This is a genomic window from Pseudoalteromonas atlantica (genome assembly GCF_043641955.1).
GTDB classification, from domain to species: Bacteria; Pseudomonadota; Gammaproteobacteria; order Enterobacterales; family Alteromonadaceae; genus Pseudoalteromonas; species Pseudoalteromonas atlantica_A.
This window is the reverse complement of the sequence record NZ_JBHZRV010000005.1, coordinates 1-57,671: the sequence shown is the minus strand read 5'-3', so window position 1 is coordinate 57,671 and position 57,671 is coordinate 1. Positions and strand designations below refer to the sequence as shown.

50 protein-coding genes, 1 rRNA gene and 1 pseudogene (1 of these 52 running past the window's edge) are annotated in these 57,671 nt (G+C 39.9%); 21 read left to right on the top strand and 31 right to left on the bottom strand.

The genetic code is table 11. The annotated features are described in order from the left end of the window. Positions 1-203, top strand: partial view of a 5-carboxymethyl-2-hydroxymuconate Delta-isomerase gene (locus ACHUE3_RS11590; protein ID WP_394192579.1) — the 3' portion only. It extends 127 nt beyond the left edge of the window; 203 of the gene's 330 nt are visible here — the last part of the coding sequence; its start codon lies beyond the left edge, outside the window; the stop codon is at positions 201-203. 61 nt (positions 204-264) lie between these two features. Here the strand turns inward: ACHUE3_RS11590 and ACHUE3_RS11585 are convergent, their stop codons facing one another. Continuing rightward, positions 265-2,391: a winged helix-turn-helix domain-containing protein gene (locus tag ACHUE3_RS11585; protein ID WP_394192578.1), complete on the bottom strand. Its 2,127-nt coding sequence runs from the start codon at positions 2,389-2,391 to the stop codon at positions 265-267. 327 nt (positions 2,392-2,718) lie between these two features. Between ACHUE3_RS11585 and ACHUE3_RS11580 the strand changes: the two genes are divergently transcribed. Next, positions 2,719-5,739, top strand: coding sequence for a TonB-dependent receptor plug domain-containing protein (locus ACHUE3_RS11580; protein ID WP_394192577.1), 3,021 nt, complete (start codon positions 2,719-2,721; stop codon positions 5,737-5,739). An 85-nt stretch (positions 5,740-5,824) separates the two neighbouring features. Here ACHUE3_RS11580 and zapE read toward each other — a convergent pair. Next, positions 5,825-6,943 (bottom strand): annotated as a pseudogene (gene zapE / locus ACHUE3_RS11575) (cell division protein ZapE). A gap of 58 nt (positions 6,944-7,001) precedes the next feature. On the opposite strand from zapE, the gene rsuA reads away from it, so the two are divergent. Continuing rightward, on the top strand, positions 7,002-7,700 hold the full coding sequence (rsuA, locus tag ACHUE3_RS11570) for a 16S rRNA pseudouridine(516) synthase RsuA (protein WP_394192576.1): 699 nt from the start codon (positions 7,002-7,004) through the stop codon (positions 7,698-7,700). Between the two features lie 127 nt (positions 7,701-7,827). Next, the gene (locus ACHUE3_RS11565; protein WP_394192575.1) at positions 7,828-9,456 is read left to right on the top strand and encodes a methyl-accepting chemotaxis protein; all 1,629 of its coding nucleotides are present in this window, start codon (positions 7,828-7,830) and stop codon (positions 9,454-9,456) included. Between the two features lie 58 nt (positions 9,457-9,514). On the opposite strand, the gene ACHUE3_RS11560 is transcribed toward ACHUE3_RS11565, so the two are convergent. Both ACHUE3_RS11560 and ACHUE3_RS11555 read right to left on the bottom strand, forming a co-directional pair. Next, complete coding sequence (locus tag ACHUE3_RS11560) at positions 9,515-10,288, bottom strand: YggN family protein (protein WP_394192574.1); 774 nt, start codon at positions 10,286-10,288, stop codon at positions 9,515-9,517. A gap of 134 nt (positions 10,289-10,422) precedes the next feature. Further along, entirely contained in the window at positions 10,423-12,852 is a 2,430-nt protein-coding gene (locus ACHUE3_RS11555) for a zinc-dependent metalloprotease (protein ID WP_394192573.1), read from the bottom strand. A gap of 162 nt (positions 12,853-13,014) precedes the next feature. Here ACHUE3_RS11555 and ACHUE3_RS11550 point away from each other — a divergent pair, with 162 nt between their 5' ends. After that, positions 13,015-13,983: a class 1 fructose-bisphosphatase gene (locus ACHUE3_RS11550; protein WP_394192572.1), complete on the top strand. Its 969-nt coding sequence runs from the start codon at positions 13,015-13,017 to the stop codon at positions 13,981-13,983. Positions 13,984-14,080: 97 nt separating this feature from the next. Here ACHUE3_RS11550 and ACHUE3_RS11545 read toward each other — a convergent pair whose 3' ends face one another. Next, a complete protein-coding gene (locus ACHUE3_RS11545; protein WP_394192571.1) occupies positions 14,081-14,407 on the bottom strand; it encodes a hypothetical protein in 327 nt (108 codons plus the stop codon). A 50-nt stretch (positions 14,408-14,457) separates the two neighbouring features. Between ACHUE3_RS11545 and ACHUE3_RS11540 the strand changes: the two genes are divergently transcribed. The 3 genes from ACHUE3_RS11540 to ACHUE3_RS11530 all read left to right on the top strand — a co-directional run bounded on the left by ACHUE3_RS11540 (position 14,458) and on the right by ACHUE3_RS11530 (position 19,025). Next, complete coding sequence (locus ACHUE3_RS11540; RefSeq protein ID WP_394192570.1) at positions 14,458-14,808, top strand: DUF5522 domain-containing protein; 351 nt, start codon at positions 14,458-14,460, stop codon at positions 14,806-14,808. Positions 14,809-15,042: 234 nt separating this feature from the next. Continuing rightward, positions 15,043-17,442 carry a TonB-dependent receptor gene (locus ACHUE3_RS11535; protein WP_394192569.1) on the top strand — a complete coding sequence of 800 codons (2,400 nt, stop codon included), beginning with the start codon at positions 15,043-15,045 and terminating at the stop codon, positions 17,440-17,442. 53 nt (positions 17,443-17,495) lie between these two features. Continuing rightward, on the top strand, positions 17,496-19,025 hold the full coding sequence (locus ACHUE3_RS11530; protein ID WP_394192568.1) for a tetratricopeptide repeat-containing sulfotransferase family protein: 1,530 nt from the start codon (positions 17,496-17,498) through the stop codon (positions 19,023-19,025). On the opposite strand, the gene ACHUE3_RS11525 is transcribed toward ACHUE3_RS11530, so the two are convergent. Next, on the bottom strand, positions 19,026-19,871 hold the full coding sequence (locus tag ACHUE3_RS11525) for a sulfurtransferase (RefSeq protein ID WP_394192567.1): 846 nt from the start codon (positions 19,869-19,871) through the stop codon (positions 19,026-19,028). Further along, the gene (locus ACHUE3_RS11520) at positions 19,804-21,039 is read right to left on the bottom strand and encodes a capsular polysaccharide export protein, LipB/KpsS family (RefSeq protein WP_394192566.1); all 1,236 of its coding nucleotides are present in this window, start codon (positions 21,037-21,039) and stop codon (positions 19,804-19,806) included. The genes ACHUE3_RS11525 and ACHUE3_RS11520 overlap by 68 nt, the downstream gene beginning before the upstream one ends. Positions 21,040-21,261: 222 nt before the next feature. Between ACHUE3_RS11520 and ACHUE3_RS11515 the strand changes: the two genes are divergently transcribed. After that, positions 21,262-22,278 carry a CDP-glycerol glycerophosphotransferase family protein gene (locus ACHUE3_RS11515; protein WP_394192565.1) on the top strand — a complete coding sequence of 339 codons (1,017 nt, stop codon included), beginning with the start codon at positions 21,262-21,264 and terminating at the stop codon, positions 22,276-22,278. A gap of 87 nt (positions 22,279-22,365) precedes the next feature. Here ACHUE3_RS11515 and ACHUE3_RS11510 read toward each other — a convergent pair whose 3' ends face one another. The 6 genes from ACHUE3_RS11510 to ACHUE3_RS11485 all read right to left on the bottom strand — a co-directional run bounded on the left by ACHUE3_RS11510 (position 22,366) and on the right by ACHUE3_RS11485 (position 28,995). Next, on the bottom strand, positions 22,366-23,433 hold the full coding sequence (locus ACHUE3_RS11510; RefSeq protein ID WP_394192564.1) for a CDP-glycerol glycerophosphotransferase family protein: 1,068 nt from the start codon (positions 23,431-23,433) through the stop codon (positions 22,366-22,368). Positions 23,434-23,525: 92 nt separating this feature from the next. Beyond that, positions 23,526-23,942, bottom strand: coding sequence for a group I truncated hemoglobin (locus ACHUE3_RS11505; protein WP_394192563.1), 417 nt, complete (start codon positions 23,940-23,942; stop codon positions 23,526-23,528). Beyond that, positions 23,942-24,775, bottom strand: coding sequence for a DUF3034 family protein (locus ACHUE3_RS11500; protein ID WP_394192562.1), 834 nt, complete (start codon positions 24,773-24,775; stop codon positions 23,942-23,944). Before ACHUE3_RS11500 ends, ACHUE3_RS11505 begins: the two co-directional genes overlap by 1 nt. Continuing rightward, positions 24,762-27,077, bottom strand: a complete 2,316-nt coding sequence (locus tag ACHUE3_RS11495; RefSeq protein WP_394192561.1) for a bifunctional diguanylate cyclase/phosphodiesterase — start codon at positions 27,075-27,077, stop codon at positions 24,762-24,764. The genes ACHUE3_RS11500 and ACHUE3_RS11495 overlap by 14 nt, the downstream gene beginning before the upstream one ends. Beyond that, positions 27,070-27,729 carry a methylamine utilization protein gene (locus ACHUE3_RS11490; protein WP_394192560.1) on the bottom strand — a complete coding sequence of 220 codons (660 nt, stop codon included), beginning with the start codon at positions 27,727-27,729 and terminating at the stop codon, positions 27,070-27,072. The genes ACHUE3_RS11495 and ACHUE3_RS11490 overlap by 8 nt, the downstream gene beginning before the upstream one ends. A 159-nt stretch (positions 27,730-27,888) precedes the next feature. Further along, a complete protein-coding gene (locus tag ACHUE3_RS11485; RefSeq protein WP_394192559.1) occupies positions 27,889-28,995 on the bottom strand; it encodes a phosphoribosylaminoimidazolesuccinocarboxamide synthase in 1,107 nt (368 codons plus the stop codon). A 183-nt stretch (positions 28,996-29,178) separates the two neighbouring features. Between ACHUE3_RS11485 and ACHUE3_RS11480 the strand changes: the two genes are divergently transcribed. Genes ACHUE3_RS11480 through ACHUE3_RS11470 form a run of 3 tightly spaced genes read left to right on the top strand, consistent with a single transcriptional unit; the run spans position 29,179 to position 31,632 of the window. Continuing rightward, positions 29,179-29,868 carry an ABC transporter ATP-binding protein gene (locus ACHUE3_RS11480; RefSeq protein WP_394192558.1) on the top strand — a complete coding sequence of 230 codons (690 nt, stop codon included), beginning with the start codon at positions 29,179-29,181 and terminating at the stop codon, positions 29,866-29,868. Then, positions 29,865-31,121 (top strand): ABC transporter permease, encoded by a 1,257-nt coding sequence (locus ACHUE3_RS11475; RefSeq protein ID WP_394192557.1) that lies wholly within the window; start codon positions 29,865-29,867, stop codon positions 31,119-31,121. The genes ACHUE3_RS11480 and ACHUE3_RS11475 overlap by 4 nt, the downstream gene beginning before the upstream one ends. Positions 31,122-31,131: 10 nt before the next feature. Then, complete coding sequence (locus ACHUE3_RS11470) at positions 31,132-31,632, top strand: DUF3299 domain-containing protein (protein WP_394192556.1); 501 nt, start codon at positions 31,132-31,134, stop codon at positions 31,630-31,632. A gap of 83 nt (positions 31,633-31,715) precedes the next feature. Here ACHUE3_RS11470 and mutM read toward each other — a convergent pair whose 3' ends face one another. Next, a complete protein-coding gene (gene mutM, locus ACHUE3_RS11465) occupies positions 31,716-32,525 on the bottom strand; it encodes a bifunctional DNA-formamidopyrimidine glycosylase/DNA-(apurinic or apyrimidinic site) lyase (protein ID WP_394192555.1) in 810 nt (269 codons plus the stop codon). After that, on the bottom strand, positions 32,518-33,042 hold the full coding sequence (locus ACHUE3_RS11460) for a hypothetical protein (protein WP_394192554.1): 525 nt from the start codon (positions 33,040-33,042) through the stop codon (positions 32,518-32,520). The genes mutM and ACHUE3_RS11460 overlap by 8 nt, the downstream gene beginning before the upstream one ends. A gap of 199 nt (positions 33,043-33,241) precedes the next feature. Between ACHUE3_RS11460 and ACHUE3_RS11455 the strand changes: the two genes are divergently transcribed. After that, complete coding sequence (locus ACHUE3_RS11455) at positions 33,242-34,168, top strand: manganese-dependent inorganic pyrophosphatase (RefSeq protein ID WP_394192553.1); 927 nt, start codon at positions 33,242-33,244, stop codon at positions 34,166-34,168. Positions 34,169-34,342: 174 nt separating this feature from the next. On the opposite strand, the gene rpmG is transcribed toward ACHUE3_RS11455, so the two are convergent. From rpmG to radC, 3 genes are all read right to left on the bottom strand, one after another. Then, positions 34,343-34,498 (bottom strand): 50S ribosomal protein L33, encoded by a 156-nt coding sequence (rpmG, locus tag ACHUE3_RS11450; protein ID WP_004587947.1) that lies wholly within the window; start codon positions 34,496-34,498, stop codon positions 34,343-34,345. Between the two features lie 11 nt (positions 34,499-34,509). Continuing rightward, a complete protein-coding gene (gene rpmB, locus ACHUE3_RS11445; protein WP_006793236.1) occupies positions 34,510-34,746 on the bottom strand; it encodes a 50S ribosomal protein L28 in 237 nt (78 codons plus the stop codon). A 273-nt stretch (positions 34,747-35,019) separates the two neighbouring features. After that, a complete protein-coding gene (radC, locus tag ACHUE3_RS11440) occupies positions 35,020-35,694 on the bottom strand; it encodes a RadC family protein (protein WP_394192769.1) in 675 nt (224 codons plus the stop codon). Positions 35,695-35,854: 160 nt separating this feature from the next. On the opposite strand from radC, the gene coaBC reads away from it, so the two are divergent. From coaBC to ACHUE3_RS11425, 3 genes are all read left to right on the top strand, one after another. Next, complete coding sequence (gene coaBC / locus ACHUE3_RS11435) at positions 35,855-37,048, top strand: bifunctional phosphopantothenoylcysteine decarboxylase/phosphopantothenate--cysteine ligase CoaBC (protein ID WP_394192768.1); 1,194 nt, start codon at positions 35,855-35,857, stop codon at positions 37,046-37,048. A 112-nt stretch (positions 37,049-37,160) separates the two neighbouring features. After that, a complete protein-coding gene (slmA, locus tag ACHUE3_RS11430; protein WP_099294817.1) occupies positions 37,161-37,748 on the top strand; it encodes a nucleoid occlusion factor SlmA in 588 nt (195 codons plus the stop codon). Positions 37,749-37,946: 198 nt separating this feature from the next. After that, positions 37,947-40,706 (top strand): S9 family peptidase, encoded by a 2,760-nt coding sequence (locus ACHUE3_RS11425; protein WP_394192552.1) that lies wholly within the window; start codon positions 37,947-37,949, stop codon positions 40,704-40,706. A gap of 61 nt (positions 40,707-40,767) precedes the next feature. Here ACHUE3_RS11425 and ACHUE3_RS11420 read toward each other — a convergent pair whose 3' ends face one another. Together ACHUE3_RS11420 and ACHUE3_RS11415 are read right to left on the bottom strand one after the other, a co-directional pair. Continuing rightward, positions 40,768-42,942 carry a YgiQ family radical SAM protein gene (locus tag ACHUE3_RS11420; RefSeq protein WP_394192551.1) on the bottom strand — a complete coding sequence of 725 codons (2,175 nt, stop codon included), beginning with the start codon at positions 42,940-42,942 and terminating at the stop codon, positions 40,768-40,770. A gap of 104 nt (positions 42,943-43,046) precedes the next feature. Beyond that, positions 43,047-45,242 (bottom strand): bifunctional diguanylate cyclase/phosphodiesterase, encoded by a 2,196-nt coding sequence (locus ACHUE3_RS11415; protein ID WP_394192550.1) that lies wholly within the window; start codon positions 45,240-45,242, stop codon positions 43,047-43,049. A 283-nt stretch (positions 45,243-45,525) separates the two neighbouring features. On the opposite strand from ACHUE3_RS11415, the gene ACHUE3_RS11410 reads away from it, so the two are divergent. Beyond that, the gene (locus tag ACHUE3_RS11410; RefSeq protein ID WP_394192549.1) at positions 45,526-45,933 is read left to right on the top strand and encodes an SRPBCC family protein; all 408 of its coding nucleotides are present in this window, start codon (positions 45,526-45,528) and stop codon (positions 45,931-45,933) included. Position 45,934: 1 nt separating this feature from the next. Next, positions 45,935-46,822, top strand: a complete 888-nt coding sequence (locus tag ACHUE3_RS11405) for a TIGR03899 family protein (RefSeq protein WP_394192548.1) — start codon at positions 45,935-45,937, stop codon at positions 46,820-46,822. 18 nt (positions 46,823-46,840) lie between these two features. Here ACHUE3_RS11405 and ACHUE3_RS11400 read toward each other — a convergent pair whose 3' ends face one another. The 10 genes from ACHUE3_RS11400 to ACHUE3_RS11355 form a co-directional block, all read right to left on the bottom strand. Then, positions 46,841-47,602, bottom strand: a complete 762-nt coding sequence (locus tag ACHUE3_RS11400) for a TIGR04219 family outer membrane beta-barrel protein (RefSeq protein WP_394192547.1) — start codon at positions 47,600-47,602, stop codon at positions 46,841-46,843. A 3-nt stretch (positions 47,603-47,605) separates the two neighbouring features. Further along, on the bottom strand, positions 47,606-48,592 hold the full coding sequence (locus ACHUE3_RS11395) for a DUF2333 family protein (RefSeq protein ID WP_394192546.1): 987 nt from the start codon (positions 48,590-48,592) through the stop codon (positions 47,606-47,608). Positions 48,593-48,600: 8 nt separating this feature from the next. Continuing rightward, positions 48,601-49,119, bottom strand: coding sequence for a copper chaperone PCu(A)C (locus ACHUE3_RS11390; protein WP_394192545.1), 519 nt, complete (start codon positions 49,117-49,119; stop codon positions 48,601-48,603). 98 nt (positions 49,120-49,217) lie between these two features. Continuing rightward, positions 49,218-49,544, bottom strand: a complete 327-nt coding sequence (locus ACHUE3_RS11385) for a hypothetical protein (protein WP_394192544.1) — start codon at positions 49,542-49,544, stop codon at positions 49,218-49,220. A 13-nt stretch (positions 49,545-49,557) separates the two neighbouring features. Further along, the gene (locus ACHUE3_RS11380) at positions 49,558-49,761 is read right to left on the bottom strand and encodes a PspC domain-containing protein (protein ID WP_058561887.1); all 204 of its coding nucleotides are present in this window, start codon (positions 49,759-49,761) and stop codon (positions 49,558-49,560) included. A 12-nt stretch (positions 49,762-49,773) separates the two neighbouring features. After that, positions 49,774-50,442, bottom strand: a complete 669-nt coding sequence (locus tag ACHUE3_RS11375; protein ID WP_394192543.1) for a PspA/IM30 family protein — start codon at positions 50,440-50,442, stop codon at positions 49,774-49,776. Between the two features lie 235 nt (positions 50,443-50,677). Further along, entirely contained in the window at positions 50,678-51,688 is a 1,011-nt protein-coding gene (gene dusA, locus ACHUE3_RS11370; RefSeq protein WP_394192542.1) for a tRNA dihydrouridine(20/20a) synthase DusA, read from the bottom strand. A gap of 244 nt (positions 51,689-51,932) precedes the next feature. Beyond that, a complete protein-coding gene (locus ACHUE3_RS11365) occupies positions 51,933-53,669 on the bottom strand; it encodes an ATP-binding protein (RefSeq protein ID WP_394192541.1) in 1,737 nt (578 codons plus the stop codon). Between the two features lie 4 nt (positions 53,670-53,673). After that, a complete protein-coding gene (locus ACHUE3_RS11360; protein ID WP_394192540.1) occupies positions 53,674-54,564 on the bottom strand; it encodes a DUF3369 domain-containing protein in 891 nt (296 codons plus the stop codon). Between the two features lie 266 nt (positions 54,565-54,830). Further along, entirely contained in the window at positions 54,831-55,451 is a 621-nt protein-coding gene (locus ACHUE3_RS11355; RefSeq protein ID WP_394192539.1) for a MarC family protein, read from the bottom strand. Positions 55,452-55,544: 93 nt separating this feature from the next. On the opposite strand from ACHUE3_RS11355, the gene ACHUE3_RS11350 reads away from it, so the two are divergent. From ACHUE3_RS11350 to ACHUE3_RS11340, 3 genes are all read left to right on the top strand, one after another. Continuing rightward, positions 55,545-55,979 carry a transcriptional repressor gene (locus ACHUE3_RS11350; protein WP_058561910.1) on the top strand — a complete coding sequence of 145 codons (435 nt, stop codon included), beginning with the start codon at positions 55,545-55,547 and terminating at the stop codon, positions 55,977-55,979. 82 nt (positions 55,980-56,061) lie between these two features. Beyond that, a complete protein-coding gene (locus ACHUE3_RS11345; protein ID WP_058561911.1) occupies positions 56,062-56,529 on the top strand; it encodes a chemotaxis protein CheX in 468 nt (155 codons plus the stop codon). Continuing rightward, positions 56,526-56,951, top strand: coding sequence for a secondary thiamine-phosphate synthase enzyme YjbQ (locus ACHUE3_RS11340; RefSeq protein WP_394192538.1), 426 nt, complete (start codon positions 56,526-56,528; stop codon positions 56,949-56,951). Before ACHUE3_RS11345 ends, ACHUE3_RS11340 begins: the two co-directional genes overlap by 4 nt. A 458-nt stretch (positions 56,952-57,409) precedes the next feature. On the opposite strand, the gene rrf is transcribed toward ACHUE3_RS11340, so the two are convergent. Beyond that, positions 57,410-57,524 (bottom strand): 5S ribosomal RNA (gene rrf / locus ACHUE3_RS11335). Positions 57,525-57,671 lie beyond the last annotated feature (147 nt).

Here is a 57,671-nt window from a genome sequence, read left to right as displayed (position 1 = left end):
TTGCATATCAGCACTATCAGCTAGGCGAAGGTAAAGATGGCTTTATTTATATAGCGGCCTACATAATGGCAGGTAGAACCACCGAAGAAAAACAGCGCTTAAGTGAAAGCTTACTTAATTGCTTGCGTACATATTGCATGGAATCGTATAGCTTAAGCGTTAATGTTTATGAAAACAGTAGCGAAACTTATCGCAAATGCTAATCCTACACTTGGATAAAAACAAAGCTAAGACAATTACCTAAGCATTAAAAGGTTTATTCGCTTATGGTAAGTACTCAGCTTTAATGCGCTTAATATCTATTTGAGGTGATTTATATGATGTGTAGATCAACCAATCTAGCTTGGGAACATAAGTTAAACCTGATGAGCGACTAAATGCCCGCTCAGGCAAGCGCATCACATCATGGTGTTGTTTAGTCTGCAAGTTATAAGCACTTAGTCGGTAATCACCTTGATTAACATTAAAATAAAACACCCTATCAGGTTCGTTACCTGTTCCTTGGGCGTAATGCCATGCAACGCGGTTAGATAAATTGATCGATTCAATTAACAGCTCCTCTTCACCAGTATCGTGATGTTTTATCCATAACTGTGTTGCTTTTGGATTGGCGAAAATAAGGTCTCGCTTAGCCGTTTCAATCGCATAATACGCAGGCAACGCTATTGCCTTGCCTAAGTTTTCACCCTGAATATTCAGACGATACACATACCCATTGTTAGATACCAGCACGCTTTGATTATCAGCCGACCATGCAGGCTTACCATAACTATCAAAACCACTTTGCAAAGGTTTACTATTTAATTGTTTTTGAAAGTCATAAATAAATAGCTCATTCTTGTCTTCAATATTTGCGGTATAGGCAATATAACGACCATCATAAGACCACACTGGACTATATACACTGGCTTTTAGGTGACTTAACTGCTCTCGATTAGTGCCATCTGGATTAGCAACCCATAACTCGGTGTCTCCTGACTCACTTGAAACAAACGCTATCTTATTTTGTGCCTCATTATAATCGGCATAACGCATATTAAAATGCGTTGATAAAACAGGAAAAGGCGAACTTATAACAGAATCATTAACTTGTATACGCATAAGAGCAGAATCAATATGCCATTGATGGAAATACAAATCTCCTTGAGCGCTGAATTCAGGATAGCTAAGACCCTTTACTTTCATATCAGTGACAGTCTGAGTATCAAAGTTATAAAAGTAACCTCGACGCTCATCTTGCTCAACCGCTGAAAACACCAGTTGATCTTTAAATGGATGCCAATCCACACCACGAATATCTAAAAAGCCAGTAGTTAGCACGCGTGCATTGCCGGTTGCAATATCCACTAAGAATAGATTTTCATTCCCAGTGGGGAGATTGCGTGAGACAACAAGCTGTTTTGCATCGGGGGAGAAAATCACTGACTCGTCAATGAAGTGACACTCACCCGAACACGGAATCTTTTTTATATGTTTTTTATCTGAGGTTAAATCAAGAATATTAAGCTCTGTTTTAACACGTCCTTTGCTTGCATGCTCACTAATAAAAACTAGCTCAGTTCCCGAAAAATTTACATCAAGATCGGTAGCACTGCTCGCAGGGCAAGATGCCAACACCGAAATCTCGCCTGTTACGATAATATGCTCTACAACCTCACACGTGCTTGCTGCGATGCGTCGATAATAATAAAGACGCTGTAAATCAGGGCTAAAAACGGTTCTACCCTCTACATAATCCGTATTAGTAAGCGATTTCACCGCCTGCTCTGGCGAAAATAAATCGCGTAAATATAAATTTGTTGGCTTACCTGGCCGACGCCAAGAGTACGCCATAAAATGCTCATCACTCGAAACGGCAGGATAAAGCTCTCGACCAGGGCTTGTCGTAACCGTTTCAATATAGTCATTAAGTAAAAAAGTGGACGACACGAGAGGCTGCTCTTTGTGCGAAAACAGCCAATGCTGACTTGCCCAAAAAGTCACTACTGTAACTAAAACAAGTATAGCTATAACCAACCTAGAGGATGAAAGCAGGGGCGCTTTATTTTGTTTTGATTGTGTATCTTCAATTAGGGTGGGCGCTACTGTTAACCGGTAACCTGTTTTTCGCAGTGTTTCTATGTAGGTATTGTTTGGATCAAGCTCTTTAAAAGATTTTCGTAGATGCCAAATTGCATTGGTTAATGCTTTTTCACCAACAAAGTAGTTGCCATCCCATACTTCTTCAATCAACTCTTCACGGGTTATCGCATGTGGATAACGCGATGCTAAAGCAGACAGTAATTCGATAAATTTAGGCTGTAAAACTATTTCAACATCTGAACATGCCAGCTTATTTTCAAGCACAGAGACATGACACTGATCTAATAAAAACGGTTTTTTAGTATCCATAAATGAAAGCAAGCACCTAATTTAGAAGTCTAGAAGGGTAACCTTTAATTGAAATAAAATGCAAAAATTTAGGATTAAAGTAAATAACCTCTAAACAAAATTTAAGCAACAATAAATACAATACATTGTTTTTAAAGGAATAGATATTAAATAGATGTAAAATAGGGATATAAACGAGACACCTCTCATTGTGCTTTGATTCACGATTTCATAAAACATTTAACGAATAAAGCCCACCAGCTACTGTGTTAATAAAATGCTTTGAACTGCCCTTCAACAAATTAACGCAGTGGCTTTTATAAAAATCAAAAAATGTAAGGGAAATCTGTGAGCAACCTATCAACAAGAAAATGTGTTTTGGCACTTGCCATAGCAGCAAGCTTTTCAAGCCATACCATTGCAAATACCGCAGAAATTGAAAGAACATCAACAAGCAAACAAATCAATGAAGCAGCCCCTGAGGCGCCAGAAAAAATCGTTGTAACCGGTTCTCGTCTAAAAAGAGACAGTTTTTCAATTGCAACACCACTTGTCACAATGGACAGAGACGCAATTGAAGACACAGGTCTCACAAACCTAGCTGATATTTTGGTTGAAAATATGCCTGCACTAACAGAGAGCATTGGTAATACAACCAGCCAATCAAGTGTATCAGTGACGGGTTTATCAACTATCCAACTACGTGACTTAGGTGCAAACCGCACATTAACATTGATCGATGGCCGACGCGTTGTCTCAAATAGCTACAGCGGGAACTATGTTAGTTTAAACACCATCCCCAGTGGTATGGTTGAACGTGTTGAAGTGATCAGTGGTGGCGCATCAGCAACCTATGGTGCAGATGCCGTTGCAGGTGTAGTAAATATCATTACCCAATCTAAAAAAGAAGGATTCGATTTTAAGGCACGTACAGGTGAAACCACAGATGGTGGCGGTAAAGAATTCACCCTAGATTTGAATTATGGTGATTCATTTGCAGATGACAGAGGCTATGCCTACCTCAGTGTAAACTGGGATCGTGATTTTGGTATGAGCTTTTATGACCGAAAACGCGCCCAAATAGAAGATTCATATTCATACGATGATGAGCAGATGTGTAATCAGATGCGAACAGCATCTGGCCTTCAATGTATGCGTGACATCACCCAAGCTGACTGGGTAAGCAAAAGCGATGGTACTTTAGGGGGAGTATTTTTAGAGAACAGCCGCAACGACACCCAATTTTGGTATGACGGCCAAACGCTTCGTGATGACTGGAAAGGCAACGAAGAAACTTACGGTATTAATTCAAACCAATACGTTAAGCTTGATGTACCGAGTGATAACTTTTCTACAGCCATTAAAGTTGATTTTGATTTAACCGACGACATCATGTTATATGGCCAAATTCAGTACAGTGACAGCGGCTCATTTAATGATAAGTCACCTGAAGATGAATATGAAAGTGCTTACGTTCCGCGTTTTGATCCAGTAACTGGCGCACCTGCTGGTGATGTTAGACCGGGATACATCCCACTTGATAACCCCTATGTTCCGCAAGAGATTTTAGATGCGAACCCTTATAAAGATCGTATTTATTGGGATCGCCGCTTTGGTGAAGTGGGTAACATTAATACCGACAACAGCAGAAAGACCATCCGTAGTTGGGCAGGCCTTCAAGGTACTGTATTCAATAACGAGTGGGATTGGGATATCTCAGCAAGCTATGGTCGTTTTACACAGCACCAAGAGCGTAACAACGAACTAAATACAGTAAAACTAAACCAAGCACTACAAGCAGAACAACTTGCTGATGGTACCATTCAATGTAAAGACGCTGATGCCCGTGCCGCAGGCTGTGTACCAATTAATTTATTTGGTGAAGGTTCAATTACACCAGCGATGGCTGATTGGATTCGAACGACACCAATTATAGATACCGAAATAGAACAATACGGCGTGGTAGGTTATATCTCTGGTGATTTATTTGAACTGCCAGCAGGAGCTGTTTCGGCGGTATTTGGTGGTGAATACCGTAAAGATTCACAAGACTTAAAAACCAGCGACGATATGAAATCCGGTGGCATCACGTTTAACTACGTGCCGAACTTTTATGGCGAAGTTGACGTTTATGAAGCATTTGCAGAGCTCGCCGTGCCATTATTAAAGGATGCACCGCTAGCTAAAAACTTAAGTGCTGAAACCTCGCTGCGTTTAGCCAATTACAGCATGGAAAATGTAGGCACTGTTGCCAGTTATAAACTGGGTGTGTTTTGGGAGCCTATCAGTGGTTACGCATTTAGAGCTAACTATGCGCGCGCACAACGTGCTCCAACTATTACAGAGCTTATGTCACCTGAACGGGGTGATTACGATAGCTACTCTGACATTTGTGATGGCCTAACCGCCACATCAACAAAACCAGGGCACGACAGCTGCCGACAGGAGCCTGCATTTAAAGCTTTACTTGCAGAGGATGCTAACTTCGTATTTGAAGATGAAAACAACTCTTACTCTCCAGGTGCTGGTAACAAAGAATTAAAAGAAGAAACAGCTGATACCTATACGTTTGGTATAACCTTGGCGCCTGAGTTTATCGATAACTTTAGGCTCGCTGTGGATTACTATGACATAGCGATTGTTGATGCCATTTCAACCATAAGTAACGAAAACATTCTTCGCGAATGTTATGACTCGGATGTCTCTTGGGGTGATGATAATGTTTTTTGTAATGACGTAACGCGTAATGATGAAGGTAACATCACTAAAATCTTACAACGCCAATACAACTTAGATGAACTCACTGCGCGCGGCTATGATGTGGTTGCTCAATATAAATTTGATGTTGATGGCGTGGGATCATTTGCATTCAAAGCTGATTACAACCACGTAATTGAAAACTCACAGACTTATCAAAGTGATGATGGCAGCTATATCACAAGCCATTATGGGGGCTACGGTAGCAGCAAAGATAAAGCAACGCTTTCTTTAACATGGCGCAATGATGATATACGCGTGCGTTGGAGCACTAACTTCCTTGGTTCATTTAAAGCAAGTCAAAGCCTAGAAGAAGATTGGCAAGAGTATATGGCAGCGAATGACGAACGTTGTGCAGCCCAAGAAGAAAGCTGTATCGCTAATCCTGAGCCATTGAAGTACCAAAACTATGGGTCGTTTATGAAACATAATATATCAGCGTCTTATAGCATGAGCTTGCAAGAGCAAGGTGATTTACGCATCTTTGGTGGCATAAAAAATGTATTTAACGACAAAGGAGCTTTCTACCCGTATGGCCGAGGTAACTATTACTCTGGTTATGGCGGTGGTAAAGGGCGCTATGTTTACTTAGGTGCTCAATACAGCTTTTAAAAGCATAACCTATGGTTAATGCCCGTTAACCATATCCCTACTAGGTTGTTAGCAAAGGCGCGCTTCATTAGAACGTGCCTTTTTTCTATTGCCAATATTGCATTTCAACTAAGCGTGAAGTTGTTCTGGCAAACTCAAATGCCAGCTTTTGTCCTTCATAAAGTTTATCAATCGGCGCTTGAGCGCTGAGTACTAATAATGTGCCACGGTCGTAACACTCATCAACAAGCGCAATGAACCGTCGCGCTTCGTCATCTAAATAATGGTCCTTGTGTGCTTGATGTTCCCGCTGATAGCTATCCTCAATACCATGCACAATTCGTTTTGATGTCATCCCTTGCCCCATTACAGGAATGTTTACTACATATACCCGCGAGTAACTGTTCGCTAATTCAATGTAATCATAAGTGCTACGCGTACCTGAACACAGCGCCATGAAGTCGAACATAATAGCTGTTTTACTGCGCATAAAATAAGGAATAGGCCGCCCTAGAATAGTTAGGGTCTGATTTTGTGTAGTGGCATTATCTGCGTTGTACTTTTTAAATTCATCAATACTTTTTTGTAGATCATGAGGGCAAATAAAATGATTTAATTGGCGACCAAAGCGAAACCGATGATCGCACTCCCCCGCCACATCAATCACATTACAATGATGCTCCAATAGCGCAATACACGGTAAAAACCGAGCGCGTTGTAACCCATTAAAATAGAGCTGCTATGGGTGACAGTTTGATGTAGCAACCAACACGACCCCTTGAGAAAACAATGCATCGAACAACCCCGACATAATCATCGCATCGCCAATATCACTGACAAAAAACTCATCAAAACATAATACGCGGATGCTTTTAGCCCAACGTTTAGCAATAATCGTAAGCGGATTTTTACTTCCTTGCAGGCTATTCAACTGACTATGTATTTGTGCCATAAAGCGGTGAAAGTGCAGTCGCTGTTTTTTTTCAGTAGGGAGTTGCTGATAAAATAAATCCATCAGCATTGATTTTCCCCGTCCTACAGGGCCGTGTAAATAAACCCCTTTAAGCTGTGGTTTAGTTTGCCACCACGCAGACTTACAGCTCAGCGTTTCTGCAAGTTGTTGTAATGCATTAACGGCCTGTAACTGCGCCTTATCCTGTTGTAATTTACCAGCCTCTAATTGCTGATTGTAGGCGGCTAATATTTGTATCTGTGGCACTGTCATGGTGGCTTACTATCGGCTATACTCGCCGCCATTGTAGCCGACAGAAAATGGGAACCCAATGAAATTTCCTTGCCGTTTAGATAAATTTATTAGCCACCTAGCACAAATTCCTCGTAGTAAAGCAAAAGCGCAAATCAAACAAAAAAACGTAATGATCAATGATCTGATTGTTACCGCCTTTGATCACCCCGTTGCGCAAGCTGATCAGGTTATGCTTAATGGTGAGCCCCTCACTTATCTTGGTAAACGCTATTTCATGCTTAATAAGCCTGTAGGTTATGTATGTGCGAATGTTGATGAACTACACCCCACCGTTTTTGATTTATTGGATGAGCCTAATATGAATGATTTTCATGTTGCTGGGCGATTAGACATTGATACTACAGGCTTAGTACTCATCACCAACGATGGCGATTGGTCGCATAAAATTACTTCGCCCAAGCACAATAAGTTTAAAACTTACCTCGTCGAAACCCAAGAGCCACTTAGCGAAGAAGCGCTTGAACAGTTACGTCACGGGGTACAATTACATAACGAGAAAGAACTGACTCGCCCTGCCATTGCAGAGTTAATAGCCAGCTACAGTTTGCGCCTTTCAATAAGCGAAGGTAAATATCACCAAGTTAAACGTATGCTTGCTGCTGTAGATAATAAAGTTGTTGAATTACATAGAGAAAAAATTGCAAATATTGAGCTTGATAGCACACTTGAAAGTGGTGAGTACCGTCAACTAACGGCTGCTGAAATCGCGCTTTAAACTTACCTTTTTTGGAAACTTGAGCAAATATCACGTCCAAAATCTATGTTATTGTTAATTATAACTAACAACTGGCCGATAAACGTGGTAGAAAATTAAGGTCATAAAAAATAATAAGGGGCTTACCATGCTGTCGGGTTTAGCATTAAGAACGAAAATTATCCTGTTTGCAGGAGCTATGTTTATAGCACTCAATGCAATTGCGTTACTCGGCTTACAGTCACTGCGCCACGCGAGTGAAAGCGATAACATTGCGCGCATCAACCAACTCATGAAAAGTACCACAAACATTGTTGAACAATTCGAGTTACTCGCTAAAACGCAGCAGCTCTCTGAACAACAAGCCCGTGAATTTGCAACACAGATGTTACGTGAAAATAAATACCACGATTCTGAATACGTTTATGTTGTGAACGACAAGCTCGATTTTATTGCCACGCCGCATGACCCCCAACTGCATGGCACCAGCTTCAATGATTTTCAAGATGCCAACGGCAATAGCATTGGCCGTATGGTGGAGTCATTAGTTGGCAACCAAACCAATAAAATTATTACATATCACTGGGATTCAGTGCGCGATGGTGAAACAGTCGATTTAACCTCGGTAGTGCAAAAAACGCCTTACTTTGGCTGGTACGTTGGCACTGGCATTAGCGCCAAAGAAGTCAACGCACGTTATTGGGATACAGCAAGTTGGCTGCTTGGGCTGTCATTAATTATTGCTATTGCACTAACGATTGCGATTGCTCGCTTTGGTATATCTTTAAGTAACGCACTCGGTGGTGAAGTAAATCAAGTTATTGATATAGTTAAACAAGTATCAAGAGGTAATTTAGACTCTCACATTCGCAGCGATGCACCAGCCGAGAGTATTATTGCAGCAATGCGATACATGCAGCAGGGTTTGCGGGGCGTAGTCGGTGGTATTAAAGATGTCACTGACAGTCTTAAAAACCAAAGTGTTGATAATGAATCCCGCTCGATAGAACTTGATAAATTAACGCGAAGCTTGAACGAAGAAACCCATATGGTCGCTTCAGCTATTACAGAACTTACCGCTTCTGCTCAGACCGTTGTAGAGCATGCAGAACAAGCTGCACATTCCGTTCAAGAAGCCGAAAATCAAGGCCAAAGCGCCAGCCATTTAACTACTGAAGCTGCAAACACCATTGCGTTATTAGAGCAGCAAATTGACAGCGCTGGTAATAACATTCAAGTCCTTGATGATGAAGTAAATAATATTGCCAATGTGCTAAGTGTGATTCAAGGTATTGCTGAACAAACAAATCTACTCGCCTTGAACGCAGCAATTGAAGCTGCGCGTGCCGGCGAACAAGGCCGTGGTTTTGCCGTTGTTGCTGATGAAGTGCGCCAACTCGCCCAGCGCACTCAATCAAGTACAGAAGAAATCCATACCATGATTGGCAAGTTACAATCAGCCACTCAAGATGCTAAAACATCTGTGAACTTAAGCATTACTACCAGTGAGCAAACCGTTGCTAAATCGAAAGACGCCAGTGAAGAATTACAACGTGTAGCCTCTTCACTCAGTGCAATCGCGCAAATGAGTCACCAGATTGCTATTGCAGCGAAAGAACAACTCGATGCGGGTGAGGACACAGCGAAACGGATTGTGACAATTTCAGACACGGCTTCACAAACGGCAAATGTATCTCATCAAGCTCATGCAGCCACTGATTTAATTAAAGGTTTAACAAATGATTTAGAGGCGCAAACCGGCAAATTTAAATCTTAATCACCAACTTCCCTGAAAAGCCCGTACTTGTTTGCGGGCTTTTTTATTACGCCATCAATTACGACTTTATCTGCACTAAATCAAAATCAGCAAGACCAGGTACAATCATTTGTAAGCGCGATTCTGTTATATCTAACGAATTTAAACACTCACAATACTCTGATGCTTTTTCTTCTAATTGGTGTGCTTTCTTTTGTAATGATTTATCGATTTCTTTAGAAATGATGTCCATCCGCTGACCCATGTCATTGATGCGGTCTTCGATATTTCCTTCACGCGATTTAAATGCATCTCCGAGTGAAACTAAAATCGCTCCTAACGACCCATGCACTGCTGAATGAATTTTTTTACTGATCTCTTCGGTAAAGAAATCATCGATTTTAGACAACGACTGTGGTGCAATAAAAAAGAAGTCGTCACCACGCTTAAATTTATCCATCAACGCGCGCTCAACGTATTGTAGCTGGGTTTTAAGCACTTCGGGTTCTTTGTCTGACATACCTTCAACGACTTGCTCAATCGCGCTCAAACCTAGGTTCACACCATCAGTAGCAAGCTCAACAAGCTCTGGAACAGTATCTCTAATTCCTTTACTAAATTGGGCAAGAACTTGGCTTTCTTCAGCGCTTAAATCAACCCAATAGCCTCTAATAAATAACTGGTTGTTATTATTTATTTGTACCCGAGTTTGACCTTTATCCACAATTCGAATTACATCATCAGTAATTATAAGACCATGACTGAGTTCAACCTCACATTGGGCTTGGGCAAAGGCAAAGGAACTTGAAAGTGCTACAGATAACGCCAATATCGAGCGAGATAAAAACGCCATAAACACCTCAAAAAGACTAAAAATGGGAGGCCAGTAGGTTAACAAAAAACCATTTTTATGCAAGTGAAATGGTAGGCGCGATTTGACATCGCGCAGGGATGCTTCAAATGCGCGGGATAAACCCGCGCTTACGTTTAAATGGGTGAACCTGGTGGGATTGGTAAAACTTTAAAGTTTGAAGGCCATTCTCCTGATGCCAAAAATTGCTTTATTTGCTCAGATAAATACTGCTTAAATGCACTTTCACCTATACTCACACTGCCAAGTAGTGAACGCTGCTGATAGTCATCACTTAACTTAACTAAATAATAACGCAACTGAGCCTGTACCTCAGGATCTACATCATGGCTAACAGCAAGATCTGCAAACTGCTTTGCAGTTAACAACTGCACCCGCTGATTTATCTTAGCTGCCATGCCTGTTTGCTGCGCGCTTTCAAATATCTGCTGATATATTTGCGCAAGCATTTCATCAAATGTGAAAAAGTTACTATTACGGGCTTGTTGCTGAGCAAGACGGTTTAAGCGCTGACTATTTAGCATTAACGATAAACTGTGATTTGCAGCCACCTCAGGCAGTGCCATCGCATCGAGTGTTAAGCCTGTACGACCGACAATGCTTTCACGGTTTTTTGACTCACCGTATGCTTTGGGTGGTATCAGTGCCAATATATGCTCAGGTAGCATTAAATTTTCGGCTGTTAATGTACTTAACATGGCCGTGAGCGCTTGTTGTTGTAATGATTTACTCACCACTTGAGCGCCTTTTACGGCCTCATCACCGCGTACTTCGTAGTCATAATCAACACCGGCAATCAATTTAACAACTGACTCTACTTGGTAACGGTGAAATAAATACAAAGGCACCAGCATTTCTTCAAGTTGAGATAAAGCCGTTCCTGTTTTTATATTCTTGATACCAAAATTAGCCAATGCGTATTTGCGCACCTCGAGTACACGTGTTAACTCTTCACTCGGTGATGCACCATTATCCCAAAGATGAGCTGTAGGGTGAGCGCCGCCTTTAGGACGGGCGTCGCTATCAGAGATAAACTCCAACCCTTTGGCTTTATTTTGCGCCAAAATAGCTGCAAGCTCCGCGCTTTCATCAAAGCCGGTAAAATCACTGTAGCCATATTTAATGACTTGTGTATCCCACTGCCCCATACCATGTGCATAACCACGACTAACATCAAGCTCACCTTTATCGTTAAAGCTTAATAACGGGTGTGGGTAGTCCATAACCGAAGATCTATCTGCCACCGACGCTGAGAAGTTATGGGCAATACCTAGAGTATGGCCAATTTCATGGGCACTCAACTGACGTATCCGGTCAAGCGCCATCGCCTGCAAGGCTTTAGTCACTTCATTACCATTTATATATGGCGCTGCAAGTGCTTCTGCAATTAAAATATCTTGGCGTACACGTAACGAACCTAATGTAACATGACCTTTTAAAATCTCACCTGTACGAGGGTCAATCACTGAACTGCCATACGACCATCCTCGCGTTGCACGATGCACCCATTGAATAACGTTGTAACGGATATCCATTGGGTCTGCGCTGTCTGGTAATACTTTTATGATAAAGGCATTTTTATAACCTGCCGCAGCAAAGGCATCATTCCACCATTGTCCACCTTCGAGTAAAGCAGTTTTAACTGGCTCTGGTACGCCTGGGTCTAAATAATACGTAATAGGCTTAACCGGTTCACTAATTGGTAATGAAGGGTCTTTTTTAGCTAGGCGGTGGCGTGGAATATAACGCACTAACATTGAATCACTCAACGGCGCTGCGTAATCTTTATGCTCAATGCTCCAGTAACCTGATTGTGGATGAAAAGTGCGAGGTGTGTAACCATCATCAGGTAGCTCAATTAATGAGTGGTGCATATGTACTGTCAACGCATAAGGGTCTGCGCTGACTTGGCGGATATACTTACCCGGCTTGCTCCCTTTAAAGGTAAGTACCGCTTCAAGCTCAGTGTTTTTCATAAAGGCTTTAGAACGCGGCATATAAACTGCACTGCGGCTTTCATCTAAACTAAAGTTACCTTGTTTGCGAGCCGCGAGGGTGCGGCTAACACCGTGAACATCGCTCAGTAAGTACGGGGTATAATCAATTAAAACAGCTTGCGGGCTTTGTGCCACTACTTTAAAACCCGCTAAAATACTTGATGCAAATGCCTCTTGAATACTTTTTTGCTCAGCCTTGTTTGTAGTATTAGCACGGTAATACGTGTTGATTGCTCTGAGCATCACTTTATCGCCAAAGCGCTCAAACTTTACTAAGTGTGTATTACCTAACTGACCACGGTCGAGGCCAATATCATTCGAACCAACACCATAAGGTAAGCTTTGTTGTAGTAAAAATTGCTGCTCAAGTTTATCGACTTTTAAATAGACTTTGCCATTTTCGGTATCGTAAAAGAATGAAAAATAGCCAGGAAAATGATTCATTTGTGCAGTAAAATCATTTATAGACTTAATTGCTGCGTGCGCTTGGGTTATCATAGTCAGCAGCACAGTAAAGAGTATGTAACGTATCAATGGTATTTTTTGCATAATCTTATCTTTGTTATTCGCGTTTTAAATAAGCTTGAAGGTGGTTCTAGTATAGGATATCAGCTTTAAAATACAGTTATTTAAGACGAAATTCAGCGCTAGCTTTGATGATCCCTCTCACCCTATGATTATCATGGCCTTTAACGTTATCAGGAAAATAGAATGCGTAGACTACCCCCAGTATTACTTGAAGACGGTTGCCCGAGAGATTTAATCTCGTTAATAAGAACGATTTTAGCTGCGTGCAAAGAAATTTCGTTCCGTGTAGGTCAAGGTGCATTATCGGGCGTGCTTGGTTCAACACTGGATGAAAATATTCAAGGTGAAACACAAAAGAAACTTGATGTGTTAACCAACCAGTTACTAAAAGATATTTTACTGGAATCAGGCTACGTTAAAGCCATTGCTTCTGAAGAAGAAGATTACACCGTAGCAGGCAACCCAGATGCAAGCTACATTGTGGCATTTGACCCATTGGATGGCTCATCAAATACTGATATCAACTCATTAGTCGGCACTATTTTCTCAATTATGCGAGCACCTGAAGGCTCAGACGCCGCGGATGAACGCATTTTTATGCAACCGGGTAAAAACCAAGTTGCAGCGGGATATGTACTTTATGGCCCGTCAACTGTACTTGCACTAACAACGGGTAAAGGTACGCGCTTTTTCACGCTTGATAAAACACATGGTACATTCTTATTAACTGAAGACTTCGCTAAAGTACCTGAAGAGACAAGCGAATACGCTATCAATGCATCAAATCAACGCCACTGGCAGCCTGCAATGCAAAACTACATCAATGATTTGATGGCTGGTGAAACAGGACCACGAGCGCGTAATTTCAACATGCGTTGGATTGCAGCCATGGTTGGTGACGTGCACCGCGTATTATGCCGTGGTGGTATTTTTACCTACCCAACCGACACTAAAGATCCAAACAAACCAAACAAACTACGCTTACTTTATGAAGCAAACCCTATGGCCATGTTAATTGAGCAAGCTGGCGGTATCGCATCGACAGGTACTGAACGTATTATGGATATTCAACCTGACGCTATCCACCAGCGCGTAGCTGTTATTTTGGGTTCTAAAAACGAAGTAGAAACCTGCTTAAACTACCATAAGTAGCTCTCAGCTTAAAAATAAAGGCCATGCTTGTTAAATCAAGCATGGCATTTATTTTACCGAGACCAGATCATCAGATCGTTAAAATGACGGCTGACGGCTAAATTTTCAATAACTCAACCAACTTCGCCACTTTATCTTTATCTAATTCGCCCATTTGTTCACTATTACTCAAAGCGTAAATAACACCTTCAACAGCGCTGTAATCGATGTCAGTTCTTGATTCTATAACATTAGCCCAAAGCTCAAGATCATCTAAATCGATTTCGCCAACAAGGCAACGTTTAAGTACATCAAGTACGCATTCGAGCGTTAATACATAACACGGGTTCGGCTCAGTCTCATTGGCTGAAATAATAATACCAATTGCTTGATCCTTATTTTGACCAAAGGTGACAAATTCAGCCAGCGCTTGTGCTCTATTCATAGTTGTTTATCTGTTACTCTAGTTACCAATAAAAACGAAAAGTATAACCAATGACTCAATTAGCCTGTTCACAATGCCATGCAGCACTGACTTGTAATGTCGAAAATATCAATGCATGTTGGTGTAATCAATTACCCGCTATTTTACCGCTTGATGACTCAACCACCAGCTGTTTATGCAAAGAATGTACATTGGCTAAAATTAATCAATTTTTAGCTACCTTGTATGAGCAACCTTTAAAAGAACAACTGACTTTTGCTAAACGCTTTAAGAGCAGTTCAAATCTGATCGAAAATCTTGATTACGAAATGCAAAACGGCTATATGGTATTCAGTCGTTGGTTTTTTTTAAAGCGTGGAAAGTGCTGTAAAAACAATTGTAAGAATTGCCCTTTTTCATAAGTTAATACGTAGCCCACCCCTTTCTTTCAAACATAAAATTTACAAGAAAAATATTTGAAAATATTTTTATTCAAAAAAAATAAAGAAAAACAACTTAAAAATGCATTTAGCTGAATAATATACTTATATAATTGAATATAAATTCCTGTACCAATTTCAACCATCTTGTTTATGTTTTTTTAACATGCTTTTCTATTTAGTAACAACAACCAGATAAACAAAACAGGATACTAAATGAAACAGTTCAAGCCGAGTATTATCGCTTGTGCAATAGCCGCTCAATTTTTTACTGCTCATCATGCTGTTGCAGCTGAGCAGCAGGTAACTGCTAATAAAGAAATCGAAACTATAGAAGTAACAGCAACCAGGCGCTCTGGTTCTATTCAAGATGCGCCGCTTAATATTACCGCCTTAGATGGTGATGTTATTTCTGATCAAAACATTGGTAACCTTGAAGACGTTGCTCGCTGGGTACCTGGTTTAACTATTTCTGATCAAGGTGGCCGAGAAGGTTCGCCGATTATTGTTCGAGGTTTAAATACTAACTCTTCAGATCGAGGCTCAGACGGCGGAACTGTGGCAACCTATGTTGGTGAAATTCCGTTAAATATAAGTTTACGCTTAACCGACATTGATCGTATGGAAGTACTTATTGGCCCACAAGGTACCCTATACGGTGCTGGTACTCTAGGTGGCGCGATTCGCTACTTACTTAAGCAACCTCAACTCGATATTACCGAGGGCAGTGTTTCTGGTGATATATTTTCAATCAATGAAAGTGATGATACCGGTGGTGAATTTGGTGCAGTCTTTAATACACCATTAATTGACGATGTATTAGCGGTTCGTGCTAGCCTTAATTATTACAATAAACCAGGTTATATCGATTACAAGTACGCAGTTCAAGAACCAGGTGTATCTAATCCAAATCCTGATTTTACAGATCAAAATGATATTGATAACAACTTACGTCGTGTGAATGATGCAAACGATGAGAAAATTACCACTGGACGCTTATCTGTTCGCTGGCAAGCAAATGAAAATGTTGATGCTACACTAAATTACTTTTATCAAAAGCAAGAACACGGTGGCAACTCAACAACACAATACAATACACTAGCTGATAGTAGTGCCTTAAAGGGAACTATTGGCCGTTATGAAAACGCAGCTCGCGTACTTGAGCCTGGTGAACAAGAAAATGATCTTTTGAGCCTTGAAATAAAGGCTGATTTAGGCTTTGCAGAGTTGGTATCTGCCTCTGGTTGGTCAAGCTATGAGCAGTCAGGGCAACGAGACCAAACTGACTTACTTTATGATATCTGGACTGGTTACGCTGATTTTCCTGCTTTTGTCGGTCAAACACTGGATACAGCTGATCGTGATAACTTTACTCAAGAACTGCGCTTAGTATCAAATTCAGATAACGCCCTAAATTGGATTGTAGGTGGTTATTACAATAAACAAGAGAATTTCTCAGACGACCGCGAATACACACCGGGTTTAACTGAGTTTTGGGGCGGCGGAATCCCTAACGTACAAGAAGACCTTGAGTATATCATAATCAGTGATTCTGAAATCACAGAACAAGCCATTTTTGGTGAAGTAGGTTACAGCCTAACTGATCAGTTTGATGTGACGCTTGGCGCACGTTTATACGAATATGACATCTCAACTAACTCTGGTTCAGCTACACCGCTATATTCTGGAGATTTTTCATCACTTGATCAACTTGAAATGGAAAATGTCAGCGCCAATGATAGCGGCAATTTATTTAAGTTTAATGCTAATTATAAATTTGAATCTGGCATGTTGGCCTACTTTACAGTTAGTGAAGGTTTTAGAATTGGTGGCGGTAACGGTATAGCCCCCTGCCCAGATGTGCTGCCAGAGCAACAAATCGTATGTGCACTACCAAATGAAGAATATTATGAGCCTGATACCACAGTTAACTATGAGCTTGGCTTTAAATCTAGTTGGTTTAAAAACAGCCTGCATTTTAATGCGGCATTATTTAATGTCGATTGGAAAGATGCGCAAGTGGGTAGTTCTACTGTCAATGGGCAAGAACTGATCACTGCAAATGCTGGCTCAGCCAACTCAAAAGGGGTGGAAATTTCGTCTCGCGCTATATTTGCTGATAACTGGACTGCTTATGCTACTTACGCTTACGCTAAAGCAGAACTAACAGAAGATGCACCTGATCTCTTTGGCATTAATAATGGCGCAGTAAATAGCGACCGATTACCAGGCGCTCCTGAACATCAATTCTCATTTGGCCTACGCTATGAGCAAGATGTAATGAACGACAAACTTTTAAGTGTTAACTATGGTATGACAGCACAAAGTGATGTGATTACTAAAGTTGGTCTTAGAGATGACGCTGAAACATTACCTGGTTACTCGCTTAGTAACTTGTCAGCAAGATTAACTGGTGACATGTGGTCGGCAACTATTTATGTTGATAACTTATTCGACAAATACGCGTTTACCTCTGTGCGCCGTGATAAATCATGGGCGGGTATGTCCCAAACTGGTGACAACAAGGCTTTACCTGAGTTGCAACGTGTGTACGCTCATTACACAACAACACCGCGCACGATAGGTATGAAGTTTACTTATAACTTTGAATTATAAACAACGAGTAAAAGCCTTGGTATTTTATCACCAAGGCTTATATCCTTTAGCTTATGCAACTAACATCAGTCCAAACTCAGCTTCAGCAGCAAATAGAACTTGCAATTACGCAAGGTAAATTTAATGATGCTCATCACTTACTAGTAAGCAAGTTAACAAAGGATCCTATTGATCACTTTAGTTACTTTTTGTTGGCACAAGTTAACCTAGCCGTTGGCGATAAAAACAAAGCACAAAAGCTACTAGAAAAAGCACTTAGTATTTCAGAGCAGCCAGCGTACTTTGCTCATTTAGCGAAAATAGCGGTACTGACTGGGCAACTAATTAACGCGCAGCAGTACATAAATAAAACACTAAATAGCGAATATGATGATGCTATTTATAATGACCTCATTGCTAACGTACTGACTCGGTTAGGGCATTATCAAGAGGCGCTCAATTGGCAAAAAAAAGCTTACCAGCTCGACTCATCAACTCCTCAAATAAGTTACAACTTAGCAATTGGCTATAAAGTCATGGGGGAGTTTGAAAAAGCCGGTAATTTATTAAAGCAATTAATAACGAAGCAACCTTTGTATTTTCAAGCACATTATTCACTGGCAGAGCTCAATAATACTGACTCAGCTACAACACATCTGGCACAACTTAAGAACTTAGTAAAAAACAAACTTTCAACGCAAGATAACCACTATGCACAACACGCCATCGCGCTTAATTATGAGCATAAAAATGAGTTTAAAAATGCATTAAACGCCTTTAACGCTAGCAAAAAAACAATAAACCAACTCGTAAAATACAACCCAGAAAAACATAGCCACTTTTGCCAACAATTAATCAGCTTGAGTCAGCAGTTCTCGACAGCACAGAACGACAATGCCTTTGCACCGATATTTATTGTAGGTATGCCGCGCTCAGGCACCACATTGATGGAAAAAATTATAACTCAGTCGGCGGCAGTTCAAGGCTTAGGTGAGCTCAACGACATTGCTCAACTTTGCCAAGGGAGCAATAAGCAGGTTTTAAATAGTGAGGTATTAGCCGCGGCCTACAATAGTAAAGAAACTATTAAGCAACTTAATAACTATCAACAACGTGTTAGCCAATTAGTAGCGCCGTCATTACGTATTTGCGATAAACAACCATTTAACTTTTATTATATTGATTTGATTTTAGCTGCTTTTCCGCAAGCTAAAATAATTTGTATGCAACGAGGGCAACAAGATAGTTGTATTGCAAATCTCCGCCAGCTTTATAATCCTGCGAGTGCTTTTCATCATTACAGTTATGATTTAAAAAATATAAACCGTTTTTACTACGACTACTGTAGCCTGATAAATCATTTCGCGAGCACTTATAAAGACAATGTCTTGATCATGCAATATGAAGAATTAGTCACTGAACCTGTTTGTAACACGCAAAGGGTATACGCTTTTTGTAATTTAGAGTGGCAAGCTGACTGCTTAGACTTTTACAAACAACAAAGCCCTTCGGCTACAGCCAGCAAAGTACAAGTGCGCCAACCATTAAATAACAAGGCAATTAACTATTGGCGCCATTATGATTTCGCAATTAATGCATTATAACTATGCGCGCCTAGGGCAAGGGCCTGTTTCGATAGGGAGCTCATCTCGTGCACCCCACTCACTCCAAGAGCCATCATAAACATGCAGGTTTTGATAGCCGCACTCGCTAGCAAATAACGCTAAAATACATGCTGTAACTCCAGAGCCACAACTAAATTGCAATGTGCTCTGGTTATCAATGACCTTATCAAATGCTGCTTGAATCTGCTCAATTGATTTAGCTTCTCCATCAGTAAGTAGTTCACTGTATGGCATAGCACAGCTATTTGGAATATGCCCACTGCGCATACCGGGTCTAGGCTCAGTCATTTCCCCCGTGTAACGCTTATAGCCTCGCGCATCAAGCAGTAATACATTATCGTCATCTATGCCATTAAACACCGCTGCAGCATCAATGAAGTAGTCGGCCCGAGGCTTAGCAGTAAAGTTCCCTTTGTGGTGGTTATGACTATATTCAACTTGAGTTAGGTAGCCCAAAGAATGCCATTTAGCTAAGCCACCACTGAGTACCTTAACATTATCAAATCCCATTGCTTTAAACATCCACCACCCGCGAGCAGAGCTAAACAAGCCTTGGTCTTCATATATGACAACCAGCGAGTCGTTATCTACTCCCATTGATTGCATTTGCTCAGCGAATTGCTGAGGACTACACATAGTATGCGACAAGCCACTGGATAATTCAGCGAGCTGCTTTTTAAAATCAAACCGCTGTGCGTTTGGGAGTTTAGCATTCGGTTGATATTGACCAGACTGTCCTGGGCGCACTATCCCCGCATCAAAGATAACGAGTTTTGAATCGTTTATGTGTTCTTTCAACCACTGGCATGTGACGATGTTGTTCATTGTGTTCCTTTACTTTATTTACCTGCTGTGAAAACGCATCAAGGCCGAGCAAACGTTTCTCAACAGCTTCAACATGATCTTTGGAGCAATCTTGCCACCTTCCATGAACACTGTAAACATGCTTTAAATAACTAAAAAACTTATCTTTTAAATGTGAATCTACTTGCCAACCATGCATTACTTGCAAAAGCGTATTACGCAGCGCGCTTTCATTCGGTGCATGTAATACCAAACCATCGATGTTATAACATGCCTGCCCAAGGGTGATAACACGCTGTCCAATTAACAACGCCTCAATACCAACGGTTGAATTTACTGTCACAACTGCTTGTGCATTTTCAATTAAGTCGGCCGTGACATTACCATTTGCAAATAGTGCTTGGGGGTGTTTTTTATATAAATGAGGATAATGTTTATGCCACGATGGATGCTCTTTAAAAACAACTTTTAATTGCGGATCATTCAATGAATCAACAGCATCCATTACATGATTATAAAGTGACTCCATCGATTCTATCCAAGGCGAATAGCTTGCTATTTGCGTATCATGAGGGACTTGAAATGGCACAAAAATATAACGTGCTGGCAGTTTGCTCTGTACAAACTTTTTACGCTTTTTATGGTTTGCTCTGGGCGTCAGCTCCGATGCATGAACATTGATATGTTCAGGAGGCTCAAAATTTTCATAAAACTCACGATCACGTTTGACTGACGACGCAAAGTTTACACCTTGAGGGTCTAAGCAACTCGTATTAGGTAACAACCCGTTCTCATAATAAAAAACATTTATGCCTAGCCTTTTAGCTGCCTTTACAACCGTTACATTAGGCAGTTTATTACCATTCCAAATCACTAAATGAGTCGGTTTTTGTTGTTCAAATAAGGCTAAGTATTTGGCATAACGGCAGCACTCAATAACATTCAAAAAAAAAGCATAAGGCATAGCAAGTATGCGACTGTTCCATATGCTATTTTTGGCTTGCTTACGTTTTATCTGGGTGGCGATAATATCGTCAAAAGAAGTATTAAGTGCTTGGGATATGTATTTTAAAGCGCTAAGCATTGGCTTGCCAAAGGTGTGCATGCTGGCACTAATGTTAAGCTGAGAAATTAGTTTTTTATAATAACGGGCGTGTACATTACGACGGGATACAAATAGAAAGTGCATAATGGGCTTATACCAATATTTATAGGTTTGATATAAATACTAAGCCGACTATATGACTTAACCATGACCAATTTATGGCAGTTTTATTCTACTGTTGCCTCCTTTGATTAATTTATTTTACTGTCATAAAACTGTATCATAGATTTTGTTCTGTGATGTGCGGAGTGTTTCCCTCTCACAGCTTGTCCATTTTCTATTTTCAGCCTTAAAGTGATGCTTCTCATGCCTAAACATTATTTATTTTACGTTGAACAAGCTTACAGCTTTGCAATATTGCGCCCTATCCAAGATGCAATTATAGAAAATGGTGATAAAGTCTGCTGGTATATTACAAAACGAAGTGGTATCACTGAAGGGTTATTACCTACAGAACAGCAACTGCATAGTGTTGAAGAAGTGAAACAGTTTAATCCTCGTGCCGTGTTTGTACCAGGTAATGTTGTTCCTGACTTTTTCCCTGGAGCCAAAGTACAAGTGTTTCATGGCTTAGAGTATAAAAAGAAAGGGCACTTTGGTATTCGTGGCTTTTTTGATTTGTACTGTACTCATGGTCCTCTGACAACCGAACCATTTAATTTACTAGCTCAGAAACATCATCACTTCAAAGTTACTGAAACCGGCTGGCCTAAATTAGACCCGTACTTTAACTATAATAAACCAAACAATTTAAAGCCTGTAATTTTATACGCGCCGACCTTTTCACCAAACCTAACATCTTTGGACGCTTTGTTTGCGCAAATCAAAACACTTGCAAATACAGGTGAGTACTTCGTTAAGTTAAAGTTTCATCCAAAAACAAAACCTGAATGGCAATTGCTTTACCAGCAATTAGAGAGCCTAGAACATTTCGAAATAAGCCAAAGCGATAATTTGATTCCGCTAATTCAGCAGGCTGATGTTGTTATTTCTGATACTTCTAGTGCAGTAGATGAATCATTACTCATTGGCAAACCCGTGGTGACCTTTAACAATAGTCAGCCACAAAACGCGTTGATTAACATCACTGAACCTGAACAATTAGACGATGCGATACACCAAGCGCTAAATTTAAGCGAACAGCAACAAAAAAACATTACCGATTATATTGCACAAGTTCATCCATACACTGATGGTAAAAGCGCACAACGCGTTTTAGCAGCAACCGAAGAAGTAATTAACGCCGGGCTATTACCTAAGCCGCTAAACCTACTGCGTAAGTATAAAATTCGTAAAGCACTTAACTATATGAAGTTATCATGATAACAGGCAGTGACTTTGCCTAATCCGAGTAATCATTTTTAAGTAGTCTGCACTAAATCCCTATATTAATCAGTGCATCACTAGTAGCTATACATTTTTCTCTAGGTAATCAACGATACGGCTGGTTGATAAGCCATCCGTCCTGCCCGCAAGCTGCTTTATTAAAGCGGCTTTGTTTTGTTTAAATGTATCACTCTCCAGAGTCGCTTGTTCAATTTTTTCCGCTAGCTGACTGTAATGTCTCGCAGGGTGACAAATTTGATTAAAATAATGAATATCATCATCTAATCGCTCTTTCAAACGAAACGAAAAAATCCCACGGTAGCTCCATCGCAATTTATAAAAATCACACCAGATAACAGGCTTTTCTAAGGCTGCAAATTCAAAGATTGCCGATGAGGCATCAGAAAGCATAATGTCCGAAATAGCTAAAAATGGGGTTAAGTCAAATTGATTTGTATCAGCAACAAATACATTTTTGCTTTGCTTCCAGCGTGCTAATTTAATGCGCTGCTTTTTATAGCGTGGCTTTGTTAAAGAAAAAAAATGCGGTTTAATAATAATGTTATAAGCAGAAAAATCATCTGCAAATTTATCGCTCATGCATTCAATTGAACTTGGGTAAAATGTCGGTGCATACAATAAAGTCGGCTTTTGAGGATCAAGGCCTAATGACGTCAACTGAATTTTTTCAACCGATTGATCAAATAGCGGGTCCAATTTAGCATACCCTGAATCAACAAAGTTGCCCTTTGGATAGAGTGCTTCGAGACGTTTTTTTCTGTGCTCCCCCTCAACAAAGCGCACTGTCATACCAGCATTAGACACATCGTAATAACATTGTTTAGGGCCAATACCATGCTGCATCATGGCGGTTTTTTTATTTAGCGCTTCACTTTGTGTAAATGCATTACCAAATATAATCCAATCAGCATGACTCGTTTGATAAAAATCAAACGCGTCACCCGTATTAGCCAACCATACCGCGTCGAGCTTGTTATCATTTATAAATTGCTCACAAATAGCGATAAGGTTAGAGTCTTGAGACTTATAAAAAACCAACACACACCGGTGGTCCTTATCTGTTAGTTTTTTTATAACAGGTAAATATTGCGGGATATAATAAAGATGCTGAACATCAAAATAAGCGAGCATAAATTACATTTCATTAACGATAACAAAGACCATTGTACATAAATCAATGCGCTTTTTCAGCCATAACGATGAAATATAGAAGCTATTTTTGATTAAATACGAATAATCTCTGGCCGAAGTGGAGCCATTTTAGCTAATATTTTATTCTGTATAGTATGACTTATATTTTGCTCATCCATGGCGCTTATTAATAAATCAACAACACGATTAAAATCAGCTTCTGTTATATTCATCCCTGTATGAATAGCAACCATACTATCGCCAGTATACTCACAAGGGCCATCAGTTAAAGCGCAAAAATGGTTTATAAAGCCGTCACGAAAGTGCGCTACATTTGCATCTCTAAAGTAGGCTAGTACTTTGTCATCATTACCAATTTGATTAATAAAACTATCGGTTAAACGCTCAATGCCTTCATGACCATTAAGTTGTTGATAAAGAGTTGTATTAGGAGCTGATTGACACGCAGTTAACAATAAGACGAATAAAACACATAAAGTTATTTTCATTACCAATACCCTGTTACTGATAGATACCAACCGGTTTGATCTTTCGCCCCAGCAATACTGCCTAGGTCAAGCCAAGCAGCTGTTACACTTACATATTTATTTGGCATCCAAGCTACAAATATATCCTGCCAATCTTGTTCACCTAACCCTAGGTTATTGGCCTTTTGACGATATTCTACGCCCAAAGCAATTTCGCGGCTAAGAAAAATAGCGGTGCTGCCTTCAAACAATAACTCTTTGCTCGCATTTTGACCACCAAAGCCAAGTAAACCAAGCTGGTTAGCATCACTGTAACGAGTAGTTAAATTCCAAAAGACGTTATACCCTGCCAAGGCACCTAAATGTAATTTGCTAGCAGCTAAGTAAATATCAGTTCCACTCGTTCCTTGCGCGCCCACAAGCGTGGCAACAGTCCCATCATCAAGTGACTTGTGTTGCACCCCTAGGCTTAACTGCGGCCATTGACTGTAAACTATATCACCATACAATCGTACCTTTGCTGCAGTAATCGATTGCTCTATGGTGGTGTCTAATGCTGGCACGTCAAAACGTTGCTGTGCATAACTTAATTCCACACGATCAAATACGTTTACTTGTGCGCCACAGACATCTAGAGAATAATCGCTGACATCTGCTCGACTGCAAAAACCATTTATAGCAAATTCATCTTCGCTGGCATAACCCGCAAGCTGTGCCCAAGGAACAAGCCCACCACCAGCACTTCCCTCTACTTGCGAGACACCTGGCGTACCCAATAACTTCCCTTGACCTGCAAAAGTATCAAGTGAATAAAATACAATAAGCAATGCGAAAAAAGTGTTATGCCAATTCATTATATTGCTCCAGCCATTGTTCAAATAAATCCGCTTTTAAAGGCCTACTTAAATAGTAGCCTTGAATGTGATCACACTTAAGATCTTGCAATATCTCTAAAGACTTTTGTGTTTCTACGCCTTCTGCAACAACTGAAAAACCCAGTTGATGTCCCAATGTAATAGTTGACCTTACTATGAATTGATCTTTTTCTGACTCATCTAGTTTTAGAATAAAACATTTATCTAATTTAAGCTCATCTATAGGGAGCATTTTTAAACGCCCGAGCGAGGTTTGACCAACTCCATAATCATCAAGCGATATTTTAACCCCTATCGTTTTGAGGTTGTTCAGCGCTTGAATACCTTTCTCTTCATTCTCGATCATATCCCTTTCTGTTAACTCAATTGTTATCAATGCAGGGGCTACAGAATAACTCTTTAATACTTTTAATAAATTAGCATGAAAGCCTGGGTAAGCAATATCTTGCGCGGATACATTAATTGCAGCTTGCATAAATATCCCCGCGTGTTGCCATTGACCCACCTGCTTTACAACAGTATCAATAACCCACTCGGTTAACTCTACAATCAAGCCTGATTGTTCAGCGAGGTCAATAAATAGCTCAGGGGACACCCAACTACCATTTTTTCTCTGCCAGCGAATCAAAGACTCCACTTTATCTACTTTTTGAGTCGCAAAGTTAAGTTTAGGCTGATAGGTCATAAAAAGCTGCCCATCATCATCAGCAATTGCTTGTTTTAATTCATCAATAATGAGTAAACTCTCTAGATGCTCTTCATCTTCACCTTCTCTATAATGGTGAATATTTTCATGCTCATTGGTCGCGCTATCAACGGCAATCAGTACGCGCCGCATCAAGTCATCAGGTGCAGTTCCTTGATCTGGATAGTTAACAACGCCGGCACTAAAGCGTAAATTGATTTTCAATTTTTGTAACATGTAAGGCGTTTCAAGTAACGCCATTAACCCTGATATGCCCCTTTTCAAATTTAGGCTTGAGGTCGTTGGAAAAACCGTTAAAAACTCATCTCCACCGATTCGGGCATGAAAGCCTCCTAACTCATCTGAAAATTCAGCAATACGACACGCTACAGCTTTTAAGCAATCATCACCAACCCGAGGCCCTAACTTGTCGTTAATATGACGAAGCCCTTTGATATCAATGGCTACTAACGTGTAATCTTGATTTTCAGCAAGAGACTCACTTAATACTTCAAGCATAGCTGAGCGATTATAGAAGCCTGTTAACGTATCATGCTTTGCCGCAAAGCTGATTTGCTGCTCGCGTTCATTGATATCATTACCCATGTTTTTAAACGCATCTATCAATGTCTTAATTTCTGTACTTTGCTTGTTACTCATTGAATCGACGCTGTAATTACCTTGCGCGAATTGTCGAGCTAAATTAGCTAATTGAGATAAAGGCATGGTGAGATTTTTGGCGAGTAAGCTACTGGCAACAACGCCAATTATAATGGTTAACGCTGCCAGTAAAATAATGGTAAAAAACAAGCGTTCAAACTCTGTGTAACTTTGTGTTAAATCAGCACTGAGTAAAACATTTACCGAATGCCCTTCCAATGATGCAAGGTGTAAGTCACGATTACGGTAAATAACTTGCTCTCCAAATATGCGAGAGGTTGTTGCTTGATAAAAGTAATCATTCGGAGAAAATGGTGAGGGTCTTGATAATAATGAGCTACGTACTAACCCGTCTTGTTCAGCAATAAAGCTTACGTCCATATTGGTTAGATTTTTTAACTCAGTTGCCACTTTATCGGTTATCTTAAACCCCACTAAGCTATACGCAATTGTTCGTGGGGCACGCACTGGCAGCAAAATCACTTGATATAAATCGTTATCAAGCACGACAAAATTAGATTGCTCTGCGTTAGCTAACAGCTCATTCATCATTTGTTCTAAATCATTACTAAACTCTTGGTCAGGCTTATTAGATGAAATTAAATTACCAGATAAATCAAGCAGTAGCATAAGTTCAGCATTAATTCGCTGACTATGGTTGTATAATACACTACCAATAGTATCCGCATCTCGCGTAGCGACGGCTTGCTTAAACCCAAAGTCAGACGTTAACACCTTGGCAGCCGTTAATAGTAGGCTTTCTTTTGCCGTTAAATATTGCTTATAAACATTCTCAGCCACATTAATATCTTGTGTGACTTTTTTCTCGTTAAATTGACTTGTTGACCACCAAAAACTGAATAAGCTCACCACTGTCGTAAGCAAGACAAGGCCAACGCAGACTATGATAACTCGGTTTTTTAAGCTATTAGTCATTATTAGCCTTAAACTTGTTACCAAATGTATTACGAGGTTTAGGTGATTGAGTAGGAATAACGACAGTCAAGCTGCCTACAGTGTCTTTTGATAACGTTAAAGATGCTTTTTCTTCCAAGGGAATTGTTTGTGTAGAGTGCCAAAGTGTAATCTGAGCAGGTAAGGTAACATCATCAAGTACAACACCCCCCTCACTATCACTTTGGTAAACGTATGCACTATTTGCAACGTAAATATACCCTACCATAGAGTCATGTATGTTACATCCAAGTACAACCACACCACTACTATCAAATTCAATAGGCTTATCTGGTTGCCCTGAGTACAGTTTTAGCTGAAACGGTTTTGCTTTAGAAAATGAATAAACATGGTGACGAATATTATCGCTATTAGGAAAGTTAACTTGCTGACCTTTACGAGCAATTAATAGTGTTGGAGCAAATCGCTTATCAACCTGATCCATTATAATTCTTGGTAACTTTTCAACACCAATATCGGGGCCTTGAACATTTAACTCAATGACTGCGTTCGGCAATGGCTGACCATGTTGGTCTGTAACATTCAATGTAATGCTTGCGGCAAAAGTAGCATAAGAAAAAAACAACATACTAAACATTGCTAAGCAATTAATGATAATTCCTTGCACGACCATTTTATTATCCTTTGTGTTTATAACCACATTAATTATTTTTTATCAGGATGTGATTAAGTTAATTGAACTATGACTTCAATTGCAAGAATAAAAGCCCAATCACACTAAATAATAGTTAATCATTGGGCTTTTAAAAGTCGTTTTATTAAATAATGATAATTAAGACTTAGAAATAAGCCCGTATTGCTCATCTAAGATTGCAATTACTTCACTTCTAGGGTCGAGCGGAATAGTAACTTCTTGACCTACAATTTTACTTGCGATACCTACATAGGTATCAGACACCGATAACATAACCGACTCTGGTAATACATAATCACGGGCTAACTGCTCGCGCTCTGCCATGCGATCTTTATTTAGAAGTACGTCACTTTCTGGCACATTGTTGATCAATAACTGGCGAAACCCTTCTTTTGAGTTTTCAATGATTTTACCATCTCGGTAAGCTGCTCCATCCCAAATGCGTGATGAATCAGGCGTACCCACTTCATCAATGTAAATAAGTTTATCAGTGCCATCAATATCTTCGACATAACCAAATTCAAACTTAGTATCAACAAAAATCTGATCCAATTTGGCAAGCTCAGCGCTGATCAGGCCAAATCCTTCAACGAGTAGTTTTTCGTATTGCGCGACATCCGCTTCAGACTTAAAGTTAAATACACCCAAATTATTAGTGATGTTGTCTCGGGTAATATTCACATCATCCACTTCTGGTATTTCATCAACACCTGTAATAATGCCTTTTGTAGAAGGTGTTATAAGCACATCATCTAATTTTTGGTTAGCTGTTAAGCCCTCTGGTAGTTCTAAACCACAAAAATTACGTACACCTTTGCTGTAATCACGCCACATACTGCCAGTGATGTACTGCCGTGCAATGGCTTCAACTTTAACCGTACTCGCTTTACGAACGATCCATACATAAGGGTGTGGTATATCAACAATATGATTCCCAGCAAGACCCGCCTGATCAAACAGTTTAAACCAGTGAGATGCCACCGTGTTTAGCGCAATACCTTTTCCTGGCACACCATTTAAACCGTTTTCACCTTGCCAAATACAGTCAAACGCAGAGATACGATCTGAAATGACCATGATTGCTAATTCAGTACCTTTTGGAACTTGGTAACCTTTCTCACTTATTAGGCGCGCACTATCTTCGTCAGTTAACCAATACACTGAACGTACTTTACCACTGTGAACAGAACCTTTGGTACGTATTGGCAAATCATCGTTTACGTCTAAAACTTTATAGCTAGTCATGCTATCTCCGGATGTATGGCATGCCCATAATGAGCACAAATGTAGATTGGGGTTGTTATGGTGCTAATAATAATCGAGACGGCGTTAAATCACAATTAAAGGACTTTGTTGTTTAACGTGTTTTGTTTTCATTTTTGTCACTGCGTTATAGTATAACAGCAAATAAATCTTAACTCGCTGCATATGATCAATATACAAAGACTTAGTTTTAAATGGCACACACAACAAACCATTCCCACACTGACTATTCCCTCGTTAGTCATTGAGCAGGGTGAGCATGTATTTTTGCATGGCCCGAGTGGGTGTGGTAAATCAACGTTACTTTCGCTTTTAGCTGGCATTAATAAGCCAAGTTCAGGATCACTCAGTGTGCTAAATACAAACTTAGCGCAATTAAGCAATCGTAAGCGCGATGCGTTTCGCTCTGATCATATAGGATATATTTTTCAAAACTTTAATTTACTCCCATATCTGTCGCCGCTAGAAAACGTGATGTTAGGATGTCAATTTTCAAAGTCTCGCCAACAAAAAGCATTGCAACAAAGCAGTTCTTTGGAACAAGAAGCTTCACGACTGTTAAATGCCCTTGGTTTAGCAACCGAACACCACCAGCAAAGCGTGGCAAATCTAAGTATTGGTCAACAACAACGTGTTGCTGCAGCAAGGGCTTTTATTGGAAGCCCAGAGTTAATTATTGCCGATGAGCCAACATCAGCACTGGATGCAAATAACCGAAGTGCATTCATCGAGCTGTTATTTGCCCAAGCCAATATCGCATGCAGTACCTTAGTATTTGTCAGTCATGATGAAAGCCTGCAAACACTGTTTAATCGTTCAATTAGCTTAATGGATATCACGGAGCAAGCAGTATGATATTAATAAAGCTTGCCTATAAAAGCTTACTAAACCGCCGTGGCAGTGCATTTTTAACCCTGTTTACCATTGCTATCAGTGTTATGCTGCTACTGAGTATTGAGCGTGTTCGTGTTGATGCTAAAAGCAGTTTTAGTAATACCATCTCTGGCACTGATTTAATTGTTGGTGCACGTACTGGTGATATTCAATTATTACTGTCCTCAGTGTTTCGCATTGGCCATACCAACAATGGCGTCAGTTGGGATAGCTATCAATACATAAAACAGCAACGTGGCGTTGCATGGACAATTCCACTTTCTCTGGGTGATAGCCATAAAGGCCATGCAGTTTTAGGAACTAACACGGACTACTTTAGTCATTACAAGTACGGAAAAAAGCAAACGCTAGCGTTTAGTGAAGGCACTGCATTTAGCCATTTAAACGAAGTGGTAATAGGCAGTGAAATTGCTATATCTCTTGGCTATGCGCTGGGCGATGAAATTATAATTTCCCACGGAATGGGCAACACCAGCTTTCACCATCATGATGACAACCCTTTTAAAGTTGTAGGTATTTTAAAAGCCACCGGGACACCTGTTGATAAGACTTTGCATATCCCACTTGCTGCTATCGAATTAATACACGGCGGTGGTCATTCAAAACACGACCATGACCATGACCATGACCATGACCAGCATGAAAACCTAACCGGAGAACCAAAGCAAATTACTGCTTTTTTAATGGGATTTGATTCACCTTTGTACACCTTACAAGTGCGTCGCAACATTAACCAATATAAACCAGAGGCACTACTGGCTATTATGCCTGGCGTGACTTTACGTGAACTGTGGGAAATGCTCTCAATAGTTGAGAAAATCCTATTGCTGTTTTCATCAATTGTGGTGTTGGTAAGCTTACTCGGTATGTTAACAACCTTGCTAGCAAGTCTCAGTCAACGCCGCAGAGAATTAGCAATTCTACGCTCAGTTGGTGCCAGACCTTGGCATTTATTCTCTCTGATTAGTATTGAGTCACTGCTTATCACCTTGCTTGGGTGCATACTTGGCTGTGGTTTATTTTATGGTTTGATGAGCGTTGCAGCAGGCTTTTTACAGAGTCATGCTGGTATCTCTATCACTATTGCTATGCTCTCAGACTATGAACTAGGCTTGATCAGCGTTATTATGGCGGCAGGCTTTCTCGTGGGGCTTATTCCCGCGACACGTGCATATTTTTACTCACTAGCCGATGGCATGAGCATTAAAATTTAAGAGGAACACCATGCAGTATATTCAAAAGCTTGGCTTATTTAGCTTGGTTATTATTAGTTTAGCGATGAGCTTTTTCAGCTATGCTAATGCACCAAAAGAGATTTTTTGGGAAGATTTAATACCTAAAGGCCATGTGCAGATAGACACTCAAGATCAAGCCAGCCATGAAGGCAGTGAACAAAATTGGGTTCAACCTGATTTAGATGCGCCAGTCGTTAAAGAGCTTGATGGGCAGTCTGTCAGCTTACCTGGCTTTGTTGTTCCATTAGAAGGCGATAGCGAAGTGATCACCGAGTTTTTACTGGTGCCATACTTTGGTGCTTGTATTCATGTCCCCCCACCACCACCTAATCAAATTGTTCATGTCACGATTAAAGGCGGCGTACCAATTGAAAGTTTATATGATGCAATTGTTGTAACAGGTATTATCAGTACTGAGACATGGAGTGGTGACATAGCCCAAGTTGGCTACAAGATAAAAGCCGTTGGTGTTGCACCGTTTGAGCTATAGCGAATAATGCCTTGTAACATCATCTTACAAGGCTTGCTCTATAAACCACACAACCCCTAATTAATACCTTATCAAAAAATGGCTTAACGCTGACACTGACTGCAAAATACAGTACTACGTTGCCCTAGGCGGATTTCAGTTAACTTCTTTTTGCATACAAAACAAGGCTCACCTTTTCTTCCATACACCAATAGTTGCTGAGCAAAATAGCCCGGTTTACCATCGCTTTGTGCAAAGTCTTTTAATGTTGTACCGCCTTGTACAATGGCCGCCGCTAAGGTTTCTTTGATTATAGGCACTAACTTTTCGTAACGCGCTAAGGAAACTTTACCCGCCTCCCTCTTAGGGTGGATACCCGCTTTAAAAAGCGATTCATTGGCATATATATTCCCTACACCCACAACTACTGCGTTATCCATTATAAATTGTTTAATGGCCGTCTTTTTATTACGTGATTGTTCATACACACGTTTGGCTGTAAATTCATCGGTTAGTGGCTCAGGCCCAAGTTTACTTAATAATGTATGGCATTCATCTGGCGCTTGCCATAAGCAGCAACCAAACCGTCTCGGGTCGTTTAACCTAAGCGCCTTGTCATTTTCAAAAATAAACTCTATATGGTCATGCTTTTTAAGCGGTTCTGCTTTATCTACCACCCGTAAATTACCCGACATACCTAAGTGTAAAATCACGCTACCAAGTTCACAGGTAAGCAATAAGTACTTAGCCCTACGCTCAACAGCAACAACAGGAAGGTTAGCTATTTGGTAGACTTCGTCAGGTACCGGCCAACGCATATTTGGGTTGTGAATATTTACCTTAACTACTTTTTGTTGCAAAATATGGGGTGTTATTCCCATTCGACTCACTTCAACTTCTGGTAACTCAGGCATTCTGGATAGACTCTCTCGGTAAAAATTCAAAATTTACAAATAACTGTTGGGCTTCATTTAAATCAATTAAAAATACCCGTTGCGTACTTTTATCTAACAAATAATAACCTTGTGGTGCACTGTATAATTGATAAAGCCAGGGTAATTGTTCACCCGCCAACCACAGAGTTGCAACAGTGATTGGTTGGGCTAACTTTGCTGGTGATACATCGCTCACACTTAGTTCTGCGCTTTGCCAATCATTTATAAGTTTAACAATGTTTTCTTGGTTTGCAGACCACTCGTTACTTGCTGGACTTTTAATAAGAGGCTGACTGCGCCATGCAGTGCCTATTCGCTCAATTTTTTGCTCAGGAAAACTAAGCGCAAGAATAAAGCTTTGGGTTGGCAGGACCGTTTGTATACCTGGCTGCTCAGGCACACTGTTGAGCTTTTTATGAAGCCCATTAAAAAAGAAGATCATCAATAACATAGAGAAGATTAATACATTGTTCCATGCTTTGCGACTGAGCTGCATTTGAGACTCTTTACTGAAGATTCAATTCACTAAAGTGTAACTAAAAAACAGCTAAAATGGCACCTGTAAATAAATCAATGCCCACCTTCAAAATTCCCCACTCTTTGGTTATTAATTATTACAAAAATTCAGCAACGTGAAATGTGCCAAAGTACAATTACTTTGTTAGAATATCTGCAAATTTTAAGGAGCTCCGTCAATGTCAATGTATGTAGTGGGTCACAAAATCCCAGATTCAGATTCAATTTGTGGTGCAATTGCACTTGCTTATTTAAAAAACCAAATCGATGAGCCAGCAATACCAACTCGTCTTGGTGATGTTTCACCAGAAACACAATTTATCCTTGACCGCTTTGGCTTTGAAGCACCTGAGCTTAAGTTAAGCTATGCCGGTGAAGATGTTTACATTGTTGACCATACAGAAAAAACACAAGCACCTGATGATATTGACCAAGCACGCGTTGTCGGCGTAGTTGATCACCACAAACTAGGTGACTTAACATCATCAACGCCACTTGAATGTTGGATCCGCCCAGTTGGTTGCTCAAACACTATCATCAAAATGATGTATGACTTTTACAATGTTGAAATTCCAAAAGACATTGCTGGCATCATGATGTGTGCAATTTTAAGCGATACCGTTATCTTTAAATCACCAACCTGCACCACTGCTGATATCAAGTGTGTTGAAGCACTAGCTGAAATTGCTGGCGTTGAAGATTTTAAAGAGTTAGGTATGGACATGTTCCGCGTTAAATCTGCGGTAGAAGACACTCCAGCACGTGATTTAGTAATGCGTGACTTTAAAGACTTCAACATGAACGGTAAATTAGTTGGTATTGGCCAACTAGAAGTTATCGACCTTGCTGTATTTGATGATATTAAGTCAGATCTTGAAGCTGATATTGCTCTTCTCAAAGAAGAAGGTGGTCGTCACTCAGTATTTTTATTATTGACCGACATCATGAAAGAAGGCTCACAGATGCTAATTGCATCTGATGATGCAACACTTGTTGAAACCGCTTACGGTGAAACACCTAAAGACGGTAAAGTATGGTTAGATGGCGTACTAAGCCGTAAAAAGCAAGTAGTGCCACCACTACAAGATGCATTCGCTAAGCTGTAAATGCTAGGTGCTAGGTGCTAGGTGCTAGGTGCTAGGTGCTAGGTGCTAAAAATATTAACCTTGTGAGTTTTGCTTGCAAGGTTTTTTTATGCCACAAGCTTAACGGCTGACGGCTAGATAAAAACAAAAAACCCAGCATAAGCTGGGTTTTTGATATTCTGAAGAGAACTAAAATTACTTGATTTTAGCTTCTTTGAAAATCACGTGTTTACGAGCCTTAGGATCGAACTTTTTGATTTCCATTTTTTCAGGCATGTTACGCTTGTTTTTGTCGGTAGTGTAGAAAAAACCAGTACCAGCAGTTGAAACTAAACGGATTTTATCGCGCATGATTCAGTTCCTTAAACTTTTTCGCCGCGAGCACGGATTTCTGTAAGAACCGCGTCGATGCCTTTTTTATCGATAATACGCATACCTTTAGTAGTAGTGCGTAATGTTACAAAACGTTTTTCACTTTCAACCCAAAAACGGTGTGTTTGTAGGTTAGGTAGGAAACGACGTCTAGTCGCGTTTCTCGCGTGTGAACGGTGATTACCAACCGCAGGACGCTTACCTGTAACTTGACATACTTTAGACATGTCTATATATCTCCAATAACTTCGCTCGAGCTTAATTTAACCTAAGGCCATGTATTTCTGCCCTAGAGAATAAATCGAAGGGCGCTCTTTATACAGCTTTTACAGGCAAAGATCAAACACTGATCTATCCAATCAGCTCATATGTAAATTTGATAGCGGCTAATTATAAAGATCGAAAGCCCTTAGGGAAAGTAAAAACTGCATTTAAATTAAACTAATTTAGCAAAAAGGCGTAAACAGCTTATTTTTAATACACTTATCTAGCAAACAAAGCTAAATAAGGCCCCGCTCAGCAAACGAAATACAATTATCAGCCCCAACAATGATGTGATCTAAGATATTTATATCGACTAATTGCAGAGCTTGTTGCAATTTATTAGTGATAAGTTTGTCTGCTTGGCTCGGTTCAGCAATTCCTGATGGGTGGTTATGCGCTAAAATAAGCGCCCCAGCATTATTTTTAAGGGCTGCTTTCACCACCTCTCTCGGATAAACAGATGCTGCATTGATAGTCCCATAAAAAAGCGTTTCTTCTTTTATTAATCTATTCTGGCTATCAAGGTATAGCACCATAAACACCTCTTGCTGCAAACCTCTAAGCTCCAATGTTAAGTAATCGTATACCGCTTGTGGTGAATTAAAAACAGCCTTGCGCTGACATTGCTCCATCATATAACGTCGGCTCAGCTCAAGCACTGCTTGTAACTGCACAAATTTAGCTTTCCCCAGCCCTTTTTGTGCGCAAAAGTCATCTATTGAAGCGTTAAATAAATTGTGCAAAGTTTCATTTTGAGTCATTAAATGTTGCGCAAGCTCTACAACATTCATACCCGGTAAGCCTGTACGTAAAAAAATAGCGAGCAGCTCGGCATCACTCAATGATTTAGCCCCTTTAGCTAGTAGCTTTTCACGGGGTCGCTGTTCAAACGGTAGAGAAGTTAACTGCATCATTTCGTCCCTAAAATGGAGTAAGTTCATATAACTGTAATCTATAAATGAATTTTCGCCTGTGAAATGACAAATAAAATTCAAATTAAAAACTTCGTCCACAAGGCAAAGATTTGATATCGTTAGCGCATAAAAGTAAGAACATTGAGCTGGCAGAGTAATAATAATGTTAAAGAACAAAAAAATTGTACTTGGAATAACCGGTGGTATCGCCGCTTATAAATGCGCAGAGTTAGTAAGGCGCTTAAAAGAGCAAGACTGCGAAATAAAAGTGGTTATGACCGAATCGGCAAAACATTTTATAACTCCTTTAACCATGCAAGCCGTTAGTGGAGAAATCGTCTCAGACTCATTACTTGACCCTTCTGCTGAAGCCGCAATGGGTCATATTGAATTTGCCAAATGGGCCGATTTAATTTTGGTCGCCCCTGCCACCAGCAATATCATTGCTAAAATGGCCGCAGGTATCGCAGATGACTTGCTAACAACCTTGTTATTAGCCACACCAGCAAAAGTCGCTATCGCTCCCGCTATGAACCAACAAATGTATGCTCACCCCGCAACTCAGGCTAACTTATCAACCCTTACTCAGCGCGGTGTAGATATTTGGGGCCCCGGTAAAGGCGAGCAAGCATGTGGCGATATTGGCGCTGGGAGAATGCTCGAGCCAAGTGAGCTCGTTACTCTTTGCACTGCGCCAGCAAAGCCCCAGCTACTCGCTGGTAAAACTATTACAATTACCGCAGGTCCTACTCGAGAGCCTCTTGATCCTGTGCGTTTTATATCTAATCATAGTTCAGGAAAAATGGGCTATGCACTGGCTCAAGCTGCCGTGGAATTAGGCGCTAATGTAAACCTAATCTCTGGTCCTGTTAATATTGCACCACCAAAAGGCGTTTCAGTCATTAACATTGAAAGTGCAGAACAATTATTACAACATTCATTAGCGCATGCAGTTAACTCAGATGCTTTTATCGGATGTGCCGCCGTGGCGGATTACCGCGCAGCCAATATCGCTGAGCAAAAAATGAAGAAGCAAGGCGACGAACTCACCCTCACATTAGTAAAGAACCCTGATGTTATTGCTGCTGTCGCAAGCCTTGATCAAAAAAGGCCCTACACAGTTGGCTTTGCCGCTGAGACTCAAAATGTCGCCACCTATGCAAAGGGTAAACTCAGTAATAAAAATCTTGATATGATATGTGCCAATGATGTATCAAAATCTGGCTTGGGATTTAACTCTGATCATAATGCTTTAACACTTTATTGGCATACTGAGCAAAAAGAATTAGCAATAGATACAAAAAATGCGCTGGCATTAAGTGTAATGACTGAGCTTGCTAAACGATTGTAAAAAGGCTGGAAAGAAACTGAATAAAACATTAACATAGCTCCACTCATTCGCTCAAAAAGTGAGTGGCCAACTCTGGCAAAGCCCAATAAATAATTAAAAGAAAGGAATGTTCATGCCTGCGACAAAAAGAAGTAATCGCAAAGAGCAAATACTACAAGCACTCGCACAAATGCTAGAGACCAGCTTAGGGCAACGCATTACAACAGCCAAGTTAGCTGCTGAAGTGGGTGTATCAGAAGCTGCGCTATACCGTCATTTCCCGAGCAAAGCACGGATGTTTGAAGGCCTAATTGAATTTATTGAAGACACACTTCTTTCACGAATAAACCTGATTCTTGAAAACGAAAAAGAAACCCAAAGCCGCATCTACAATATTCTGTTATTGCTTTTAGCCTTTGCAGAAAAAAATCCGGGTATTACACGAATTTTAACCGGGGATGCGCTTCAGGGTGAGCAAGAACGTTTAAGAGAGCGCGTTCAAGGGTTATTCGAAAAACTGGAGACGCAAATAAAACAAGTTTTACGCGAGCGAAAGTTACGTGAAGGAAAAACCTTTCAAAGTGATGAGCTGACAATAGCCAACTTTTTACTAGCTTACATAGAAGGCAAAATGAATCAATTTGTTCGCAGTGACTTTAAAGCTAAACCCAGTGCACAGTTTGAAAAGCAATGGCTAGAGCTGCAAAAAATCTGGCTTTAGGTTCTAGGTTCTAGGTTCTAGGTTCTAGGTTCTAGGTTCTAGGTTCTAGGTTCTAAATCATTAACCTTGTGAGTTATGCTTACAAGGTTTTTTTGTATTTGCTAACTTAACTCTCATTTTCGTGCACTTATCGCTTCTACTCGAATTGTTAGATAAACCCGTTATGATAAGGGTAATAAAACAAAACGAGAATTAATAATGAAAGCGCAATTATCCCTACTTAGTATTGCCTTAGTGGCAAGCTTAGGTAGTGCAGCGGCTACAGCCAAAGATGCACTGCAGTTTAAAGATGTATTTGATTTTAAAGCAGCAAAAGGCACTCAGCTGTCTGAAGATGGTAACATCCTTACCTTTAGCGCCAAACCCTACCGTGGTGATGCAACTGGCCAAGTTTATAACCTAACTAATAACAAATTGATTGCAGAAGTACCACGCGGTACAAAGCCAACAATAAACAAAGCGGCAAACTGGGTGGTGTTTACCCAAGTCCCTACTTTGCTCGAAAAAGAAACTACTAAAAAGAAAGACACACTTAAAAATAACCTCGTGTTAGTTAATACTCTCAGTGGTGAGCAGCAACAGTTTGATGATGTAAAAGACTACAAACTGTCAGATAACGGTAACTGGCTCGCTTATCGCTTAAACAAAAAAGCCGATAAAGAAGATGATTCAAGTGGTGCCGATAAAGACAAAACAAGTGAAATCAAACCTGATAAAAAAGACACCGCTTTTGATTTAGTTATTGTTAACTTAAACAATAAAACCAGCCAAACGATTTCTCAGGTATTCAGCTACGCAATAAGTAGTGACGCGAGCCAGTTACTTGCAAGCCAAATAGACAAAGATGGCACAGACAACCAAGTAACCCTGCTCACGCTTAATAATGACTTTACCAGCAGCGTGCTCATTGATGAGCCCGGTGTTGTGGTTAATAAAATTGCATGGCATCCCACGCAAAACATTGTAGCCTTTACTCTAGGCAATTATGTTAATGATGATATGCGCCGTCGTGACTATCAGTTAAAGCTTTATAAAAACGAGCAACTAACTGATATAAAATCGGCTGATACAACATGGCAAATAGGTAAAACGGCCAAGCTTGAATGGTCAGAAGATGGTGAGCGCCTTTACTTTGAAAACAGACCTAAGCTTGCAGCTAAAGTAAAAGCAAAAGAATATAGCGATGAAGCATCACTATATGACTACGATACTATTCGCGACCAAAAAGGCTTAAATGTTTGGCACAATAACGATGCTGAAATTAAGCCGCGTGAAGAACAACAATGGAATAGAGCCAATAAAAACCGCCATTATCAAAGCGTTTATTTTCTAAACAATAATAAATCAGTGCAATTGAGCACCCCTGAAATGCCAGAGGTTGCACTTAATACCAAGCGTGATGCACTGCTTGGTTATAACAACCAAGCCTATCTTGAGCGAATTATGTATGGCGGCTTTTTTGCTGATTATTATGCGGTTGATGTAAAAACGGGTGCGCAAAAGTCAATTATTAAAGATTATCCATTTAGACCAAGCCTTTCACCAAATGGTGAATTTGCCGCTTACTTTAATGACAGCCAAGTACAGTTGAAAGACCTAGCTAACAACAAAGTAAGCACCTTAACCAAAGCTATTCAAGCAACGTTTGCTGATGATAAGCACGACTACCCGTCAGCACAACCAGGTTATGGTTTTGCCGGCTGGCTAAACGACAGCAGCCAAGTACTTGTTTATAGCAAATACGATATTTGGGCGTTCGATGTAACCACGCAACAAGCCACCCGATTAACTAATGGCAAACAAAGCAATACTCAGTATCGCGTTATTAAGCTTGATAAAGAGCTGGTTGGTTTTAATAAAGGCCAAACATTACTCGTCAGTGCAACGAACTTAAAAGATAAGCAAACTGAAGTTGCCAAATTAAACCTAGGTGATAACGCAATTACTAAGGTATTAACAGGTAACAAGCGCTTTGACGTTATTAAAAAAGCCAAACATGCTAATAAGTACTTGTTTACTGAGCAAACGTATCAGCAGTTCCCTGATATTTATCAGACTGATTTTAGCTTTAATAAGCCTCAAAAAGTCACGAACTTAAATCCACAAGTTAATAACTTTGCGTGGGGCCAAGAGCCAGAGCTTATCGACTATAAAGGCTTTGATGGTGAAGACCTACAAGGCGTACTCATTAAACCTGCGGGCTATAAAAAAGGCGATAAAGTACCAGTTGTGGTGTATTTTTACCGCTATATGAGTCAGCGCATGTATGACTTTCCAAAAATGGAGCTCAATCATCGCCCTAATTTCCCAATGTTCACTTCAAACGGTTACGCAATCTTTTTACCTGATATTCGCTTTGAAATAGGCCACCCAGGTAAATCATCAACGCAAACTATGATTAACGCCACCCAAAAGCTAATTGAGTTAGGGATTGCCGATCCAGGTAAAATTGGCTTACAAGGCCATTCATGGGCAGGTTATCAAAGTGCATTTATGATCACCGAAACTGACATGTTTAAAGCGGTGGTATCCGGTGCGCCAGTCTCTAACATGACCAGTGCCTACAGTGGTATTCGCTTAAAATCAGGCCTTGCGCGTCAGTTCCAGTATGAAACAGGGCAAAGCCGTATCGGTAAAAACTTATTTGAGGCACCTGAGCTTTATATTGAAAATTCACCAGTGTTTTTTGCCGATAAAGTTAATACTCCTATCTTAATTATGTTTGGTGATAAAGATGACGCTGTGCCATGGCATGAAGGTGTGCAATATTACTTAGCACTGCGCCGTGCTGGTAAAGATGCCACTTTCTTACAGTACGAAGGTGAACCGCATCACTTAAAGAAATTCCCGAATCAAGTAGATTTCTCTATTCGCATGATGCAGTACTTTGATCATTACTTAAAAGGCAAACCTGCCGCTAAGTGGATGACTGAAGGTGAAGCGTTTATTGCAGAGTAATATACCCAAACCATAAGCAAAAACGCCCAGCAAATGCTGGGCGTTTTTATGAGTGCTTAAGTTACCTTGCTCGCTGGCGATTACCACCCACTTTTGGTTTGGTATTGGCCTTTTTAAACTGACTAAAGCCAGTATGGCGACTCAAAGCAGGACGTCCGCCCTTGCTTGCTTTAGCTGATTTTTCATCGCGGCTTTCTTCTGGCACTAAACAGTTAGGGCCTTTACCAATGAGTTTTGCTTTACCCATTTTGCGTAGCGCTTCACGGATCATCGGCCAACCAGCAGGGTCATGATAGCGTAAAATGGCTTTATGTAAGCGACGCTGACGCGCACCTTTTGGCACAGCCACTTGCTCAGTATTATTTTTAATATTGCGCAGAGAATTCATCTCAGTATGATAAATAGTGGTTGCATTAGCCATTGGTGACGGATAAAAGTTTTGCACTTGGTCGAGCTTAAAGTCATTTGATTTAAGCCATAGCGCCATATTTACCATGTCTTCATCTTTTGTGCCTGGATGAGCCGAGATAAAATACGGGATCAAATACTGCTTTTTACCCGCTTCTTTAGAGTACTTATCAAACAGCTCTTTAAATTGGTCATACGCGCCCATACCAGGCTTCATCATTTTTGATAGTGGCCCGTCTTCAGTATGCTCTGGGGCTATTTTTAAGTAGCCGCCTACATGGTGAGTCACCAGCTCTTTTATATAGCGTGGATCTTGTACTGCAATATCATAACGTACACCTGATGCAATCAAGATTTTTTTGATGCCTTTTACTTCACGGGCTTTTTTATAAAGATCGATAGTTGGAGTGTGATCAGTATCCATGTGCTTACATATATCAGGGTAAACACACGATAAACGACGACAGGTACTCTCGGCTTTTTTGCTTTTACAACGCAGCTTATACATGTTCGCAGTAGGGCCACCTAAATCTGAGATTACCCCAGTAAAGCCTGGTACTTTATCGCGAATTTGTTCAATTTCATCAATGATCGACTCTTGTGAGCGACTTTGAATAATACGCCCTTCATGCTCTGTAATTGAACAGAAAGAGCAACCTCCAAAACAACCACGCATAATATTCACCGAGGTTTTGATCATGTCGTACGCAGGAATTTTCGCATCACCATAACTTGGGTGCGGTATACGCTGATACGGCAGGCCAAATACGGCATCCATTTCATGAGTCTCCAGCGGATATGCTGGCGGGTTTACCCAAATAGAGCGATCGCCATGACGCTGGAATAACGCACGCGCACAGCCAGGGTTTGTTTCTTGATGCAAAATACGTGAGGCATGCGCATACAGCGGCTTGTTAACGCTTACTTGCTCAAACGCGGGTAACTTAACGTAAGTTTTTTCCCATGGTTTAGGGCGTGCAGGTTGTATAGTAATAGGCTTGGCCGCCTCGGCTTGTAAATCGATGCCGGCTTGTTTGAATTCACTTTTACTACAGCCTACATCGTCTGCACCATACGGATTTGGAATTGGATCAATTTTACCAATTTTATCAATGGCTGTGGAGTCACTGCCGCGCCAACCAGGCATGGGCTCTTTACGAATAACCGCAGTACCACGAATATCTTGAATGGTATCCATGGTTTCACCAGCAGCGATACGATGAGCAACTTCCACCAGCGGGCGCTCAGCATTACCATAAATAAGAATGTCTGCTTTGGCATCAAATAAAATACTGCGGCGTACTTTTTCTTGCCAATAGTCATAATGCGCAATACGGCGCAGGCTCGCTTCTATACCACCAATAACGATTGGAATACCTTTATAAGCTTCGCGGCATTTTTGTGAGTAAATCATCACGGCACGATCAGGGCGTTTGCCGCCCACATTACCCGGAGTATAGGCATCGTCATGGCGCATACGCTTTTCAGCGGTATAACGATTGATCATCGAGTCCATGTTTCCGGCTGTCACACCAAAGAATAAGTTAGGACGGCCAAGCTCCATAAAGGCATCTTTTGATTGCCAGTCTGGCTGGGCAATAATGCCTACTCTAAAACCTTGCGCTTCGAGTACTCGGCCAATAACCGCCATGCCAAAACTTGGGTGATCGACATAAGCATCGCCACTAATTATGATGATATCGCAGCTATCCCAGCCAAGTGCATCCATATCTTGTCGAGTTGTAGGTAAAAATGGTGCGGTGCCATAACATTCTGCCCAGTACTTAGGGTACGAGAATAAGGCTCGCTTGGCTTTTAGTGCGCTCATAAAATATGACCAATTGCTTTAAAAATGGCCGCAAAGTATACCCGAATAAATACTCAAGCGATATTAACGATTTTGTAAGTGTTCGTTGAACTATGCGATAAAAGCTATTTTTTATTTCCAAGATATTGAATAAGCTCACTTTCAGGCATGGGCTTAGCATACATAAAACCTTGCACTTCATTACAACCTAACTGCTTCAAAAAGTCAGCTTGGGCTTGTGTTTCTACCCCTTCAGCAATAGTTTTTAAGCCTAACTGAGCACCAAGCGCTATCACAAGTGAAGCAATCGCACCATTGTCTTCATCTGGAATATCTTTAATAAAATCACGATCTATCTTTAAGCGATTAACGGGGAGTTTTTGTAAGTAACTAAGCGATGAAAAACCGGTGCCAAAGTCATCAATAGCCACATCAATACCAAAAACTTTTAGTTGTTGCAGTGTTTCAATGACGATATCGAGTTCATCCATAACAACACTTTCTGTTACTTCTAACTCTATATATGCAGGGTCAACCTGGTATTTCAATAAAGTATTCTTAACCAGCTCGGCATAATTTTTTACTTTAAATTGCGGCACAGATACGTTAACAGCAATACGTACCTTGAATCCCAGTGCTTCAAGGCGCTTATGTTGTTGGCACGCTTGTTCTAAAACCCATTGCCCTATGTCTACAATCAACCCTGCATCTTCTGCCAAAGGAATGAATATGGCGGGTGAAATAAAATTTCCCTGTCCTGAAGGCCAGCGTAATAATGCTTCGCAGCCAATCAAAGCAAGATCATCTAAATCAAGTTGAGGCTGATACCACACGACTAACTTTGAACGCTCAAAATCTTGGCGTAACTGACGAATAATACCCAGCCGCCAGGCCATTTTCTCTTCCATGTCTGGTGTATAATAAACGGCTGAATTACGCTTATCTTTTTTAGCCTGATTTAGTGCAATGTAAGCGAGTTTTAACGTTTGTATCCCGGTTGTTTGAAAATCTTTTTGTTCGCATAGCCCTGCTTTAAATTCAATCGGCAATACATGTTCAGCAACAATAAAGGGCAACGTTAAATTATCAAATAGCTCGCTCTCATCAAACTCACGTTGAGGGACTAAAAAGCCAAAAACATCTGCGCCAATACGTGATAACAATTCAGCTTTTGGGTATTCTTGTTGTAAACGCTCTACAATAGCTATAAGTAGGTAATTACCAATTTCTTGACCTAAGCCATTATTAATATCTGAAAAGTTAGCAACATCGATTAATACAAATACATGCTCGTTACGACTTACTCTGTGGTATTTTTCAATTTGTTCAATGAAATGAGTGCGATTTGAAAGCCCTGTTAACGTATCTTTAAACGCAGCATCTCTTAAGCGATTGAATAGTCTTACATTATCAAGACCAACACTAACATTTGTTAGAAAGATTTCAGCAAATTGAAGCTGCTCAATATTAGGCCTTGACGCATATTCCAAAAAAATGGCTGCTTGACGATTTTTACTCTTTAATAAAAAAGTACCATCGTGATCAGTGTATTGATGCTCTAACTGCTCAAAACATTTTTGAACCTGAAGGATTATTCTGCCATTATCTAATTGCTCGACCCCTTGGCCAAAAAAATCACTGTATTCTTGGCAACCACCCAGCACCTGTATTCGGTTATTATCTTCTAGCGAACCACAGACAATGCCTTGCGCCTCGCAATCAAGTATTACTGATAGCTGCTTAATAACAGCCATAGTAAACGCTTTAATATCAGTAAACCCTAAGATAGCTTTAGACGCTGATAAGATATTATTGAGCGCCCGGCCTTGGTACTCTAATTTGCAGATTTGCTCGTAAGAGCGGATAGCAGTCACCAAGGATGTAACTAGTTTACTACGTGTTAATTCTGTTTTTGTTTTATAGTCATTAATATCGTATTCGCGTATGACTTGCTCTTCAGGAGCATAACCGGGTTGTCCGGTTCGTAAAATAATGCGTACGGTGTGGTTTTGTAGCGTTTCTCTGATATGTTTGACCGCATTTAAACCCGCATCATCAGACTCCATCACAACGTCCAATAGTACGACCGAAATACAGTTTGTTTTGCTTAACACCTCAATCGCTTCAGCTGCTGAATACGCATGATGAAAGCGAAGTATTCGTCCCCAAAACTCAACGCCAGAAAGTGCAAGCTTAGTCACTGAATGAATTTCAGGATCATCATCAACAATCAATACATCCCAAAAGCCCATAGATGCGCTTTGTGAAGAAGTTTCTTCCTCATGATCAAAAAACAAAAAGTCACTGTGCTTAGACGACATTATAAATCCTTCAGTTTAAATACAGTGTGCAACAGCTATTTTAAATTTAAATGATGTCTTATTTAATATAGATGAATGACACATTACGTATTATAGTCAATGAATAACACCTTGTTGTACTTGAAATCAAATTATATTTTAAGGATTAAGCATTAAGATCATACAAACGTTAATTCAACTCATATTTATTCTCTGTTTAAGCCTATTAGTCATTGGCTTATTACTGCCTCAGCAATATAAGGTGAATCAAGAGCTAGATATAAGAGCAAATAAAGAATTGATAATGCCATATATTACTGACCTTTCAAACTGGCAGACTTGGTCTCCATGGGAGAAGCTTGATCCAAGTATTCAATTTGAACTTGCAAAGCCAAGCTCAGGAGTAGGCGCGCATCAATTTTGGCAAAGTAAATGGGGCACTGGCGAAATGACAATCACCAGCATAACTAGCTCTTCCATTAATTTTAATATTCTATTTAATAATGAGCATATTGTTAGTGGAGCTTTCACTTTTACTCAAGAGCAAGCGCATACAATTGTCTCGTGTAAGTTGATTGGTGAAATCACTACGCCAATTGTAGGGGGTTATCTCGCGCTTTTTAGCCAGTATATTTTAAATAATACTGTAGCACTTGGACTTAATAACTTAAGCACAACAGTGCAACTGCAAATCAAGGACGATAATAATTAATATGACTGTTAAAGCTTCGCAGGCTAAAATTAACTTAGCTAATATCATTGAGTCAAAACTAGGCTATGCCATTGTCAAAAATAGTGCTCTGCGCCCCTCAGTGCAAAATGAGAGCTATGACGCTCAAGGCCGTTCGCCTGTCCCCTTTAGAATTAATAGTGAAGACTCGGTATTTACTCGTGCTCAAAATAGACAGCAGCGCTTACTGATAAATCAGCAGCAAAATATTGAAGCAATTATGGCCATGGCCGTTAACTTTTGCCCAGATGTAACAAGTAATGGTCAACCCGATAGTGACTGGGTAGAACGTTTTATTGCACTGTGTGAAGACACCTCTAATGAGTCAATGCAAAAATTATGGGCTAAAATACTTGCTGGAGAAACGGTTGCACCAGGAACCTTTTCAATAAAAAGTTTGCAAACTCTAAAACAAATGACACAACGAGAAGCTGACGCATTACAAAAGTGTACCGCGCTTTGTGGTTACAACGAAAAGGATGACAGTCATTTAATTTTACTCGGCTTTTATAAAAAACCATCTATATTTGACCTTTTACGCAAAGGGAATAAAGTCTCGCTGAATTTAGGAAGAGCGGGGATCAGCTTTCCAGATATACTCACCCTAATGGATATTGGTCTGATTTATCGCAAAGAAATAGAGTCTGGTGCACTTAAAGCTGGCCAAGAACTAAACTTAACTTTTTTAAACCAAAAAGCAATGTTAAAACCAAAAAGCAACGATCTGGTTTTAAGCTACTATAAATTTACCCAAACTGGTGATGAATTAAGAAAACTAATAAATATGCCTGTAAATAAAGGCTATAAACAATTATTAAGCAGTGCGTTAGATGAGGAGTTTGATGTAACGTGGCACACACTTAAAAAGTAGTGCCACGCTAAATAATGCTTAAAAGTGAATTTGAATACCAGCAAATGGGCCTGAGGCATCAATGTCGGTATACAGATCATCAATATCATCAAGCTCTAAAGTCATTTGGCGGTAACCGGCTTTAATCGCTACATCTACAGCTAAGTTATCAATCAACTCCCAAGCAATACCTGCTTGATAGTCTTGTACTTTGCTGTCATCAATTGCTAATAAACTGCCCTCAAAGAACACACTTAAACCTGTAAGCGGTAAGCCTACTTCAGCACGCCCGTAAGCCAGTGGAACAAAGCCTGAAAAATCAATATTCTCACTTACTGTTTGACCGTTATCTGTACCTGTTACAACAATGTCACCATCAAACTGTTTTGCATTAAGACCTAAATCAATTGATATAAGGTCGTTATCAAAAATTTCGTAGTACAGAATATAGTCAACGTGTGACAAATCACTTACCGTTGTTGCTGTCGTATTTGTAGTAAAGGTTGAGCCGCCAAACTCAAAAGTACCATTTAACGTGGTTGAACCATTTAGTTCTAACTCTGTGTACTTTAGTTTAACATTTGGTACCAACGGCACAGGATGCTCTAATGCTGCGTAATAACTGATGAATGTTTCATCTTCAAAATTAAAATCTTGCATGTTACCACTATCAGCAAAGCTACCAGAGTTATCTGATTGCCACCCATCTACACCAACATACAGACCTAATAGAGTGTCAGCATGAGCTGCTGGTGCTAAACATGCCATAGAAAGGGCAGCTGCTAAACAATACTTTTTCATGTTTTATCCTTGCGCTAAAAGTTCGCTAAGTTCAATAAGAGCCGCGTTGGCCCGTGATATATAATTTGCCATTACCAATGAGTGATTTGCCACTAAGCCAAAACCATTACCATTTAAAATCACCGGACTCCAAACAGTTTCTTGAGTTGCTTCTAACTCACGAATAATTTGTTGTAAGCTAACGCGTGCATTTTTCTTTTCCAGCACATCAGCAAAATCATATTCTACAGCTTGCAAAAAATGTAATAAAGCCCAAGTTGCGCCTCGCGACTCATAAAAAACGTCATCAATTTCCCACCATGAGGTTTTTACTTGGTTTTGTAATGGAGTATATGTTGCTTGATGTGCTTCTTTATCGCCTGCTAAATCAGTGTTAAGGCGTTCTTGCCCAACACTAGCGCTCAATCGTTGACTTAAACTACCAAGGCGTTTTTCTGCTTCTTTTAACCAGCCACGAAGGTTATCTGCACGGGCATAAAACTGACTCTGACGATTGCTTTGATCAGCAATTTGCGTACGGTAAAGAATTAAAAAATCGATTCCTTTTTGATATTCACTTTCAGCACTTGGCCAAGCCCATGCCTCAGAACTGATGTTAAATTGCGGTTGTGCTTTTTTTAAAGCTTCATGCTCGGTAGATTGAGATTGTGAGCGGCTAAAATCTTTACGCATCGATAATGCAAGATCACGCGACATCTCTAAAGCCCCGAACTCCCAAGCTGGCATATTATCCATCAGCACACTTGGCGGCATCATATCATTTGATAAGTAACCACCTGACTTATTCAACAATGTGCTTGTCACATTAATCAACGATGACGTTGTCACATAACCAGTAACGAGCTTCTCACCCCGCTCTTGCGCTTGCTGCTTTGCATGAGTAACGACGTTGACGCGTTCAGGTTCAACACTCCAATACACCGCTAATGCATAAAATAAGATAAGTATTAGTACTAAGGCACCAATAATTTTCCCTTTATGTTGTGACATTCAGCCTCCTAATGATGCTTGTGATTTTTATCAGATTGCGACGTTTGTTCAACTTGGCTTTCTAAAGACACCACTTTAGCTTGAGTAAAAACTCGGTTTCCGTCATTAAAATATAGCGTGAGTTTTAATTCTTGCCCGACTTTTAACGGTTCAATTGGCTCAAAAGCCATTAAATGGTATCCACCTGGCTTAAAGTCAATTTGTTGATGTGCTTTTATCACTAATGAATCGACTTGCTGCATTTTCATTACTCCATCAACATGGGTATGTTCATGAATTTCAACACGCCCTAAACTTTCTAAGCTTGCTTTGGTAAGTTGAATCGACTTTTCACCGTGGTTCACGATACTTAAATACCCAACGGTCGAGTGACTAGCTGGTAAAAAAGCCCGAACTTGCGCATTGTTAACGATAACCTGACTATCTGTGTCATGATGATGCTCTGAATGAGCTTGGCCACATGATGAATATAAACTCATACCTAAAATAGCCGATGACAGCAGTGCGATTAATGGTTTAAAAGTCATTTCGTTCCCTGTTAATAAATCATTTTGTAGACTAAATTTAGCATATTTGCGAAAAAATAGTCAGTAATATTAGTAATTCAGCAACATATATCACCACACTATTGCGCGACTTTTTTATTATCAGCTATAAGCCAACACAAACAAACGATCAATATTAGCGGCCATGCAATAACTACAGATCCAAATAACAGAGCTAAGATCACTCCAATGCAAACTATGATCCCAGCACCTAACAAACCTGCACTGAGCAATGCAATAGCTGCAATAGCTGCAATAATAGCTACGAGTACACCAAATAACTCAATACCAACCCAACTCAAGTCTGCAATGATTAAAGGGAGCTGCCATGAATCAAACTGCACTATTTCAAATGGGCTCCACGTTATAATTACGATGAGTAATAAGCACACTGCAATAAATTTCATGACACTCCCCCCACTATACTTCACTATCTAAACAAAAATGTGCGGCAAGGTAACCACCACCTATAAACAATGGAAACTGAATTAAAAGTAAAATAGTCACTAAACGCGTAGCCCATATAGGAAAATCAAAACGACGCGCAAAACCACTACAGACACCTGAAATCTTTTTATTCAGTGGATCTTTTTTCCAACGTGTTTGGTTATTATATGTATTCATCTTTATTTACTCCTAGGCACTTTGTTTTAGGCTAGCTTTAAGCGCTGCCAGCTCTTTATCGATAGACTCATTTTTTACTAATGCATCGATTTGTTCTGCTGTGCTATTAGCAGATTTTGTAATGTCGTATGCTTCAACTTGAGATTCAATTGACTCTACACGGCGCTCTATCACGTCAAAACGAGATAGTGCATCTGCAACTTTGTTACTGTTAAGCTGGTGATTAACTCGCACCCTTGCAGCAACTACATTGTGTGCCTGTTGAAAACTAGCAAGCTTTGCTTTTGCCTCAGTTAATTTATTCTGCAATCGCTGAGCATCTTCTTGTAATGTCGCCAGAGAAGCTGCTAGCTTAGTGAGTTCTGGCTCTATCGCCGTCAAGTCAGCAGATACTTTTTGCTTCTCTTTTAAAGCTGCGGTAGCTAAATCGTCTCTGCCTTTTTCAACAGCAATTTCAGCCTTTACTTGCCATTGTTCAATACTTGCCTGCTTGTTTTTTTGTTCTCGCTTTAATGCCTTTTCTTCACATAAGATAACAGCTGCCGTTGAGCGACATTCGTCTAGGGTTTCTTGCATTTGCTGAATAAGTAAAGCAAGTAGTTTTTCTGGATCTTCGGCTTTATCTAATACCGATACTAAATTTGATTGAATGAGATCTGTTACGCGATTTACTAAGCTCATGACTTTCTCCTATTGAATATGGGTGATTACCACTAGGAGATTCCAAGACTTGTGCCAAGTTAAATGAAAATACATTTATATTATTTATTTCAGATAGTTAAGCTTAATATTGAAAACTAAAAAATGACTTGAGACTGAATGAAAAAGTTAAATTAACTAAAAAATGAATGTTTTGACTAATTTTTAGGATCAAAAAAACCGCTGAAAAGCGGCTTTATTGGTATTCGGTAAAAACCTACTCGGGAACAAAGCTGAGTGCTTTATCCATCACTGATAAATCAGCCTGTTTTCCATGTCCATTTTCAGATAAATGACGACGGAACCCCCTTGCGCCTGGCTGGCCTTGAAAAATACCCAACATGTGGCGTGCAATATGCCAAAAATTTGCACCTTGCTGCATCTCAGACTCAATATAATCATACATTGAGCGTACTACATCATGGCGAGATAAAGTAAAAGCCTGTTCGTTATAAATGGCTTCATCGACTTCGCTTAAAATAAATGGATTACTATAAGCCTCACGGCCTATCATTATGCCATCTACAGACTCAAGATGTGTTTTACTGTCAGCAATTGTCTTTACACCACCATTAAGGCTTAAGTGCAGCTGAGGGTAATCTTTTTTCAGCTGATAAACACGCGGGTAATCAAGAGGAGGAACTTCACGATTTTCTTTTGGGCTTAAGCCTTTAAGCCACGCTTTGCGAGCATGAATGATAAAATCATCGCAACCCACCTTATGACTGGCTTCAATTAGCTCACATAAAAACTCATATGAATCTTGTTCATCAATACCAATACGAGTTTTTACGGTTACCGGAACATCAACTTGTGCTTTCATCGCTGCAACGCACTCAGCGACTAATTGCGGCTCTCCCATTAGACACGCACCAAAACGACCATTTTGAACACGATCTGAAGGACATCCAACATTCAAGTTAATCTCATTATAGCCACGTTCGCCAGCAAGTTTGGCACATTTAGCAAGTGAATCAGGATCAGAGCCACCTAACTGCAAAGCAACTGGTCCTTCATGTTGATTGAAATGAAGGTAATCACCACGACCAAATAATATAGCGCCAGTGGTCACCATTTCCGTGTACAAAACAGTATATTTTGTCATTTTACGATGAAATGTGCGACAGTGACGATCAGTCCAATCAAGCATGGGGGCTACTGAGAAGCGTCTAAATTTTGAATCATGTGGTTTTGCTGGACAAGAGTCCGTGGTTACTTTAATACTCATACTACCTTAATCGCTCTGAATGACCCTGCACTACTGCTATTGTGCTAACACCCAAAAATTGAGCGCCATTGGCTATATTTATTATTAAGCACACAATATTATGCTTAGCATTTAAATGTGATACTTACTAAATTTTGTTAGCGCTATTATACACGTCCAGTACAAAATATTCAGTGAAAGAGTGTCATCATGAGCCTAGAGCTGAAGGTTTCTTGTTACCGATATAAGGTTGCATCATTCAATGCTACTGGTTGTTGATCTGTTTCATAAAGCCAGTTGTAAAGTTAGTGAGCGAGTTGCTCCATATGACTTGCAGTTCATTATTAAACTCACAATCAAATTGTGCAATAGTTTCAATTAAGCAATCTTTCCAAGTAGCGACTAAATCCTGATTAATACCCATATGTTTATGCTTTTCAATAATGTCTTTGAATGAATCACTTGCAAATAGCGCATCTAAATCGTCTGTACTTTCAATAAACAAGTTGATTGATTGCAAAATCATTCTTTGCTGTCGCTCTAAATCAACACGTTGAAATAGCTCCTTAATTTCATCATTTTTATTAATAAAGAGCTCATGAAAAGTTATATAAAATTGATAATAATCAGATGTTGATCTTATAAAACTGCCTTTTAGTGAATTCTTTTCAGTTACGGTATTATCAAAATTTATATGTATTGTTGTTCCTTTGTTTATAGCACTCTCTATCGTAAATCGACCATTTAAAGAACTCGTTACTAAATTATGTACAATCGTCATTCCAAGACCCATTCCACCTGCAACACGGTTGGTTGTGTAAAATGGGTCAAATATTTTCGACTTAGTATCTTTATCCATTCCAATACCATTATCAGACACTACTATGGCATATTTATAGCTGTTTCCTGTAAGGCTAATAGTGATTTCTTTGTGGCTAACTTCAAAGTCATTAGGGAAAGCATGATCAATTGAATTAGTTACTAAGTTAGTAATCACTTGCGCTAATCTAGAAGGATAAGTAGATACCACAATACACTGATCAGGGAGTGATAAATTTAAATGGATCCCAGGTTTTTTCAGTAAGGGTTTTAAGCTGGTAGAGATTGAGTGTATCCAATCGCAAAGATTTACTTCACCTTTTGGATCACTGTGAAAATCTGTAGCCATTTGCTTAAAGTTAGCAACTAACTCACTTGCGCGATTTAGATTAAACTCTACAGCGTGACCAGATTCTTTGCCATCGTTAATAAATACTTCTAAATCACTTTTACTTAACGAGCCATCAATTAGTTTTGCCTCTAACTGTTTTAACCCACAAAGCATTGTAGAGTTACCTAAAACAGCAACTCCAAGCGGCGTATTAACCTCGTGCGCCACTCCGGCAACAAGCCTTCCGAGTGACGCTAGTTTTTCTTGTTCTATCAGTTGCTGCTGCGAGCTTTTCAATTGTTTAATTACATTCTCAAGTTCGAACGTTCTATACACAACTTTTTGCTCTAAATGCTGATTTAATTCACTTAGCGCTAATTCATTTTCAGCTCGCTCTACTTCTGCGGATATTCGACCAGCAAACAGCTCAAATAAGGCGGCAACATCGTCAGCGTTTTTAATTGGATCAGTATATAAAGCAACAACTAACCCAAAAATATCCCCTTTCGAATCATGTAAAGGGGCGCCTACATAGCCATCAACATTCATGTCGATCAGGAGTTGATCTTTTGGGTATAAGCTACAAATTTTATGTGGGTATATACATGTAGAATCATTACTAACATCTGCACAGGGCGTATTTTCAAGGGAGTATTCAAAGTTTTCAGCAAAGTCATCCCCCACAACCAATGATAAAGTTTGAGAAACAAACCTAGCTTTGTCTAACTTAGCAATAAATGTAAACTGAGAACCAATAGATTTATGAAGCTGCATGGTAATCGTATCTAAAAAATCTTTACCATATGAAGATTTTAAAGATGATATTATTTTACCAATATCAAAATTCTGCATGCGGTTACCCTTTTAACTTTTCTATTAGTGAGCACACATGCTCTGCAAATATTTCCACCAATTCAATCGCATTACTGTCAAGCTCTGACTCAACCTCTAATACAATAATTGCTTCTGTATTTTGATGGCTTAAATAGTAAATCCCAACAAATTTCTCTTCATAAAGCATAGTTTTAGCTTTTGACACTTTATTAATAAACGACGAAATATCAAAAGCAGGTATGTTATCTACTTTTGCATTAAAGACTGGGCGCTTTGCACTTTTGATAGTGATTTGAGAGGCTGTTTTTTTATTAACAACTAATTCGGCTTCATACGCTTCTAGTACTTCGCTTAAATATCGTAGTAAGTGCGCTGAAAAAGACTCTAAATCCTCTAACTTATCAACTTTTAACACTGAACCTAGAAGTGCTCTAAGTGCATTTTTATAACTACCTAAACGAAAAATATCTCGGTAAGATCGTAAAGCCACATAAAACAGGTGATAAAGGCTATTTTGTGTGATTTCTGTTTTAGCTTTATAACCATCAATATCGTAACTTTTAATAATCTCGCTTTCTGGCGCAAGCCCAGCTTGACCTGTCCTAAGTACAATTCGAGTAGTTGTGTTATTAAGCTCTTTGCGGATATAGTTTACTAGCTTTAGCCCTGCATCGTCTGTTTCCATTACAACATCTAATAAAATCACAGCAATATCATTTTTTTCATTGAGGATATTTTTTGCTTCAGCTCCACTATAAGCACTGATGAATTCAAGCTCTCGCCCCATAAAGACGAAAAGTTTCATTGCTAATTTTGTAGACTTATGAACTTCTTGATCATCATCAACTATTAATACTTTCCAAGGCTTTCGAGTATTAGGCTTAGTCTTTGCGTCTTTAGCTAACCAATCCATGTATGTTCCAGAAAAGAAATACCGTTAAATTAAATCTAGCAAAGAAAAATTAATTAACAAAAAATTGTATCTGCGATTAATAGCGTTGAACATCTAATATCACTTAAAAGCAGCCGCACTTGGTAAACGAGCTATCGGGAAAGATAGGCTTAGCTGGCAGCTTATTCAGTTAGCTGCTACATAATAATCCTTTAAATATCAGATAATTACTGAAACATACAAGCTAATAACCCAAGGAAAAAAATACTCTGACAGAAAAGAGGAAGTTAAACTGAAATAGCTAAACCAAAATAATGAGCTATGCCATCTAAAATATTATTCACAGCTACAGAGGACAGAATAAGCCCCATTATACGGCTAATAATACTCGCACCACTGTCACCAATTAATTTATGCACATGGGTGGCCAGCAAAAGTAAAATTAAAACGACAACTAAAACAGCTAACATCATGGATGACGTAATTGCTTGTTCTACCCATGTATATTCATTGTTTCTTGTCATCAAAACAGCGCCAAGCATCGCGCCAGGACTGGCAATAGAGGGAATTGCAAGTGGAAAGATAGCAGTTTCAGTGCTATCTCTTACGCTTTTAATCTCTTCTTCGGGCTTACTTTCACCAAATATCATGGATAAAGCAAATAGCATAAGTACTATCCCACCCGCAATTTGAAATGCAGAGAGTGGAATATCTATTGCGTTTAATAACGCTTCCCCTGCTACCACAAAGAAAAGCAGCACTGCTGCAGAAACTGCAACAGCTTTGTAAATGACTTTGCGCTTAAACTTTTCACTATCTCCACGCGTTACTGCAATAAAAACAGGAACAGTGCCAATGGGATCGATAACGGCAAAAAAGAATATGAAAATCGCTAATAATTCATTCATTGCTAGACTTCCTAGATTAAAACTGTCTAATAAAAACGCTGCAAGTACAATACAATATGTTAGTATATCACGGTAGCGTAAGGATAAGAGAAGATGAATATAGAATCACTCGTTAGTAAAGCAAAACATGTGTGCGACAACCGTGGGGCTCGTTTTACCCCTATCCGTGAAAAAGTATTTCGCCTTCTCGCAAGTGCACAAGGCGGTGTTGGCGCGTATGATTTACTTGAACAGCTAAAACTAACTGAATCAGGTGCAAAACCAGCAACAATTTACCGTGCATTAGACTTTTTGTCTGAATTAGGTTTTATACATAAAATTGAAAGCACGAATGCATTTATGCTGTGTCATCACTTTGATCATATACACCCTGTACAACTTTTAATTTGTGACAGTTGTGGTTTTGTAAAAGAATTACACTCGACCCTCATATCGCACGAACTAAATAGTTTAGCGGCTGAAAGTGGCTTTATAGTCTCGGGTCAAACAATTGAAGCGCATGGACAATGTGCATCGTGTAAAGAATAATAAAGTGCAGAGCTAAAATAAAGCACTACACTTTAAAGTATATAAACGCAGTTTAACTGCCAAACTTAAGGGATAAGTAACAATGAATGTAGAGTTTATCAATCCTTTTCTAGCTTCCTTGTTAAATGTATTGAGCACAATGGCGCAAACAGAGTTAAAGCCAGGAAAGCCTAGAATCAAAAAAGATGAAATTGCCTGCGGTGATGTTTCAGGATTGATAGGTATGGTAGGCCCTCAAACCAAAGGTTCTTTTTCTATCACCTTTGATAAAAGTTTAGCGCTTACAATTATGGAACGCATGCTTGGCGAGCGACCTGATTCTGTAAACGAAGAAGTTACTGATATGGTTGGCGAAATTACAAACATGGTTACAGGTGGAGCAAAGAATCTACTTGGTGAGAAAGGATATGATTTTGATATGGCAACACCTATCGTTGTATCAGGTGAAGGTCATACTATTACTCATAAAAGCGAAGGGGCAAAAATTTTAATCCCTTTCACTTCAGATTCAGGTAACGCAAATATTGAAGTCAGCTTTGATAAACTATGAGTTGGTTACAAAAAACGATTAATTTAAAACCTCGTTCGCGAGGTTTTCATATTATTGATGACGAGATTACTTCACAACTTCCTGAGTTAGCGAATTATAAAATTGGCTTACTTCACTTGTTTATACAACACACCTCTGCAAGTCTAACAATCAACGAAAATGCCGATCCAACAGTTCGTATGGATATGGAAAGTCATTTTAATAAATTTGTTCCTCAGTGCCAGCCTTATTACCGCCATGATTATGAAGGTGATGACGACATGCCGGCGCACATAAAAACCAGCACAATAGGCTGTGAGCTATCAATTCCAATAAGCAATGGTCGTTTACAGCTCGGCACATGGCAAGGAGTCTACCTTGGCGAGCACAGAGATCATGGTGGTAGCCGGCGCATCGTAGCAACCTTGCAAGGTCAAGTTTGAGCTGAGTGCGAATACCTACAGCAATAAAGAGCCACATAACAAAGTAATCTAATGTTTTTAATGATGTAACTTAGGCTCTCAGGTGGTCGTGGCGTTCTTTTATCCGTGGGTATCAATTACTCAACCCACGCTACGGTGGTCAGATTGGCACTGTGTTGCTGAGAGCTATAACTTTATTCCAGACAACAAAAAAACGTCACATTGCTGTAACGGGTTTCTCTTGTTTGGAGCCATGGTGCGCTACGCAGTAGGATGACCTACTTTCATACACAATGTACGTTTAATATTATTTAAAAAGGACTCACTGGGCTCTGAGCGGGTCGTTGCGTTCTTTTATCCGTGGGTATCAATTACTCAACCCACGCTACGGTGGTCAGGTTGATACTATGCTACTCGGTAACTTTCTTTCAGACGTAAAAAAGCCCAACTCTTTCGAGTCGGGCTTTCTTGTATTTGGAGCCTGGCGATGACCTACTTTCACATAACAAATGCTACACTATCATCGGCGCTGTTTCGTTTCACTACTGAGTTCGGCATGGGGTCAGGTGGGTCCAAAACGCTATTGTCACCAAGCAAATTTGGTGTAAGGTCGAACTAATCGAACTTACTAAAATTTGGAATTTCTGATAATAAAGTCTTCAGTAATCTACTTTAGTCTATTAACTTCTTCGCTTGTTTCACTATCACATAAAACGCGTTTGGCGTTGTATGGTTAAGCCT

What these genes read in the sequence shown, in the direction of transcription:
- ACHUE3_RS11355 (WP_394192539.1), bottom strand. Translation starts at nt 55,451, where the DNA reads ATGAATGAATTATTAGCGATTTTCATATTCTTTTTTGCCGTTATCGAT.
- ACHUE3_RS11405 (WP_394192548.1), top strand. Translation starts at nt 45,935, where the DNA reads ATGACTGTTAAAGCTTCGCAGGCTAAAATTAACTTAGCTAATATCATT.
- rpmG (WP_004587947.1), bottom strand. Translation starts at nt 34,498, where the DNA reads ATGCGCGATAAAATCCGTTTAGTTTCAACTGCTGGTACTGGTTTTTTC.
- ACHUE3_RS11520 (WP_394192566.1), bottom strand. Translation starts at nt 21,039, where the DNA reads ATGCACTTTCTATTTGTATCCCGTCGTAATGTACACGCCCGTTATTAT.
- slmA (WP_099294817.1), top strand. Translation starts at nt 37,161, where the DNA reads ATGCCTGCGACAAAAAGAAGTAATCGCAAAGAGCAAATACTACAAGCA.
- ACHUE3_RS11375 (WP_394192543.1), bottom strand. Translation starts at nt 50,442, where the DNA reads ATGAGCTTAGTAAATCGCGTAACAGATCTCATTCAATCAAATTTAGTA.
- ACHUE3_RS11535 (WP_394192569.1), top strand. Translation starts at nt 15,043, where the DNA reads ATGAAACAGTTCAAGCCGAGTATTATCGCTTGTGCAATAGCCGCTCAA.
- ACHUE3_RS11565 (WP_394192575.1), top strand. Translation starts at nt 7,828, where the DNA reads ATGCTGTCGGGTTTAGCATTAAGAACGAAAATTATCCTGTTTGCAGGA.
- ACHUE3_RS11395 (WP_394192546.1), bottom strand. Translation starts at nt 48,592, where the DNA reads ATGTCACAACATAAAGGGAAAATTATTGGTGCCTTAGTACTAATACTT.
- ACHUE3_RS11540 (WP_394192570.1), top strand. Translation starts at nt 14,458, where the DNA reads ATGACTCAATTAGCCTGTTCACAATGCCATGCAGCACTGACTTGTAAT.
- ACHUE3_RS11420 (WP_394192551.1), bottom strand. Translation starts at nt 42,942, where the DNA reads ATGAGCGCACTAAAAGCCAAGCGAGCCTTATTCTCGTACCCTAAGTAC.
- ACHUE3_RS11490 (WP_394192560.1), bottom strand. Translation starts at nt 27,729, where the DNA reads ATGGTCGTGCAAGGAATTATCATTAATTGCTTAGCAATGTTTAGTATG.
- ACHUE3_RS11410 (WP_394192549.1), top strand. Translation starts at nt 45,526, where the DNA reads ATGCCATATATTACTGACCTTTCAAACTGGCAGACTTGGTCTCCATGG.
- ACHUE3_RS11380 (WP_058561887.1), bottom strand. Translation starts at nt 49,761, where the DNA reads ATGAATACATATAATAACCAAACACGTTGGAAAAAAGATCCACTGAAT.
- ACHUE3_RS11470 (WP_394192556.1), top strand. Translation starts at nt 31,132, where the DNA reads ATGCAGTATATTCAAAAGCTTGGCTTATTTAGCTTGGTTATTATTAGT.
- ACHUE3_RS11530 (WP_394192568.1), top strand. Translation starts at nt 17,496, where the DNA reads ATGCAACTAACATCAGTCCAAACTCAGCTTCAGCAGCAAATAGAACTT.
- ACHUE3_RS11425 (WP_394192552.1), top strand. Translation starts at nt 37,947, where the DNA reads ATGAAAGCGCAATTATCCCTACTTAGTATTGCCTTAGTGGCAAGCTTA.
- ACHUE3_RS11480 (WP_394192558.1), top strand. Translation starts at nt 29,179, where the DNA reads ATGATCAATATACAAAGACTTAGTTTTAAATGGCACACACAACAAACC.
- ACHUE3_RS11475 (WP_394192557.1), top strand. Translation starts at nt 29,865, where the DNA reads ATGATATTAATAAAGCTTGCCTATAAAAGCTTACTAAACCGCCGTGGC.
- ACHUE3_RS11390 (WP_394192545.1), bottom strand. Translation starts at nt 49,119, where the DNA reads ATGACTTTTAAACCATTAATCGCACTGCTGTCATCGGCTATTTTAGGT.
- ACHUE3_RS11400 (WP_394192547.1), bottom strand. Translation starts at nt 47,602, where the DNA reads ATGAAAAAGTATTGTTTAGCAGCTGCCCTTTCTATGGCATGTTTAGCA.
- ACHUE3_RS11415 (WP_394192550.1), bottom strand. Translation starts at nt 45,242, where the DNA reads ATGTCGTCTAAGCACAGTGACTTTTTGTTTTTTGATCATGAGGAAGAA.
- ACHUE3_RS11365 (WP_394192541.1), bottom strand. Translation starts at nt 53,669, where the DNA reads ATGCAGAATTTTGATATTGGTAAAATAATATCATCTTTAAAATCTTCA.
- ACHUE3_RS11340 (WP_394192538.1), top strand. Translation starts at nt 56,526, where the DNA reads ATGAGTTGGTTACAAAAAACGATTAATTTAAAACCTCGTTCGCGAGGT.
- ACHUE3_RS11510 (WP_394192564.1), bottom strand. Translation starts at nt 23,433, where the DNA reads ATGCTCGCTTATTTTGATGTTCAGCATCTTTATTATATCCCGCAATAT.
- ACHUE3_RS11515 (WP_394192565.1), top strand. Translation starts at nt 21,262, where the DNA reads ATGCCTAAACATTATTTATTTTACGTTGAACAAGCTTACAGCTTTGCA.
- ACHUE3_RS11485 (WP_394192559.1), bottom strand. Translation starts at nt 28,995, where the DNA reads ATGACTAGCTATAAAGTTTTAGACGTAAACGATGATTTGCCAATACGT.
- rsuA (WP_394192576.1), top strand. Translation starts at nt 7,002, where the DNA reads ATGAAATTTCCTTGCCGTTTAGATAAATTTATTAGCCACCTAGCACAA.
- dusA (WP_394192542.1), bottom strand. Translation starts at nt 51,688, where the DNA reads ATGAGTATTAAAGTAACCACGGACTCTTGTCCAGCAAAACCACATGAT.
- ACHUE3_RS11460 (WP_394192554.1), bottom strand. Translation starts at nt 33,042, where the DNA reads ATGCAGCTCAGTCGCAAAGCATGGAACAATGTATTAATCTTCTCTATG.
- ACHUE3_RS11500 (WP_394192562.1), bottom strand. Translation starts at nt 24,775, where the DNA reads ATGAATTGGCATAACACTTTTTTCGCATTGCTTATTGTATTTTATTCA.
- ACHUE3_RS11585 (WP_394192578.1), bottom strand. Translation starts at nt 2,391, where the DNA reads ATGGATACTAAAAAACCGTTTTTATTAGATCAGTGTCATGTCTCTGTG.
- ACHUE3_RS11550 (WP_394192572.1), top strand. Translation starts at nt 13,015, where the DNA reads ATGCGTAGACTACCCCCAGTATTACTTGAAGACGGTTGCCCGAGAGAT.
- ACHUE3_RS11360 (WP_394192540.1), bottom strand. Translation starts at nt 54,564, where the DNA reads ATGGATTGGTTAGCTAAAGACGCAAAGACTAAGCCTAATACTCGAAAG.
- ACHUE3_RS11545 (WP_394192571.1), bottom strand. Translation starts at nt 14,407, where the DNA reads ATGAATAGAGCACAAGCGCTGGCTGAATTTGTCACCTTTGGTCAAAAT.
- ACHUE3_RS11505 (WP_394192563.1), bottom strand. Translation starts at nt 23,942, where the DNA reads ATGAAAATAACTTTATGTGTTTTATTCGTCTTATTGTTAACTGCGTGT.
- radC (WP_394192769.1), bottom strand. Translation starts at nt 35,694, where the DNA reads ATGCAGTTAACTTCTCTACCGTTTGAACAGCGACCCCGTGAAAAGCTA.
- ACHUE3_RS11345 (WP_058561911.1), top strand. Translation starts at nt 56,062, where the DNA reads ATGAATGTAGAGTTTATCAATCCTTTTCTAGCTTCCTTGTTAAATGTA.
- ACHUE3_RS11495 (WP_394192561.1), bottom strand. Translation starts at nt 27,077, where the DNA reads ATGACTAATAGCTTAAAAAACCGAGTTATCATAGTCTGCGTTGGCCTT.
- ACHUE3_RS11560 (WP_394192574.1), bottom strand. Translation starts at nt 10,288, where the DNA reads ATGGCGTTTTTATCTCGCTCGATATTGGCGTTATCTGTAGCACTTTCA.
- ACHUE3_RS11385 (WP_394192544.1), bottom strand. Translation starts at nt 49,544, where the DNA reads ATGAAATTTATTGCAGTGTGCTTATTACTCATCGTAATTATAACGTGG.
- rpmB (WP_006793236.1), bottom strand. Translation starts at nt 34,746, where the DNA reads ATGTCTAAAGTATGTCAAGTTACAGGTAAGCGTCCTGCGGTTGGTAAT.
- ACHUE3_RS11525 (WP_394192567.1), bottom strand. Translation starts at nt 19,871, where the DNA reads ATGAACAACATCGTCACATGCCAGTGGTTGAAAGAACACATAAACGAT.
- ACHUE3_RS11350 (WP_058561910.1), top strand. Translation starts at nt 55,545, where the DNA reads ATGAATATAGAATCACTCGTTAGTAAAGCAAAACATGTGTGCGACAAC.
- mutM (WP_394192555.1), bottom strand. Translation starts at nt 32,525, where the DNA reads ATGCCTGAGTTACCAGAAGTTGAAGTGAGTCGAATGGGAATAACACCC.
- ACHUE3_RS11555 (WP_394192573.1), bottom strand. Translation starts at nt 12,852, where the DNA reads ATGCAAAAAATACCATTGATACGTTACATACTCTTTACTGTGCTGCTG.
- ACHUE3_RS11455 (WP_394192553.1), top strand. Translation starts at nt 33,242, where the DNA reads ATGTCAATGTATGTAGTGGGTCACAAAATCCCAGATTCAGATTCAATT.